Origin of the sequence: Parahoeflea alexandrii, from assembly GCF_024105735.1 — a bacterium.
Lineage (GTDB): Bacteria > Pseudomonadota > Alphaproteobacteria > Rhizobiales > Rhizobiaceae > Hoeflea > Hoeflea alexandrii.
In genome coordinates this window covers 451,328-508,998 of sequence record NZ_JAAAML010000002.1, presented here as the reverse complement: position 1 = coordinate 508,998, position 57,671 = coordinate 451,328, and the positions used below count along the sequence as shown (strand labels likewise).

The following is a 57,671-nucleotide window of genomic DNA, read 5'->3' as shown; positions in this document are numbered from 1 at the left end:
CTGCCTGACGTCAGAGCACAGAAAAGTCCGGTTGGAGAGGCGCCGACCAACGTGGCGTTCGGACGGGGGAAAGCCATATGACCAGTCTTCCCGCCACCACCGAAAAGCGGCTTGGCCTGGTCATCGATCTCGACACCTGCGTCGGATGCCATGCCTGTGCGGTCAACTGCAAGGAATGGAACACAGGTGCCGGCGCCTCGCCGCTGGCCGACATAGATGCCTATGGTTCAGATGTTTCCGGGGCCTGGCTGAACCGGATCCACACCTTCGAGGTGACGCCCGATGACGCGCCGGCGCAGATCGTGCATTTCCCGAAATCCTGCCTGCATTGCGATGATGCGCCCTGCGTGACCGTGTGCCCGACCGGCGCCAGCCACAAGCGCCCGGAAGATGGCATCGTGCTGGTCACCGAGGACCTGTGCATCGGCTGCGGGCTCTGCGCCTGGGCCTGCCCCTACGGCGCGCGCGAGATGGATCCGGTCGAGAACGTGATGAAGAAATGCACGCTCTGCGTCGACCGGATCTACAGCGAAACCTTACCCGAAGAAGACCGGATTCCGGCCTGCGTGCGCACCTGTCCCTCGAGCGCGCGGCATTTCGGCGATTTCAACGATCCGGAGTCAGACGTCTCGCGGCTGGTCGCCGAGCGTGGCGGCATCGACCTGATGCCGGAGATGGAGACCCACCCGGTCAACAAGTACCTGCCGCCGCGTCCGAAGACCCGCCCGCAGGCCGCGGCTCCATCCGCCGCCGCCCCGGCTTCCGTGCCTAAGGCCGACGGATTCCTCGGCTGGCTCGACGCCGCGCTCGACAAACTCGGATAGTCCCATGCATCCTGCCGTTTCCGTCATCTTCTTCACCGTCATGTCGGGCGCCGGGCTCGGCATGATCTTTCTCCTCGGGCTCGGCTTTCCGGTCGATGCTTCCGCCGCCTGGGTGTTCCTCGTCGGCGTTGTCGGCGGGGGTCTCGCGGTGGCGGGCCTGCTGGCGTCGACCTTCCACCTGGGGCATCCTGAACGGGCCTGGCGGGCGCTGAGCCAGTGGCGCTCAAGCTGGCTGTCGCGCGAGGGGATTGCGGCGATCGCAACTCTCATCCTGTTCGGCATCTACGTGCTGATCTGGCTTGCCACTGGTTCGCGGCACCAGGTGCTGGGGCTGCTTTCGGCGCTTGGCGCCGCGCTGACGGTGTTCACGACCTCGATGATCTATGCGCAGCTCAAGACCGTGCCGCAGTGGCACAGCCGGCTCACCCCGGTGGTCTATTGCGGCTTTGCGCTCGGCTCCGGCTGGCTGCTGGCCTCAGCGCTCGGCACGCACGAGGCGCCGGAGTACTGGGGGATCGGGCTGATCGGCCTTGCCTGGGCAGCCAAGTGGATGTGGTGGGCGCGTGCCAGCCGGTCGCGGCTTGGCGATGCCGGCTCAACTCCCGAAACCGCGACGGGGCTCGGGTTCATCGGCAAGGTGCGGCTGCTCGAGCGCCCGCATACCGGCGAGAATTACCTGACGCGCGAGATGGTCCACCGGATCGGCCGCAAGCACGCAAGCCGGCTTCGCATGCTGGCGCTGGTGCTTGGCGGGATCGTACCGGCGCTCGTTCTCGCTATCGTTGGCCTGAGCGGCGCACCGGCGCTGGTGAACCTGCTGGCTGCGGTCTCGATGCTGATCGGACTGCTGGCGGAGCGCTGGCTGTTTTTCGCGGAGGCCGAACACGCGGTGTCTCTCTATTACGGTCATCGCTGACCCGCAGCGACGGCGCTCTGCCAAGGGTCAAGCCTTACCTGATCATGCCGGCCTCGCGATAGTACCGCTCGGCTCCCGGATGCAGCGGAATGCCAATTCCATCGAGCGCAGTCTCGCGGGTGACGGATGCACCCTTGGCGTGACCGACATCGAGCAGGTGCCGCGTGTTGCTGTTCCACAGCGCAGCGGTGATGGCGTAGATCAGATCATTGCTCGCAGCCAGGCTGGTCAGCCATTGCGCGCCCACGGCAACCGTCGGGACGCCTGCGACATCGGGATAGGCGCCGTCGGGGATTTCGTCCCGGGTGAAGAACGAGTGCTCGAGAAGCATGGTGTCCACCTCAGGTCCGGAGATCGGGACCAGGATCACATCAGCCTGGGCGGCGAGCTCTGCAAGTGCACGGGCCGGATAGCCACCGACAAAGAACAGTGCATCGAGCTCTCCCGCGCGCATGGCTTCGGATGCTGATTCCGGCTTGAGATTCTCGACCGTGATATCGGCTTCGCCGATGCCAAAGGCCTCAAGGATCAGAACGGCGTCCGGATAGGTACCCGAATCGGTCTTGTCGAGCGAAACCCGCTTGCCTTTCAGGTCCTTTACAGATGCGATACCCGAGGAGCGCGAGGCAATCAGGTGAACATGCTCGGGGTAGAGCGCGGCGATCACGCGCAGGTCGCGCATCGGCTCCCGGCCCTCGAATGTGCCGGTGCCCGAATAGGCCCAGTAGGCGACATCCGCCTGGGAGAACCCGGAATTCAGTCCACCCGACGCGATCGCGCTGACATTTGAGACAGAGCCATGGGAGGATTGCGCCACGGCCACGAGCCCGGGCACGCCGCAAGACCCGCCCTCGTCGCATCCCCTCGATCCGGGTGGATTGGAGATCGAATTGGCAATGGTACCGGCAAGCGGAAAATAGGTTCCGCCAACCCCGGCGGTTCCGATGGTGAAGTAGCGTATGTCCGCAGCCTGTGCCGCGCCTGCCCCGGTGACGAGCACACTTGCAATTGCCAGCGTCCAGACAACGCGCATCAGCGCCGATAGCCGAAATCCCATCTGTTCCCCCACATCACGCGTTCAGCCCACGACCGGTCCCCTGCCGGTTCTGGTCAACCGGCGTCAGGTTCGCGGTTTCGGCAGGCAAAGTCAAAGGCAGGCAGGTGCCGGTGATTGGAAATCCGGGACCCGTAGGGGTTCAGTCCTCCAATGCACCCTTGCGGGAGGCCACTGCCGGCTGATCACCGATGATCTTGAGCAGGTTGTCACCCATGCGGATGAAGCGCCTGATGCGCCGGGTCAGCACAAAACCGGCCTGCGGTGCTGGAACCGCCACGGTTCCAGCTTCACGGCCGGGACTGACGATGATCTCAGCCACCACCTGCCCCGCCTCTACCCTTTCACCGGGCGCAACATGGAACAGAATGGTGCCTCCAACAGGCGCCAGCACCATCTCGACGTGGCGGATAGGCTGGCCGACAAAATCCTTGCGGAGTTCCGGCTGAGGCTTCGCGTCAGCCGCGACAACGCCACGGCCCTGCAGGAAACGGTAAAGCCCTTCGGCATCCTTTCGCCCCAGCGTCGCATCGACATCGTTCTGGCCGCGCAGTTCGACGGTTGTGACGCAATGGCCCGTGAGATCCCCAGCGGGCGCGCGGGCCTTCATCTCCTCAAAGACCGCCTCCTCGAAAGCCCGGTCGGAGCCCGAATCCCATAAAAGGGCCGCTTCGCAATCAAGGCAAGCAGCGAGATCAGCCATTTGCGGCCAGAGCTGCTCGGGTGCGTAGATGTATTGCACGCCCTCGTCGTCACAGTGCAGGTCGAGGACGATCGGGCAGCCATCGGCCAACTCCAATAGCCGGCTCTTCAGCCGCCGCTCGGCGAAAACCGCAGAAGAGGCCGCGTCGAGCCGCCTGATGCCGGTCACATCCGGCACCGGGAAATCACGGTTGAAATTGGTGCGGGTTCCGGTCGAGAACCGGCCCATGTGGTCACCGTAGAGATGCTGGGCGGCGCCGATCGGATTGGCATGCGGCACCAGCGTCACCGAACCCAGCAACCGCCCTTCGGCTTCGGCCTTTTCGAGCATCGGGATCAGGTAGTGCATCGCCGCGACGCCAGGCCTTTCGTCGGCATGGAGAGCCGACTGGATGTAGACGCGGGGAGCGCGCGGTTCCGCGCCTGCAAGCCTGTGGACAATCAGCTCATAGGCAATGCCGGGGGTTTCGCCTGGAATGGTCTCAATTTCGGTCTTCATGGCGTCTCACATGGAAATCGTACAGCTTTTAAGGCTGACGACTACACCCGAAACGCCCGGATGTCGCTGAGATTTTCGCCGGTCACATTTCCGCCCGTGATGGCGCCGCCGATGATCGCTGTATCCCTCAAGTCAATTGTCCCGTCTCGTGTCGCGGAATGCAGAATGCGCGCCAAAGACCGGCGCCAGAATTCAACCCGGCGGGCTCAGATGCCCATTTGCCGCTTTCCGCCTATTTCGCGGGGAACCTCTTGTCCGCGATCCTGTCGACCATGGCAGTGGGCAGGTCGGTCATGAACTTCAGATGCAGGGCATCATCGGAACGATCAATCACGGCGCAGGGAAACTTTGCTTCCAATCCCTCGAGGACGAAGTAAACGAAATCAGGGATCGGCTCGGTCAGCAGCCGGCAGACATGACAACCGCTTTCGGAGATGTTGTCCATCCTGCAGGATTGCGACGAGTACCCGCGGACCCCGTGACGCAGGTAATACACGGTGGCCACCTTGTTGGTTTGCCGACGGGGATGCTCGCGCCGATCCAAATCCGGAAGACGCGACAAATAATTTTTCGGTGCGCTCAAATCCTGTCCGTCCCAATTTTTATAAATTACCCTAAAATTTAACTAATTATGTTTGAGTTTACATTCGCCAGCAAGCCGAACCAAGCGATGGTTTTGAAATGATTTCGGGAAGCATGTTAGGCCAGCCCTGCCATAACGTGAAGTGCATTGCCGTTCGTCCGCTTTCCGGTCAAACCGCGGACTTGACGCAGGCCGCATCATGGTGCGGATTCGGGGATGCCTTCGCTTTTGGATGATTCGCCCACCAATGCCGCCGAATTCACGGTCACTGAACTGTCCGGCTCGATCCGCCGGACGGTGGAAGATGCCTTCGGCAATGTGCGCGTGCGCGGCGAGATTTCCGGTTATCGCGGTCCACATTCATCCGGGCATGCCTATTTCTCGCTCAAGGATGACAAGGCCCGCATCGAGGCGGTGATCTGGAAGGGCGTGTTCTCGCGGCTCAAATACCGGCCTGAAGAAGGCATGGAAGTGATCGCCACCGGCAAGGTCACCACCTATGCGGGCTCGTCAAAGTACCAGATCGTGATCGAGGCGCTGGAGCCGGCGGGTGCCGGCGCGCTGATGGCGCTGATCGAGGAACGGCGGCGCAAGCTTGCCGCCGAGGGGCTGTTCGACGAAGCGCGCAAGCAGTTGCTGCCCTACATGCCGATGGTGATCGGCGTGGTGACATCGCCCACGGGCGCGGTGATCCGCGATATCCTGCACCGGATCGAGGACCGGTTTCCCGTCCATGTCATCGTCTGGCCGGTGCGGGTCCAGGGCGACACATCGGGCGACGAGGTCGCCCGGGCAATTGCCGGGTTCAATGCATTTGAGAAAGGCGGGCCGATCAGGCGGCCGGACCTGATCATCGTGGCGCGCGGCGGCGGCAGCCTGGAAGATCTCTGGGGCTTCAATGACGAGGCAGTGGTGCGCGCCGCCGCCCAATCCGACATCCCGCTGATCTCGGCCGTCGGGCACGAGACCGACTGGACGCTGATCGACCATGCCAGCGACCGGCGCGCGCCGACACCCACGGGCGCGGCCGAAATGGCGGTTCCGGTAAAGGCTGATCTCGAAGCCCATGTGGCAACGCTCGCCGCCAGGCTGAAATCCGCGCAATCACGCACACTCGACAGGCGCCGTGAGGCTCTCCGGGGACTGGCGCGGGCCCTGCCGACGCTCGACAGCGTGCTGGCGCTGCCGCGGCAACGGCTCGACCGCTCGGCGCAATCGCTCGGCCGGGCGCTGGAGCTCAACACCGCCAACCGCCGACGCCGCTTCGAACAACAGGCCGCCCGGGTAACGCCGATCGCATTGGTCTCGGCCATCCGCGAGAAGCACCAGCAGGTCCGCGACAAGATCGCGCGCATGGACCGGGTGCAGGAGCGCCGGCTCGATGCGCTGAAATCGCGGCTGGAGCGCCATGCGCAAATCCTGGCCTCGGTTCCGCGCAGACTGACCGACACCCAGGGGCGCGGCAGAGAACGGCTGACCGACCTTGTCCGCCGGACCGACAATGCGTTGACCCTGATGCTGGACCAGCGCAAACGCGGACTGGCTGCGCAGACGCGCATGCTGCAATCGCTGTCCTACCAAAGCGTGCTTGGACGCGGCTATGCGGTGATCCGCGATTCCGACCGCAAGGTTCTGGCGCGCGCGGCTGAGGTAGATGCCGGCACGATGATCGCCATTGAATTTGCCGATGGCGAGGTCTCGGCGCTGGCGAGCAGCGACCAATCGATCTCGGCTCCGAAGAAACAGCCGCGTGCCAAGGCCGCCAAGCCCAAGGAGCCGGGACAGGGTAGCCTGTTCTAACCCTTCACAGCAAGGGCCCCGCTTCGACGGTGGCATCAATCCCGAACCATTGTTTCCTTTCAGGTGCAACATGGGTTGTTGCCGCGGTCACGAGTGGAACATATAAGGAACACATGACCGGAAAGACACTCGAATCAAAGCTGGCGATCCTTAGCGACGCTGCCAAGTACGACGCCTCCTGCGCCTCGTCTGGCTCAACCAAGCGCGACAGCCGCGACGGCAAGGGGCTCGGCTCGAACCAGGGCAGCGGGATATGCCACGCCTACGCGCCCGACGGGCGCTGCATCAGTCTGCTCAAGATCCTGATGACCAATTTCTGCATCTATGATTGCGCCTATTGCATCAATCGGGTGTCATCGAACGTGCCGCGCGCGCGGTTTTCGGTCGACGAGGTGGTGCGCCTGACCATCGATTTCTACCGCCGGAACTACATCGAGGGTCTGTTCCTGTCCTCCGGCGTCATCCGTTCGCCCGACGCCACCATGTCGGACATGGTGCAGATCGTCCGCAAATTGCGTGAGGAAGAGAATTTTCGCGGCTACATTCATCTCAAGACCATCCCCGATGCCGCGCCCGAACTGATCGAGGAAGCGGGGCGGCTGGCCGACCGGCTGTCGATCAATGTGGAACTGCCGACGGACGCCAGCATGAAGACCTTCGCCTCGGAAAAGAACCCCGGGCAGATCCGCCGGGCGATGGCCGATGTGCGGCTGCGCAAGGAAGCGGCCCGCGACAAGACCCATACCGGCCGCAAGGCCCCAAAGTTTGCGCCGGCCGGACAGTCGACCCAGATGATTATCGGCGCCGACGGCTCCAACGATGCCGCGATCCTGGGCGAATCGACACGGCTTTACTCCTCCTACCAGCTCAAACGGGTCTATTATTCCGCGTTCTCGCCGATCCCCGACAGCACGTCGCGGCTGCCGCTGATCTCCCCGCCGCTGGTGCGCGAGCACCGGCTCTACCAGGCCGACTGGCTGCTGCGGTTCTATGGTTTCGACCTCAAGGAGATCGTCAGCGGCGCGCGTGACGGCAATCTCGACCTCGATCTTGATCCGAAACTGGCCTGGGCGCTCAAGCATCGGGAAGTGTTCCCGGTCGACATCAACCGCGCCGACCGCGAGTTGCTCTTGCGGGTGCCGGGCTTCGGGGTGAAAACCGTCAGCCGGATCCTGAGCACGCGACGCTATCGCAGCATCCGCTACGAGGACGTGGTGCGAATGGGCGGATCGATGAAGAAGGCGGGACCGTTCGTGACCGCGCAGGGCTGGTCGCCGGGCGGCTTGATCGACACGGCGCAGCTTCGCAGCCGCTTCCTGCCGCCGCCACAGCAATTGTCGCTGCTGTGATGCGGCATATCATCGTTCCAGACTTCGGGACGGCCGCGGCCTGGCGCAAGGCGGCGCGCGCCTGTCTGAACGAGGGCCTGTCGCCTGCCGACATTTCGTGGGGAAGCGAGCAGACCGAGCGTGGACTGTTTGACGACCAGCCCGCGGCAGCCGCCGCACCGGTGAAAATGACGGTGCCGCGCAGCTTCGTCGAGCTTGCGGAGACCGTGTGCTGGCACCGCGATCCCGACCGTTTTGCGAGGCTCTATGCCTTCCTGTGGCGGCTCAAGGACGCACCCCATCTGATTGCCGACCGTGGCGACACGGAACTGGCGCATCTGCGCGGGATGGAAAAATCGGTGCGCCGCTGCCAGCACAAGATGAAGGCCTTCGTCCGGTTCCGCGAGATCGGCAATCGAGACGACCCCAGGCGCAGCTTCGCCGCCTGGTTCGAACCTACCCATCACACGCTGGAGCCCACGGCAGATTTCTTTGCGCGGCGGTTTGGCGACATGGACTGGCGGATCGTGACACCGGAAAAGACAGCCATCTTCATGAATGGCAAGCTGTCCTTTGCCCCGGGGCAAGCCAAGCCGGAGCTGCCCGATGATGCCAGCGAGGCGCTGTGGCTCACCTATTTCCGCAGTATCTTCAATCCGGCGCGGCTGAAGGTGCAGGCGATGACCTCGGAAATGCCAAAGAAATACTGGAAGAATCTGCCGGAGGCAGCGACGATCCCCGACCTGATTGCCAATGCCCCGGCGCGAGCCCGGGCGATGGCGGACGCAGCGCCTACCCTGCCTCCGGTCCGCGCCGAAAAGGCCCGCCAGCAGCTTGCCGCGCACATGTCAGCCTGGGAGGGCCCGAAGGAGGCGCTGCCCGCGGCGATCCACGCTTGCACGCGCTGTCCGCTGCACCAAAACGCAACCCAGGCCGTACCGGGTGTGGGTCCGCTTGATGCCGCGCTGATGATTGTCGGCGAGCAGCCGGGCGACCAGGAGGACCTGGCAGGCTTGCCCTTTGTCGGCCCGGCCGGGCAGTTGTTTGACCGGGTTGCGGAGGCCGCTGGATTACGGAGACAGGAGGCCTTCGTCACCAATGCGGTCAAGCATTTCAAGTTTAGCCCGCGCGGCAAGCGGCGGCTGCACCAGCGGCCGAATTCCGGCGAGATCGAGCATTGCCGCTGGTGGCTGGATGCCGAGCGGGCCTTGGTCAAGCCGAAGCTGATCCTGGCGCTCGGCGCCACGGCCGCGGAAGCGCTGACCGGAACCGGCGCCGATATTCTGCGCCGCCGCGGCACGGTGGAACAGCTGGCCGACGGCACCCCGGTGCTGCTGGCCGTGCATCCGTCGTTCCTGCTGCGTCTGCCCGATCCGGCGGAGCGGGAAAGGCAGATGGCTCTGTTCGAGGCCGATCTGCGCCGGGCGGTCGAGATGGTTGCGGCACTAGCGGCCCGGACCGGCAGGCAGGACATGGCGGCAGGCTGAACCGGCTGAAGTGTATCAGTCCGCTGGCTGATCACGCGGCTATAAATTTGCGGGATTAGGCGACGACTTCGGCAGAAACCGCATTGAGCGCTTGTGCAGCATGCTTCGGGTCAAGCCGGACCTGCAGCCCGCGCTGACCGCCATTGATGAAGACATAGGGCTCCGACAAGGCCGCCATTTCGATGGCGGTCGGCACCCGCTTTTTCTGGCCGAAAGGGCTGATGCCGCCGACATGGTAACCGGTAAGCCGTTCGGCGTCGGCGGACTTCATCATCGTGGCCGACTTGCCGCCAAGGGCTGCGGCCAGCTTCTTCATGCTGACCTCGTGGTCGGACGGCAGCACGACGCAGACCGGCTTGCCGTCAAGCTCCGCCATCAGGGTCTTGAGCACACGCGAGGGCGGCTCGCCGAGCGCCTCGGCTGCCTGCAGGCCGATGCTCTCGGCGTCGGGATCGTAGTCATAGCTGTGAACGGTGAAGGCAATACCGAGCTTGGTGAGTTCTATCGTGGCGCGGGTGGTCTTCGCCATCTCACCTCTCCTCAGGCGAAGAACTGCTCGTACCGGTCCGGCTTGAACCCGATGATGATCCGGTCGTCCGCTTCCAGCACCGGACGCTTGATCATCGAGGGCTGCGCCAGCATCAGCGCGATGGCCTTTTCCTGATCGAGATCCTGCTTGGCGGCCTCATCGAGCTTGCGGAAGGTGGTGCCGGCACGGTTGAGAACGGTTTCCCAGCCAGATTCATTGCACCAGCGCACCAGATGCGCCCGATCGATGCCGGACGCCTTGTAGTCGTGGAACCCGGCCTCGATGGAATGGTCAGCGAGCCAGGTCCGCGCCTTCTTCATCGTGTCGCAGTTCTTGATGCCGTAAATGGTGACGGTCATGTGCAGTCCCGTGGTTTCAGTGCCTCATTCCCACTCGCCGGTTATTCCCACTCGATGGTGCCGGGGGGTTTGGAGGTGACGTCGTAGACGACGCGGTTGATGCCCTTGACCTCGTTGATGATCCGCGTCGCGGTCTTGCCGAGGAAATCCATGTCGTAGGGGTAGAAATCGGCGGTCATGCCGTCGACCGAGGTAACGGCGCGCAGCGCGCAGACGAATTCGTAGGTGCGGCCATCGCCCATGACGCCGACGGTCTGCACCGGCAGAAGCACGGCGAATGCCTGCCAGATCGTGTCGTAGAGGCCGGCCTTGCGGATCTCGTCCAAATAGATGGCGTCGGCCTGGCGCAGGATGTCGAGTTTCTCGCGGGTGATGCCGCCCGGGCAGCGGATGGCAAGACCGGGACCGGGGAACGGGTGACGACCGATGAAGCTGTCGGGCAGGCCGAGCTCACGGCCCAGCACACGGACCTCGTCCTTGAACAGTTCGCGCAAGGGCTCGACCAGCTGCATGTTCATGCGTTCGGGCAGGCCGCCGACATTGTGGTGCGACTTGATCGTGACCGACGGACCGCCGGAGAAAGAAACGCTTTCAATGACATCGGGATAGAGCGTGCCCTGGGCGAGGAAATCGGCGCCGCCGATCTTCTTCGCCTCTTCCTCGAACACCTCGATGAACAGGCGGCCAATGGTCTTGCGCTTGGCTTCCGGATCGGCCTCGCCCTCGAGTTGCGAGATGAAGCGATCGGAGGCATCGATCATTTTCAGGTTGAGATTGTAATGCTCGTGGAACATGGCGACCACGTCGCGCGCCTCGTTCATGCGCATCAGGCCGTGGTCGACCAGGATGCAGGTCAGCTGATCGCCGATCGCCTCGTGAATCAGCAGCGCCGCGACCGAGGAATCGACACCGCCGGAAAGCGCGCAGATGACCTTGCCAGAGCCGACCTGGTCGCGGATCTTCTGCACCATTTCGGCGCGGTAGGCGGCCATCGACCAGTCGGATTTGAGGCCGACGATCTTGTGCACGAAGTTGGACAAGAGTTTCGCGCCATCGGGCGTGTGCACCACTTCCGGGTGGAACATGGTGGTGTAATAGCGGCGCTTCTCGTCAACCGAGATGGCAAAGGGAGCATTCGGCGAGGTGCCGATCACCTCAAAGCCTTCCGGAAGACGCGTGACCCGGTCGCCGTGGCTCATCCAGACGGGATATTTCTTGCCGACTTCCCAGAAACCCTCGAACAAGGGTGAGGATTTGAGGATCTCGACATCGGCGCGGCCGAATTCGCGGTGATGGCCGCCTTCGACGCTACCGCCGATCTGGGTGCACAGCGTCTGCTGGCCGTAGCAGATGGCGAGGATGGGAACACCTGAATCGAACACCGCCTGCGGCGCGCGTGGCGAGCCTTCGCGGGTGACCGAATCCGGTCCGCCGGAAAAGATCACGCCTTTCGGCTGCATCCGCTCAAAGCCTTCATCGGCGAGCTGGAACGGGACGATCTCACAATACACGCCGGCTTCGCGAACCCGGCGGGCAATGAGCTGCGTAACCTGACTGCCGAAATCGATGATCAGGATGGAATCGGGATGAGTGGTGTGAAGGATATCGTTCATGGCGAGCGATTAAGCCAAAGCCGCGCCGGATGCAATCGCCTGCTCGACGCGATCCACGGCTTCAGCCAGTTTTTCATCGATCACATGCAGATACTCGGTCCAGTCGTCGATGTGATTGAGCTCGGCCTTGCCATCGGAGATGCCGCGGAGGCCGATCACCGGCACATCGAAGCGGCTGGCCGCGCGCAGCACGGCAAAGGTTTCCATGTCGACCATGTCGGCGTCGATGAGATCATAGGCCGCGCCGGATACGATGTTGGCGCCGGTGGAAAGGCTGGCGGAAGGGACACCATCGGCGATCACCGGCAGCGGCAGGATCGCGGGCAGATCAAGAAACGGGGTGCGGCCCTTCTCGAAGCCGAGCGGGCTTGCATCCATGTCGCGATAGCTGACCGAGGAGACCTGGTAAATGCCGGTTTGTTCCAGCATGCGCGATCCGGCGGAGCCGAGACAGACGATGCAGTCCGGACGGTCGCGCCCCGGAACGGAGAGGCCGGCGGCTACCGCGCCCGCGGCCTCGACCGGTCCGACGCCGGTGATCAGCGGCTCGAACCGGGCCTTGAGATGCGGACCGTATTCCGGTTCAGCCGCCATAACATAGAGGATCTTGCGCCCGCCAACCGGCTTGATCGTGCCATTCATCCCGCTATCCCTTCGCGTCCCCGAACCACCATCATAGTGCCGGTCATGGAGGCAACCAGCTTTGCCGGGCCATCCGTCAGCGCATAGCCGCGTCCGTCGCTGACGATGATGGTGCTGCCGGGCTTTGTCACCTCGCCGCGAAACAGGAACCGGTCACCGCGCCCGGGCGACAGCAGATTGATCTTGAATTCGATGGTCAGTACCGCGGCATCCTCCGGCATGACCGAAAGCGCCGCATAGCCGCAGGCGGAATCCAGCGCGGTGGAAAGGATGCCGGCATGCAGAAAGCCGTGCTGCTGGGTGAGATCGGCGCGAAACGGCATTTCAATCTCGACAATGCCGTACTCGACCCTGGTCAACTCGGCGCCAATGGTCTGCATGACATTCTGGCGGGCAAAACTGCCGGTCACGCGCTCTCGGAAATTTTCGTCCGGCCTCTCGTTCATGCGGTTTTCCTTTCGCAGATGCGAAGGTGCCAATCCGCCGGTCAAACAGCAAGCGAATTTTCGATGCGCGTCCGGGACGCTAGTTCAACCACCATAGCGCCGCGTTGAGGCAGCCGGCAAAGCTGACCCAGGCTGCATAGGGAAGAAACAGCAGGGCCGACGGACGGTCCCGGTTCCAGGCCTTGGCTATGAACAGCAGGATCGTCACCAGCATGCCAAGCAGCACGACGAGCGAGAGGTCCGGTCGCTGCATGAGAAAGAAGGCCGGCGACCAGGCAAAGTTCAGTGCCAGTTGCAGGAACCAGAGTCTGGTCAGACTTCCGCCGCGCTCGCGGATGAACACCCGGGCACCGGCAATACCCACCAGCACGTAGAGGACCGTCCAGACCGGGCCAAAAATCCAGTTGGGCGGGTTGAACCACGGCTTCTGCAAACCCTCGTACCAGGCGCCCGGAATCGACAGATATCCGACGAGATTGCCGCCGGCGACGGTCAGCACGATAAAAAGGATCAGCGTCAGCGCATTTTTCTTGTTCACGTTCTTGCCCTTCTCATCATTACACGGTCCGGAATACACACCCTAGTCGGGCTTGCGGCGGAACCCGGCAAAGTAAAATCCGTCAGTGCCGGTCCGCCGCGGCGACAGTACCAGTCCCAAATTCTGGTCCGCGTAGGGGACCGGCGCAGCGGGATCGGCCACGGCAGAACGCCAACGTTCCTTGAGGCTGATGGTTTCAAATTCCGGGTGGCGCTGCAGGAAGGCCTTCACGCGGTCGGTGTTTTCCTCGGGCAGCAGCGAACAGGTGACATAGGCGAGTTCGCCGCCGGGGCGAACATAGACCGATGCATCTTCCAGCACCTTGTCCTGGTCAGCGGTGCGGTCGGCGATGTTCTTTTCGGAAATGCGCCACTTGGCGTCCGGGCGGCGGCGCCAGGTGCCGGTGCCGGTGCAGGGCGCATCGATCAGGACACGATCCATGCGGCCTTCGAGACCTGCAAGGTTGGCGGCACGTTCCTTGATGTAGATGATCTCGGCGCCGGCGCGGCGGATCCGCTCAACCATGGGGGCGAGACGGCGCCGGTCGGCATCATAGGCGTTGATGCTGCCTTCGTTGTTCATCATCGCGGCGAAGGCCAGCGACTTGCCGCCGCTACCGGCACAAAAGTCGAGCACTTTCTCGCCGGGATGGGCACCGGCCAGCGCTGCGGCCAGTTGCGAGCCCTCATCCTGGATTTCGAACCAGCCGCGGGCGAAGCTGACTTCGCTGGTGGCAGCGATCTGGCGCTGAGGTCCTTCGCCGGCTTCGATCCGGATGCCGTTGAGTGCCAACCGGGTCGGCCTCGCACCCTGCTCGGCAAAGGCTTCCAGCACCTCGTCACGATTGGTTGCAAGTGTGTTGACCCTGAGATCAAGCGGCGGACGGGCGGTCATGGCTTGGGCTTCCGCCTCCCATTCGGATCCGAAGGCCCGTTCGAAAGATCTCACCAGCCACTCGGGGATGTCGGCGCGTACATGCGGCTCGGCCTGCGACAGGTCGCGCGCCAGACAATCGGCAAGCCTCTCCGTCGAAGGAATTTCGGGAGCGAAACGATCCCCGTCCAGCGTGCTGACAAGCTCTTCCGGGCTGATCCGCCATTGCCGCAGCAGCGTGGCAATGGCAAGGTTGGCGGGAGTATCGCCATCCATGATGAAACCGTGCGACAGTTTCATTCTCAGCGCGTCATGCACCAGGTTGGAGATCGCCGCGCGGTCGCCGGAGCCGGCGAACCGGTGCGACAGGCCCCAGTCCTTCAACGCATCGGGAACCGGCCGGTGCCGGGTATCGATCTCGCTCAGGACTTCAATGGCTGCTTGCAGGCGTCCGCCGAGGCGCATGGTCTGGTCTCCCAATGCATGTTGCGCCCAGATGGTGGATTTGGACGCTACCGCATGTGCATGAGTGCAAAGCTTCACGGCACCCTTGTCGCGCCTCATGGGCCGCGCGGTGCTGCAAGCTGGCTCCCTGCTAGCCGGTCAGGTCACGCATGGCAAGCGATTCACTGGCGCGCCGCCTCAGATGCAGCGACCGCCGTCGACTTCCATGGTCACGCCGGTGATCATTGCCGCTTCATCGGAACAGAGAAAGCAGGCGGCATTGCCCATGTCCTCAGGCGTCGAAAAACGACCAAGGGGAATGGTCGACAGGAACTTTGCACGGATTTCCGGCGTGTCCTCGCCCATGAAGGATTTAAGCAGCGGCGTCTCGCCCGCCACCGGGTTGATGGCGTTGACGCGCACGCCTGACGGCGCCAGTTCGACAGCCATCGATTTGGTGGCAGTGATCATCCAGCCTTTCGAGCAATTGTACCAGCTCAGCCGCGGCCGGGGGCTGACGCCGGCGGTGGAGGCAACATTGAGAATGGCGCCCGCGCGTTTTTGTTTCATGACCGGAACGAAGTGACGCGCGGTAAGGTAGACGGACTTGGTGTTGACGGCGAGGACGCGGTCGAAATCCTCCTCGCTGATGTCTTCCATGGCCGCCGGAAGATGGGTGATGCCGGCATTGTTGACGAGAATGTCGAGGCCACTGAAACGCTCGAGCACGGTTTTCGCCATCGCCGCCACGCTGTCGTTGCGGGAGACATCCACCGCCACGGCGAAGGCCTGGTCGCCAAGCCCGGCCGCGAAGTCATTCGCCGCTTCTGCATTGATATCGGCGATGGCTACGCGCGCGCCTTCCGCCAGGAATTTGCGGACAATGCCGGCGCCAAATCCGGATGCGCCGCCAGTCACCAGCGCTGTCTTGCCTTCAAGTCTCATCGGTATTTCCTCGCTTCGAATTTCAACGGCCATGCCAGACGGCGACGGTCTTCAGCGCCGAGAAGCCGTACAGCGCCTCGAAGCCCTTTTCCCGGCCGTGGCCGGATTTGCCGACACCGCCGAAGGGCAGCTCGACGCCGCCGCCGGCGCCGTAATTGTTGACGAAGACCTGGCCGGAGCGGATTTCGCGCGCAAGGCGCATCTGGCGGCCGCCATCCCGGGTCCAGACACCGGCCACGAGGCCGTAATCGGTGCCGTTGGCGATGCTGACTGCCTCCTCCTCGTCGCGGAACGGGATGATCACCTGCACCGGACCGAAAATCTCGTCGCGGGCCAGCGCATGGCCGGGATTAACATCGCCATAGAGCGTCGGGCGTACATAATGGCCGCCCATCGGGGCAGATTTCGGCATCTGGCCTTCCGCCACCGGCGCCAGACCATCCTCGTCGGCCTCGGCCAGAAAACCCTGCACGATATTCTTCTGCCGCGCCGAAATCAGCGGGCCGACCGTCTGGTCTTCGATCGCCGCACCGACGGTCAGCGCCTTGTAGCGCTCGCTCATCAGCCGGACCAGATCCTTGTGCAGCGATGCCTCGACCAGAATGCGCGACGAGGCGGAACAGGTCTGGCCGGCGTTCTGGATGCCAGCATTGACCAGGAACGGCAGGGCGCGATCGAGATCGGCGTCGGTAAAGACGATCTGCGGGGATTTTCCACCCAGTTCCAGCGTCACCGGGATGACGTTCTGCGCGGCCGCCTGCTGGATCTTGCGGCCGGTCTCGAGCGAACCGGTGAACGAGATGTGATTGACGCCCGGATGCGAACAGAGCGCCGCGCCGGCTTCCTCGCCAAGACCCGGGACCACGTTAAGCGCTCCGGCGGGCAGGCCGCACTCCATGGCGATGCGGGCGAAGGCCAGCGCGGTCAGCGAAGCTTCCTCAGCCGGCTTCAGAACCGCGGCGTTGCCCATAGTCAGCGCAGCACCCACCGAGCGGCCGAGGATCTGCATCGGGTAGTTCCACGGGATGATGTGGCCGGTTACGCCATGCGGCTCGCGCAGGGTGTAGACGGTGTAATCGTTGAGATAGGGAATGGTCTCGCCATGGATCTTGTCGGCGGCGCCGCCGTAGAATTCGAGGTAACGCGCGAGCGCGCGGGCATCGGCGCGGGCCTGGGTCAGCGGCTTGCCGACATCGTGAGCCTCGAGCTTGGCCAGCCACTCGACGTTTTCCTCCACCGCGCGGCCGATCTTTGCGAGCAGGCGGCCGCGCTCGGCGGCGGGCATGCGGCCCCACTCGCCTGTGAGAGCGGATTGCGCGGCATCCACCGCGGCCTCGATTTCGGCCTTGCCGCCGCGGGCGATGCGGCCGATTTCCTGACCAGTCGACGGATCTTCGACTGGCAATGTCTTGCCGCCGCTGGCGCCGATCCATCGACCGCCGATCAGGCACTGACTGGTGTCAAATCCGGCGTCGAGAAGCTCGCTCACGGGTCGTCCTTTCTTCACTTTCAGTGTGCCGGTGCGGCAAGCGCCGCTTCCAGCGATGGCGTCGCCGCCACCAGTTTTTTTGTATAGGGATGCTGCGGATTGCGAAACACGGTTTCGGTCTCGCCCTGCTCGACGATCTTGCCGTCCTTCATCACCAGCACCCGGTCGGTGATGGCACGAACCACGGACAAATCGTGCGAAATGAACAGATAGGACAGATCGAGCCGGTCCGACAAGCCGGCCAGCAGATCGAGGATCTGGGCGCGGATCGAGACATCGAGGGCGGAGACCGCCTCGTCGAGCACGATCAAGGCCGGTTCGATGATCAGCGCCCGGGCGATGGCGATGCGCTGGCGCTGGCCGCCGGAAAATTCGTGGATATACTTGTCGGCGTCGCTCGATGCGAGCCCGACCTCGGTCAGCGCGCGGTCGATCCGGCTCTCCAGCTCGGCGCCACGCGGCGGATCCCTGACGAGATGGAACGGTTCCGTAACGAGCCGCCTGACCCGGTGACGCGGGTTGAACGAGCCGTAGGGGTCCTGAAACACCACCTGCATCCGCGCCCGGAGTTCCGGGTGGGGCCCTTCGCCGGCGCTGGAAAAGACATGGCCGTTAAGCCGGATATCGCCGCCCTGCAATCCGTCAAGCGCCAGGATCGAGCGCGCAAGCGTCGATTTTCCACAGCCGGATTCGCCGACCAGGCCGACATTCTCGCCATGGGAGATCTCGAAGCTGACGTCATCAACGGCGCGGAACGGCGGCGGTTTGACAAACAGGTTGCGGCGTGGCTGCTGGTAATCGCGAACGACGTTCTCGACCGCCAGCACCGGTGCTTTGCCGGATTCGGGCTTGCGGCCGCGGTCGGGCACATGGGCGGACGCGGAAAACAGCGCCCGCGTATAGGGGTGGCGCATGGCTCGGAAAATCTCGCGGGTCGGCCCCGCCTCGACCACCGCGCCGTCCTTCATGATGGCGATGGAATCGGCGAGCCCGGCAACGACCGCCAGATCATGGGTGATCAGCATCAGGCCCATGTCCTCTTCGCGGACCAGCTCTCTCAGCAGATCGAGGATCTGCGCCTGGGTGGTGACATCGAGCGCCGTGGTCGGCTCGTCGGCGATCAGCAGCTTTGGCCTCAGCGCAATGGCCTGGGCGATGACCACGCGCTGGCGCTGGCCTCCGGAGAGATCATGCGGAAAGCGGTCGAGCGGGAAGCGATCCTCGGGCAGACCGACCCGGTCGAGCATTTCGCGGGCGATGGAGAATGCTTCTCGGCGGCTGGCGCCGGTATGGATACGGACGGTTTCGGCGACCTGATCGCCGATGGTGCGGACCGGGTTGAGCGCGGTCATGGGTTCCTGGAAGATCATGCCGACATCGCGGCCGCGGACCTTGCACAGCGCCGGTTCGTCGAGTGTGCCGAGTTCGGTCCCGGCAAGCTTGATCGACCCGCTCCAGCGGCTGCCGTGCGGCAGCAATTGCATGACCGAGAGCGCGGTCATCGACTTGCCGGAACCGGATTCGCCGACGACGCCGAGGATGCGGCCGGGCTCAAGCGTCAGGTCGATGTCGTGCAGCACCGTGTTGCTGTGGATATCGACCTTCAGACCGGAGATGGAAAGCACCGTCATCAGCGCCCCCGTCTCAGCCTGGGATCGAACAGATCGCGCAGACCGTCGCCCAGAAGGTTCAGCCCAAGCACGGTGACAATGATTGCAAAGCCGGGAAACAAGGCCATGTGCGGGGCGAGCGAAATCAGCGTCTGCGCGTCTGCGAGCATGCGGCCCCAGCTCGGCAGCGGCGGCTGCGCGCCGAGCCCGACATAGGCCAGCGCCGCCTCGGCCAGGATGGCGAGCGAGAATTGGATGGTGCCCTGCACGATCAGCAGGTTGGCGATGTTGGGCAGGATGTGTTCGGCCGAGATCCTCGCCTTGGTCTTGCCCGCCACCCGCGCCGCAAGCACGAAATCGCGGGTCCACAGCGACAGCGCCGCGCCGCGCGCCAGCCGCGCAAACACCGGCACGTTGAAAATGCCGATGGCGATGATGGCATTGACGGAGCCAGGCCCGAAGACGGCGGTGATCATGATCGCCAGCAACAGCGACGGAAAGGCAAAGACCAGATCGTTGCCGCGCATGATGATCTCGTCGAGCAGGCTGCCCCTGCGGGCGGCTGCGTAAAGCCCCAGCGGCACGCCGACGATCATGCCGATGCCAACGGCGACGAAGGCCACGGCGATCGAAACCCGGGCGCCGACCATGATCATGGAAAACATGTCGCGTCCGAAATGATCCGTTCCGAACCAGTGCGTAAGCGACGGGCCCTTGAGCTTGCCGGCGATATCGAGCCGGGTCGGATCGAACGGCGTCCAGATGAACGAGACCAGCGCAAGCGCGATGAACAGCGCGGAGAGCACAAAGCCGAGCACAAAGGCGGGATGACCGACCGCCATCCGCAGGAAGGAGCGATCCGTGGGGTTTGTGCTCATGTCCGGCGCCTGCGCAATCGCGGGTCGGCGGCCGCATAGGCGAGATCGACCAGGAAGGTGACGACGATGACGGCGAAGACCAGAAGGATCACCACGGAGCGGACGACTATCAGATCGCGCTGGGTGATCGCCTGGAACGCCAGCCGGCCAAGACCGGGCAGGTAGAAGACATTCTCGATGATGATGCCGCCGGCAAGCAGGAAGGAAAACTGCAGGCCGATGATGGTCAGCACCGGGATGAGCGCATTGCGCAGCGCATGGCGCCTGAGCGCCTGGCCGCGGCTCAACCCCTTGGCGCGGGCGGTGCGCATGAAATCCTCGTTGAGCGTGTCGATCAGCGACGAGCGCATTACGCGCGCAAGAATCGAGGCCTGCGGCAGGGCGAGCGCGATGGCCGGCAGGGTCAGCGCCTTCATTGCCGGCCAGAAGCCGGCTTCCCATCCCGGAAATCCGCCGGCGGAAAACCAGCGCAGATTGACCGCGAAGACCAGCACCAGGATCATCGCGAACCAGAAGTTCGGGATCGCCACGCCAAGCTGGGTGGCGCCCATGACCGACAGGTCGGAGGCCGAGTTGCGCCGGGAGGCCGCCAGAATTCCCGCGGGGAAAGCGATCAGGGTCGAAAGCGCCAGCGCATAGAGCGTCAGCGGCAAGGAGATCACCACCCGCTCGGCGATCAGTTCGGAAACCGGGACCCGGTAGGTATAGGAAATGCCGAAATCGCCCTGCAGCAAACCTGAGATCCAGCCGAGATACCGCAGTGGCAGCGGCTGATCGAGGCCAAGCTGGGTCCGCAAGGCGGCGACTGCCTGCGGATCAGCATTGATGCCCATCATGAAGGATGCCGGATCTCCGGGCACCACTTCCATCACCAGGAAGATGACCAGGCTTGCGGCAACAAGACTGAGCGACAGGGACAGGAGGCGCCGCAGGAGATAAGCGGTCATCGTGCACGATCCAGGGGGGCATGATCCAGGGGCATGGGGATGGGATGGCCGGGGTCAGACCCGGCCATCAGAAGCATCGACGGTCTCAATCTTCCCAGTAGACACCGGTCATGTCGTTGGCCTGGGTCGGCGCGTTGAGCCAGATGCCTTTCAGCTTGGCGCTGATGACGCCGGCGCGGGCAAGCTGGAACAGATAGCCGTTGACGTAATCGTCGGCGATCTTCTTCTGCGCAGCCTGCATCAGCTCTGTGCGCCTGGCGGGATCCGTCGCGTTGGCAAGATCGGCCATGATCGCCTTGAAATCCGCATCACCGTACTGGAAATAGTAGTCGTCGCGGGCATAGATGCCGATATCCATCGGTTCGGTGTGCGAAACGATGGTCATGTCAAAGTTCTTGGCCTTGAAGACATCATCAAGCCACTGCGCCCATTCGACATTGGTGATGTCGACATTGATGCCGACTTCACGCAACTGGGCGGCAATGATCTCGCCGCCACGACGGGCATAGCTCGGGGGCGGCAGCTTCAGCGACAAGGAAAGATCGCTGACGCCGGCTTCCGCCAGCAGCGCCTTGGACTTCTCCGGGTCGTAGGCCGACTGGGCGGTCAGATCGACATATGCCGGGTTGTGCGGGGCAAAGTGGGTGCCGATCGGCGTGCCGTAGCCGAACATGGCGCCATCAATGATCGCCTGGCGGTCGATGGCATGGACGATCGCCTCACGCACCTTGATGTTGTCGAGCGGCGCCTGCTTGTTGTTCATGGCGAGAATGGTTTCGCCTTCGGACGAGCCGGTGATCACCTCGAAGCGCGGATCGGCCTCGAACTGGACCAGGTTCTCCGGGGCCGGGAAGGCCGGGTAGGCGTCAAGGTCGCCGGCCATCATCGCGGCAAAGGCCGCCGTCGGGTCGGAGATGAACTTGAAGGTCACCTTGTCGAGCTTGACCGGAGTGCCCCAGTAGCCGTCGTAGCGGCCGAGTTCGACCCGGTCGCCCTTGACCCATTCGGTCAGGGTGAAGGGACCGGTGCCGACCGGATTTGCGGCGTTGTCTGCTGCCGATTCAGGCGCGACGATGACTGCATCGCCCCAGGCCATGTTGAACAGGAACGAGCCGTTGGGCTTGGACAGCGTCACCTTGACAGTGGCGGGATCAACCAACTCGACCGAGGCGATGTCGGCGAACAGAGCCTTCTGGGCGTTGGTGGACTCATCGGCGCGGGCGCGGTCGAGCGAGAACTTCACGTCTTCGGCATTGAAATCCGTGCCGTCATGGAACTTCACGCCTTCACGAAGCTTGAAAGTGTAGCTCAGGCCGTCCTCGGAGATCTCCCAGCTTTCGGCCAGCGCCGGCAGGATTGCGCCGTCGGAGCCAAAGCGGGTGAGGCCTTCAAAGACGTTTGCGTAGACCACCTCGTCGATCGCCGCGGCGGCGCCGCCGGTCGGATCGAGGTTCGGCGGCTCAAGCTGCATGCCGATGGTGACATCCATCTTGGCGGCCATGGCAGGTGGGGCTCCGAGAGCCAGTCCCAGTGCCAGCACCGAAACAGCCGCAGCTGTGATCGAATTCTTTGTCATGTCAGCTTCCTTTGTTCCCGTTTATCCGGATCACGTCTTACGCGCGTCCGTGCAGAAGATCGTCCAACGCGAAGGCCATGACCCTCGCCGAGTCCACCATATCGTCGATCCCGACATATTCGTCCGGCTGATGCGCCAGATCGAGGATGCCGGGGCCATAGGCGATACAGTCTTTCAAGCGACCAATGCGGTCAATATGTTTCTGGTCGTAGGTGCCGGGCGAGACGACGTGCACCGGATCGCAGGCGAGCGCAGAGCGGATGCCGCGCTCGACCGCCTTGACCACCGGCGCATCGACCGATGTCATGGTGGGGCTGACCTGCCAGAGTTCCTCGAAATCATAGCGAAAGCCGGTCCGCTCTGCCTTGACCCGTTCGAGCAGGGAGATGATCTCCTCGCGCACCTCCTCGGCCTGCTCCTCGATCAGGTAGCGCCGGTCGATGATCATCCGGGCCTCGTCGGGCACGCAGGCCGACGGGAATCCGGTGAAATCCGGATCGGGCTCGGCCTGTCCGCCGTGCAGCGAGTTGATGTTCATCGTGGATTGCCTGGCGCCATCGGGCACCACCGGCATGGCGGTGTGTTTTTTCGCAAGAGCCGGAAACAGCGAGGTTTCCATCTCGGCAATGACCGCGCCCATGTGGCGCACGGCGCAATCGCCGAGAAACGGCATCGAGCCATGGGCGATGCGGCCATGGGTCTTGATCTCAGCCCACATGACGCCGCGGTGGCCGAGGCAGATCCGGTCCTTGTTGAGCGGTTCCGGGATGATCACGTGCTGCACGCGCTCGGGCGAGAAATAGCCCTGCCCGGCCAGCCAGGCGACGCCGCCATAGCCGCCGGTTTCCTCGTCGGCGGTGCCGGAGATCTCGATGGCGCCCGGATACTCCGGCCAGAGGGCGACAAAGGCTTCGGCGGCGACGATCGATGCAGCGAGCCCGCCCTTCATGTCGCAGGCGCCGCGGCCATAGATCTTGCCGTCGGAGACGGTTCCGGCGAAGGGGTCGAAGGTCCAGCCGGCGCCGGTCGAGACCACGTCGATATGAGAATTGAAATGAACGCAGGGGCCGGAGCGGCCACCCTCGCGGCGGCAGATCACGTTCCAGCGCGGATGGCGCTCGCTGTCTCCTGGCGTGCCTTCGGCGCGCAGCAGCTTGACGTCGAAACCGGATTTTTCGAGACGGCGGGCGAGATACTCGCAGATGTCGCGATAGAAATCCCCGGGCGGGTTGAGTGTCGGGATGCGAATCAGATCCTGGGTCAGGGCCACCAGCTCATCGCGGCGCGAGGCAATCTCCCGGGTGAGAGACTCTTGCCGTTCCAGAATGTCCGCGCTTTCCATCATTGCCCGCCTCTGCCAGCGCGGGGCGCTCTACCGAACGCATCCCAGCGCTGTAACCCCTTGAAAGAATACATGCCCCGCCACAATAGCGAGACAAACGGGGCTGGCAAGCGGATTGGATCAGGAGATCACGCGATAGCAGACTTTGGCAACGCCTGCCTTGATCATGCCGAGATGACCGGCGGCAGCCTTGGACACGTCGATGATGCGGCCCTTGATGAAAGGGCCCCGGTCATTGATGCGGACCACGACGGATTTGCCGTTGCGTGGATTGACCACCTCGACCCTCGTTCCGAACCGAAGGCGCGGATGAGCAGCGGTCAGTTTCGACGGATCCATGCGCTCGCCCGAGGCGGTACGCGAGGTCAGGGCATACCATGAGGCACGCCCGCAGGACGGCTCAGCTGCGGATGCGGGGCTGACGGTGGAAAGAGTGGCTGCAGCGGTCATTAGGCCTGCAAGGAACAATCCGGCGGCTCGTGCGTTGAGGTTGGTTGAAGTCAATTTGGAATCCCTCTTTGTGATGCCGCGGGTACTGGACAGTCAAGCAGGCCAAAAGAAGATCAGCAAATTCACTTATTGTTGCCGTTTGTTGCAGCCGGCCTTTGCTATCCCTTCCAGGATTCGTCACGACACAGGGCCGAGAGCCCGGTGACATAGTCGGGGTACATGAAACTGTATCCGGCTTCCTTGATCCGTGCATTGGCGACGCGCTTGTTCTCACCGTAGAAAGACCGCGCCATCGGCGACAGATCGGCGGTTTCGAAATCCATCTCGGCGGGCGGTTCGACGCCCATGATGCGCGCGGCCTCGCTGACAACATCCTGTGGGGGGGCCGGCATGTCGTCGGTGACATTGTAGATACCTCCCAACCGTTGCCTGGCGAGCAGCGCGGTGGCGCCGCCAATATCGGCGACATGGATGCGATTGAACACCTGGCCAGGCTTGATCAGACGCCGGGCCTTGCCTTCGCTTATGGTTTTGAGCGCATTGCGGCCCGGACCGTAGATCCCTGACAAGCGGATGATGGCAAGCGGTACGCCGGCTTCGTCTGCCAGCCGGGTCCAGCCGTCTTCAGCCGCCAGACGCGCGACCGAGCGGCGCGAGACCGGCTTGCACGCGGTGTCCTCGTCAACCCAATCACCACCATGATCGCCATAGACGCCCACGGTGGAGAGATAACCGATCCATTCAAGTTTCGGCATCGTCGGCCGCAGACCGCCGGCAAAGACTTCCAGAAGCGGATCGCCGCCCGTATCGGGCGCAATCGACATGACCAGATGGGTGATTTCGCTCAGAGCAGTGCTCAATTCCTCTCCGGGGTTGCCACCTTGATAGATGAAGGGGGTCAGACCTGCGCCCTGCAGCGCGGCAAACCGTTCGGCGCTGCGCGTTGTGCCACCGGCAAAGTCACACTCACCGGCAAGCGTCCGGGCAATCGCAAGACCGGAAAACCCGGCGCCGAAGATCATCATTCTCATGGGTTCACCCTTGTTCCAATTCATTGCCGGCGCCGAGCGCCAGTTGCCATTCTTGCCTGACGTCCGCATCGGGCTCCTGGCCGGCCTGAGCAGCAAGCTCATGCATCCGGCGGGGCGCTGTCAGTTGTGACAGGGCCCAGACGGCGCTGCCTCTGACCAGCGGCGAAGCATCGCTCAGCAAGGCTTCGCAGGGCGGCGCGAGATCCGGCTCGCCGCTGTTGCCCACGGCCACCAGCACATTGCGCAAAAACCTGTCGCGGCCAATCCGCTTGACCGGAGAGCCTGAGAAAAAGGCCCGGAATGCGGCATCATCCATTGCCAGAAAACCCGACAGCGGCGGAGAACGCAGATCCTCGCGGGCAATCAGCTTGGCCTCGCTGGCGGCCTGCGCGTACTTGTTCCAAGGACAGGCCGCCAGGCAATCGTCACAGCCATAGACACGATTGCCGATGGCGGTGCGGAACTCGCGCGGGATCGGTCCCTTGTTCTCGATGGTCAAATAGGAAATGCAGCGCCGCGCATCGATCTGGTAGGGTGCGGGGAACGCATCCGTCGGGCAGGCATCAAGACAGGCGCGGCAGGAACCGCAGTGATCGACTTCTGCCGCATCGGCCGCGAGATCCACGGTGGTGAAAATCGATGCCAGGAAGATCCATGAGCCATGGCTGCGGCTCACCAGATTGGTGTGCTTGCCAATCCAGCCGAGCCCGGCAGCCTGGGCGAGCGGCTTTTCCATCACCGGCGCGGTGTCGACGAAGACCTTGACGTCACCGCCGGCGCGGGAGGCGAACTTGCCCGCCAGTTCCTTGAGCTTGCCCTTGATGATGTCATGGTAATCGCGATTGCGGGCGTAGACAGAGACCGTGGCATTCTGGGGGTGAGCAAGGTTTTCGAGCGGATCACGATCAGGACCGTAGTTCATCGCGAGCACGATGACCGAACGTGCCTCCGGCCAGAGGGTTTGCGGCTCGGCACGGCGGTCCAGGGTTTCCGCCAACCACTGCATGGAGCCATGGCGGCCAAGATCGACGAATTCGGCCAGGCGCTCGCGCGAGAACGGCGCGGATCGGGCCGGGGTCACGGCCAACGCGCAAAAACCCAGGCGTTCGGCTTCGGTGTGTAGAAATGCCTTGAGCCGAGCGACCTGCTGCACTGAGAGGGGCGCGGATCGCATGCCTGCCCCGCCGTCGCGCCGTTCGGAACCAGTATGGCTGCCGCCCGCCATCAGCCTAGAAATCGAGGTCGGCGTAGTGAGCGACCGGTGGCAGGTTGCGGATCCGGTCAGCCAGCAATGGCCGGAAGGACGGGCGGGACTTGATGCGCTGGTACCATTCCTTGGCCTGCGGATATTCGTTCCAGTCAATTTCGCCCAGATAATCCATCACCGACAGGGAAGCGGCGGCGGCGAGGTCGGCATAGCTGAGCTTGTCGCCGGCGAGCCACGCCCGGGACCCGGCTAGCCAGGAGAGGTATTTCATGTGCTGGCGAATGTTGGCTCGGCCGGTGCGCAGCAACTTGGGATCAGGCGCTCCGCCACCCTTGCTTGTCGGCAGTTGCAGCTTGATGATTCGCTCTCTTACCAGCGGGCGCACCACATCCTGCTCGAACTTGATCAGGAACCATTCCATCAGCCGCCGGATTTCGGCGCGGCGGAACGGGTCTTCAGCCAGCAACCGGCGATCCCGCTTGAACACCCCGAAGGATTCGTCGATCCATTCGGCGATGACATGCGGCCCGCACAGGCCGTGCCCGTTGTCGGTGACGCAGACCGGCAATGTTCCCGCCGGGTTGATCTTGAGAAAATCGGGGCGCTTCTCCCAGGGCAGTTCTTCCTCGAGTTCCGCGGCGAAATCGACTTCGCTGAAACAGACCCGAACAAACCGGGACGCTGCGGATATGGTGTGGTGATAAAGAACTGGCATCGTGAAGCTGAGCGTGTTTGCGTTGGCGCCGGCGCGCGGGACTGGTCAGATTCCGGAAAATAGAGCTATAGGGACTGGCCCCCGGCAAGACAAGCGAATCACTGATCAGTATCGGTGAACACTCGTCGCCAAAAAGGGCGATCCAATGACCCAGGCCTGAATCGGCGCGAAACAGGGACACTCCGGCATGAATGAAACGACAATTGTAGGTGCCCTGCTCGGACTCATCGAAGGCCTGACCGAGTTCGTTCCCGTCTCCTCAACCGCGCACCTGCTGCTGGCGGGGCATTTCCTCGGTTTTGAATCGCCCGGCAACAGTTTCGAGGTGCTGGTGCAACTGGGCGCCATCCTGGCAATCCTGTCGGTCTATTTCGCCCGGCTCTGGGCACTCGCCGTAGCCCTTCCGTCGAGCCCAAGGGCAAGACATTTTGTCGGCGCCATTCTGGTTGCCTTCCTGCCTGCGGCAGTGATCGGCGCCCTGGCTCACGGGTTCATCAAGTCCGTTCTGTTCGAATCGACGGCGCTGATCTGCTGGGTGCTGATCGTTGGCGGCATCATTCTGTTGATCATCGACCGGATGAAGCTGAGGCCGAAATACACCAATGTTATGGATTACCCGCTGTCGCTGGCCTTCAAGATCGGGCTTTGTCAGTGCCTGGCGATGATTCCGGGGACGTCGCGCTCGGGCGCAACGATTGCCGGCGCGCTGCTGATGGGAACCGACAAGCGCTCAGCGGCGGAGTTCTCGTTCTTTCTCGCCATGCCGACCATGGCCGGAGCCTTCACACTCGATCTCTACAAGAACTACGACAAGCTCGCCTATGACGACATTGTCACCATCATCGTCGGGTTCGTCATGGCCTTCATCGCCGGCGTGATCGTGGTGCGCAGCCTGCTCGATTTCGTTTCACGCCACGGCTTTGCCCCCTTCGCCTGGTGGCGAATCACAGTGGGCAGTCTGGGGCTGGTCGGATTGTGGCTGCTCGGCTGAGCCCGAAAGGCTACTCGGCAAGAGCCTGAATGGCGCAGGGATCAACACCATAGGCGGGTGTGCAGCCCTTGGAGGAATGGGCGACGCTGCGCGGTGCAAAGGCGGATGCGGACAGGATCACCACAATAGCGAATGCAAACGCGGATACGACTGTTTTACCCATTAACTCATGTCCCGATCTATCTGATTGCTGAAGCTGAACCCCGCCAACCGGCAGAGTTCAGACTGCGCATGTGATGTCTTCCACCATCCTGTCCACTGCACCGGACGGGCGTCTCTCAACCCGGGTCTCGCCGTTTGCTGCGCATCCCTGGCACGTTGTGAGCCGGTGCCGTTTACGCCGCACGGCCCGCTGATTCAAGCCTGTTCGGCCAGCCTGCCAACAATAAACCGTCTCTTTCTTAAATCATTGCTAACCATGCGCCATTCCGGCAACACCGCGCCGGATCAGATCGAGCGCGAGCAAGGTCAGCAAGATCCTGAAGACCAGCCGAAAGCGGCTTTCGGGAGTCTTGCGCAGGATGTGGGATCCAACCCATGTTCCGGCCAGTCCGGTGAGAATCATTGCAGCGATCAGCGGCAACCACGGACCGAACGCAAAACCTGCAAGCGCGAATGCTGCGGTCTTGACCAAGTGCTGCAGACTCATCACCGCCGCCGTGCTGGCCTGGAACCGCAACCGGTCGGGAAAGGTCTTGGACAGGACAACGGCGTTGAAGGGTCCGGTTGCGCCAAAAATCATGGTCAGGAAGGTGGTGATGGCTCCGGTCACCGCGAAACCAGGCAGCCGGATCGCCGCCAGCCTGGGAAGCCGCATCCAGGTGATGACAAGTATGAAGCCGCCGAGCGCCGCCTTTAGCGCGGAGTCGGAGAGAGCCCCCACCACCGAACTGCCGGCCCACGCGCCGGGGACGGCGCCGATGAAAAAGGCTGCAAGGCAGGCCCAGGCAACATGGTCGCGCAGCATGGCGGCGCGGCCGACATTGGAGCCCAGTTGCACCACGCCATGAACGGGGATGATGGCCGCGACGGGAACGATGTATCCCATCAGTCCGAGCAGGGCGACGCCGCCGCCGATGCCGGCGGAGACAGTCAGCGCCGAAGTGAAAAAGCTGGCGGCGATGAGAACGACGGCTGCCCAGACATCAAGTCCCGGCGGCGCCAGAACCGATATCACGGACGCAATCAGGCTTCGTTTCCGGTGCCGCTGTACTGGCCATGCGCCCGATACCGGGTCAGGTAGGTCGGCAGGATCGCTTCCACCGTGGTCTGCGGAATGCCGATGCCGGCGAGAGTGCGGTTTTCCTTGATCGCGGCGTCCGAGACAACATTGTCGCTCTTGAGCAGGACCACCTGGTCATCGGTCAGTGGCGGATCGATGAAGGGGATGAAGGTGGCGGCCTTGCCGATCAGGGAGGCAAGCCCCCAGGGCAGCGGCAGCAGGGCGCGCTTGCGCATTGTGATTTCGAGGATTTCCTCGAGTACTTCCTTGAAGCTCATAACCCTTGGGCCACCGAGCTCATAGACCTTGCCGCCTGCGACCGTGCCCTCGACGCTGCGGCCCACGGCTTCGGCGACATCGCCGACATAGACCGGCTGAAACCGGGTTTCACCACCACCAATCAGCGGCAGGGCCGGAGAAAACCGCGCCATTTCGGCAAACTTGTTGAAAAACCCGTCTTCGGGACCAAACACGATCGAGGGCCGCAGGATGACGGCATCCGGCAGGATCTTGGTAATGGCCTCTTCAGCCATGCCCTTGGACCTGGCGTAGTCCGATTCCGAGTTGCTGTCGGCACCGATGGCCGAGATATGGGTCAGGCCGGCGCCAGCCGCCCGGGCCGCTTCCGCCACAGCGCGGGCGCCGAACTCCTGAACCGAACCGAAGGTGTTCCGGCCCGCTTCGAACAGGATACCGACGCAGTTGACGACATGGTCCGCACCAATGACAGCCCGGTCGACCGAATCCCGGTTTCGCAGATTGGCCTGAACGGCGACAATCTGGCCAACCCCGCCCAATGGCTGCAGGTGACCGGCAAGATCGGGGCGGCGGACCGCCACGCGGACACGGTAACCGCGCTTGGCGAGCGCACGCACAACATGGCGGCCAACAAAGCCGGACCCGCCAAAGACCGTGACGAGCTTGGGTTGATTGAGCGATGTCATCTATGCACTCCCTGACAGGATCATTGGGTCCGGTTGGTTTCTCGCAAAGCAACCGGATTCGGCCGCAGTCCAACCAAGCTCATAGTCAAAAACCCGCGCAAGGTGAAGTGCTGCTCCGCTGCATGCGGGGATTAATCGCATCTCTGCGGTCCTGCGGGACCACCTGCCCCATAAGACCCGGAAGGCTTGACAATGCCGCCTTGGCTGACGCGCGGCAGCGTCCCACGGTCTGCGCTCAGGCTCTCAGGCGTCATGTCCCCTGATCACCAGCAGCTCTCCGTCAGAGAATTTCTGACGTATCGCCCTGGCCTTCTGGTAGGTTTCGGAGTTGTAGCAGGCCAGGGCGGCCTCATAGCTGGGAAATTCTATGACGACATTGCGCGCGCGGGCCGCACCTTCAACCGGATCGAATTCGCCGCCGCGCACCAGGAATGTCGCCCCGTATTCCTTGTAGGCCGGTGTCGCCGTCTCGACATAGGCCTTGTACGCTTCCGGATCGTGCACATCGATGCGGCCGATCCAATATCCCTTTGCCATGATTGCTGCCCTTCTGGTCTAGTTGGCTGCCATTTCGGCAGTGATGGCGCGTGCCGCCGACGCCGGATCGGATGCCGCCGAGATCGGTCGACCGACGACAAGATGGGTCGCGCCGGCGGCAAGCGCCTGCGCCGGTGACATGACCCGCTTCTGGTCGCCGTGGTCGGCGCCCGCAGGACGGATACCCGGCGTGACGATTGCCATCTCCGAGCCAACGATGGAGCGGACGGTGCCTGCCTCCGCGGCCGAACAGACAATCCCGCCCATGCCTGCGTCACGGGCCTGGGCGGCGCGGCGCTGCACCAGTTCCTCGGCGGACAAGGCGTAGCCGGCATCGGCGACATCGGCCGTGTCCATCGAGGTCAGGACCGTGACCCCGAGAAGACACAGGTCGCTGCCGCGTGCCGCGTCAACAGCCGCGCGCATCGCCTTCGGGTAGGCATGAATGGTCAGCATGTCGACACCCATCCGGACGACGTTCTCGACGCCCTTGGCAATGGTGTTGTCGATGTCGAGCAGTTTCATGTCGAGGAAAACCTTGCGGCCCGAGGCCTTCAGTTCACGCGCCAGCGGCAGCCCGCCGGCAAAGGCGAGCTGGTATCCGATCTTGTAGAACATGGCATCATCGCCGATCCGTTCGACCAGGGCTTCAGCCTCGGCGACGGTCGGCACATCCAATGCCACAATCAGACGCGGATCAACTTTCTGAAAGGCTGGTACACCCAGTTCAAGCGCTGCATCAGGCATTTCGCATTCCCTCCGTGTTTGCCGGTCCTCGCATGAAGATACCGGCTTCGCAAGAGTAACGCGATCCGTGTCGGCCAAAAGTTGCCGCAACTGCCAGTGCGCAAAGCCTGATCTGCTGTCCTAGCTTGCGGTCATCATTGCACAGTGCCGGATCAGGGATTTGCAGGTGTTGACCAGCATCCCGTTGGTTCGCTCGTCCTTGAGGCGTCCGTCTGCCTCGAAGGCATCGGCGGCGCCGCTGACCGCGCATTGCTCGGTGATGATCTGGGTTCCGACATTCGCCATCACCGAACGGACATGGTAGAGGCCGCGGATTCCGCCAAGCTTGCCGTTTGATGCCGACCCAAGTGCCACATAGCGCCCGGCCCATGGCTTGAGAGGCCGGTCACCGTCCCTGGAGATCAGGCTCACCCAATCGATCATGTTCTTGAGCAGCGGCGGGATCGATGAATTGTATTCCGGGCAACAGAGAAAGACGCCGTCCTGCGCTGCGATCAGGCGCCCGAGTTTCATCGCATTCTCGGGGATACCGGTTTCGTTCTTCAGGTCTTCGTCGACAAGTGGCAGCGGGTAATCGACCAGCGAGATCCTGGTCACGTCGGCGCCCTGTTGCGCCAGTTCGACCGAGGCGGCCGCCGCTAGCTGCACATTGAACGAACCCGCGCGGTTTGAACCGGGAAGAACGAGAATTCTGGGGGACATGAAGTGCTCCACTGCCTGCCGGTCCCGGCAAGGGACCTGTTTTCCTGTCTGGCCTCCATATAAGGCAGGTGGACAAGGAAGAAAGCTTATCAGCGCCAATTCCCGCCCATATCCGGTATCAGGCCATGCTGCGCGAACCGCCTTGTGTGATTTTCATGCCCACCAGCAGGAATCGCTTCGGGTTTGAAAACCGTTCAGGCCATTTCCGGGCGACGGCGATAGATCCAAAGACGCGCGGGCGGCACGTTGCGCAAGACAAAATCATGATGGATCACCTGGAAACTCGTGCCGCGCGCAAGCACCGGCGAGAGAGCGCCATAGGAGAATTGAACCACGGGTCTTCCCGGCGGCAGCCGGTCAAGCAGATCCTCGATCAACGCCACCCGGCAAGACATCGGAAAATTAAGCAGGGGGATGCCTGAAATCACGCTGTCGAAAAGGCTGTCGTTCAGATCGCCGAGCGTTGCATCGAGATCAAAGGCATCGCCAAGGATAAAACGGACTTCCGGGAAATCCAGTCGCAGCCGGGCATGGAAATCAGGCGAGTACTCGATCGAGACAAGGTCCGACGGCGCGACGCCACGCGCCAGGATGGCGCGTGTGATGACCCCGGTTCCGGGGCCGAGTTCGAGCACCGGCAATTCCGATGCGGGATTGATCACCGACGCCATCGATCGGGCCGTGACCGCGGAGGTCGGCATGATGGCGCCAACCGCCTTTGGACCGTCCATCCAACCTTTGAAAAAGCGGATCTCGTCATCGAACCGGCGGGCAAGACGTTCGGGAAACCTCATGTTCACTGCCTGCACCCTCCAGCGGCGCCCTGTCCAGCGGGCAGCTTACACACCACCAGATGAACAGCAAACATGGTTTCTGTTGGGCGGCCGGAATGGCCGTCGGATCAATCCGACATGGTGTCGAAAAAGCCCTTCATCCTGGAGAAGAAGCCGGTCGATTCCGGGCTGGTCTCCTTGGAGGACAATTCCTGGAACTCCGCCAGCAGTTCGCGCTGTCGCTTGGAGAGATTCTGCGGCGTTTCGATGGTGATCCGGACATAGAGATCACCAAACTGCGTCGAGCGCAGAACCGGCATGCCCTTGCCGCGCAAGCGAAGCTCCTTGCCCGGCTGGGTGCCTTCGGGCACCGTCACCCGGGAGCGCGCGCCATCCATGGTGGTGATCTCGAACTTGCCGCCCAGGGCAGCCGTGGTCATCGAGATCGGCACGGAACAGAAGAGATCGGCGCCTTCGCGCTGAAACACGGAATGCGGGCGTACAGACAGGAAAATGTAGAGATCGCCGGAAGGCCCGCCGCGCATGCCGGCCTCGCCTTCACCGGACAGTCTGATGCGGGTGCCGTCCTCGATGCCTTCAGGAATGTTGACCGAGAGCGAACGTTCCTCGGTGACCCGGCCCTGACCGGCACATTTGGTGCAGGGGTCAGTGATGGTCTGACCGCGGCCGTGGCAGGTCGGGCAGGTGCGTTCGACCGAGAAGAAACCCTGCGAGGCGCGAACCCGTCCGGCGCCGCCGCAGGTGGCGCAGGTGGTCGGCTGGGTGCCGGGCTTGGCGCCCGATCCGGAGCAGAGGTCACAGGTAATCGAGGTCGGCACCCGGATCTGCGCGGTCTTGCCGGTATAGGCCTCCTCGAGCGTGATTTCCATGTTGTAGCGCAGGTCGGCGCCGCGCTCGCGTCCGCCCGAGGACCGGCGGCCGCCCCGGCCGCCCATCATTTCGCCGAAGATGTCCTCGAAGATATCCGAGAAACCACCGCCGCCGCCGCCAAAACCGCCGCCCATTCCGCCAGGTCCGCCCTGCTCGAAGGCAGCATGGCCGAACCGGTCGTAGGCCGCACGCTTCTGTGGATCCTTGAGGAACTCGTAGGCCTCGTTGATTTCCTTGAACTTGCGTTCGGCCTCGGCGTCGCCAGGGTTCTTGTCGGGGTGGTATTTCATGGCAAGCTTGCGGAAGGCGCTCTTGAGTTCCTTCTCGTCGGCACCCCGCGCCACACCAAGCGTTTCATAGAAGTCTGGCTTGGCCATTGTATCCATTATCTCTTTTCCGGGGCGTTCATCGATTGCACCATGAGGCAACCGGAACGCAGAAGACACTTGCTAATCGAAGCCGCAGACATGCGGAGACAACTCATTCCGGACCCGATGTAGTCACTGGCTGAAAAAAATTCCAGCCCCGACACTCAATGGATGCGAGATATTGGCAGGTTTCAGGCGGTTTTCCGGTCCAGAAAGCGCTCTGATACTGCTTTTGTCAGTGCGGCTTCCATCCATTTGCCAGCCGGGCGCTCGAAGTAGCGGGCAGAGTAGACGGCTATCACGATCGTCGCCAGGGCTGGAAACGGCATGAATAGCCAGAACAGGACAGGGTCGTCGACGGCGACAATCCGGTTCCAGAACAGCGAGTAGGCAAAGAGTTCGATCACCGGGTGCCACATGTAGACCCCGAACGACACCGCCATCACCGGTGCCAGAGGATCGAGCCAGGCCGTGCTTTCTGCGTCGGTCTTGTCCGCAAGCGCCGCCAGCGTGATCGCCACGCCGAACAGGGCGAGGATGAGGTAGATGTTCGCACCGGCGAACATGGTACAGAACACCGCGCCGAGAACCGCCCATGCGAACAGTTGGCAATAGCGGGGAGTGGCCAGCCTGGCGGCAACAGCACACAACAGGGCGCCAAAAACGAAGTCTGCGGCGATCCGGTAGGCGGCCCAGAGCTTGGTGTTGAACCAGAACTCATAGGGGTCCGTCGCACCACGGTCGGAAAACTCAAGAATGGCGACGATCAGGACAAGCAGAAGCGCCAAGCCCATGAGGCGGCGGAGCGAGAAGGCAAACAGCACGATCGGGAACAGCAGATAGGCAAACCACTCGCCCGAGACCGACCAGGACGCATAGTTGAACGTCAGTTCCGAATTCACCCCCCAAGCCTGCAGAAGCAGCAGGTTGGATGGCAAGGCCATCAGGTTGTACCGGGTATCCGCGCTCGCCGAGGACAACAGTCCGGCGTGAACGGCGATGGCGAAGAGTACAAAAACCGAGAGTGTCGCGAAGTGTAGCGGATACAGCCGCGCAAGGCGCTTGATGAGGAAGCGGACATAGTTGCTGCCAGTGTTCTTCATGTCGCCGTAGTGCTGGAAAATCAGGAACCCCGACATGATGAAGAACATGTCGAGAAGAGGCAGCATGTGCTCGAACCAGGTGGTGACCGGACCGGGATCGGGTGCGTGGTGGGCAAAGTGGTAGGCCATCACAAGCAGTGCGGCCAACAAACGCCACGCGCCAAACAACCGATAGTTCTGTCTCATGATTACCCCGGCGATCCAATTCTGATCGAGAAGGGACAGATAGAATAGCAACACGTTTCAAAGCAAGTTAACGCATCAGGCTTTCCTTTATTAACATTAATGCAAAAAGGGCGCCCTTTCGGACGCCCTAAAGCTGGTTTTCCTGAAGTGCAGGATCAGGCTGACTTTTTCTCGTCGGTGTCGTCGTCCTTGACTTCCTCGAAGTCCGCATCGACGATCTTTTCCTCGCCTTCGGCTTCGCCGGCACCTTCTTCGGCCTGGCTCTGCTCGTACATGGCCTGACCGAGTTTCATGGATACTTCCATGAGGGTCTGGCTCTTGGCCTGGATGTCGTCAGCGTCGGGCTCCTCGGCTTCCACCGCGGCCTTCAGCGCTGCAATCGCATCGGCGATGGCGGTGCGATCCTCTTCGGAGACCTTGTCGCCGTAATCCTTGAGCGACTGTTCCGAAGAATGGATCAGGCTCTCGCCCTGGTTCTTGGCCTCGACGACGCCGCGGCGCTTCTTGTCGGCCTCGGCATTGGCTTCGGCTTCCTTGATCATCGCGTCGATGTCGGAATCGGACAGGCCGCCAGATGCCTGGATGCGGATCTGGTGTTCCTTGCCGGTGCCCTTGTCCTTGGCCGAGACGTTGACGATGCCGTTGGCGTCGATGTCGAAGGTCACTTCGATCTGCGGTACGCCGCGCGGCGCCGGCGGAATGCCGACGAGATCGAACTGGCCGAGGATCTTGTTGTCGGCAGCCATTTCACGCTCGCCCTGGAAGACCCGGATCGTCACCGCGTTCTGATTGTCTTCGGCGGTGGAGAAGACCTGGCTCTTCTTGGTCGGGATCGTGGTGTTGCGGTCGATCAGGCGGGTGAACACGCCACCCAGCGTCTCGATGCCGAGCGACAGCGGGGTCACGTCAAGCAGAAGAACGTCCTTGACGTCGCCCTGAAGAACGCCGGCCTGGATGGCCGCACCCATGGCGACCACTTCATCCGGGTTGACGCCCTTGTGGGGGTCCTTGCCGAAGAACTGCTTCACCACTTCCTGAATCTTGGGCATGCGGGTCATGCCGCCGACCAGAACCACTTCGTCGATATCAGCGGCCTGCAGGCCTGCATCCTTGAGGGCTGCCTTGCACGGCGCGATGGTGCGCTGGACGAAATCATCGACAAGACTCTCGAACTTGGAGCGGCTGAGCTTCAAGGTCAGGTGCTTCGGGCCCGATGCATCGGCAGTGATGAAGGGCAGGTTGATTTCGGTCTGGGACGCGGAAGAGAGCTCGATCTTGGCCTTCTCTGCGGCTTCCTTGAGCCGCTGCAAGGCCAGCTTGTCCTTCCGCAGGTCGATGCCCTGGTCCTTCTTGAACTCGTCGGCAAGATAGCCGACCAGACGCATGTCGAAGTCCTCACCACCGAGGAAGGTGTCGCCGTTGGTCGACTTCACCTCGAAGACGCCGTCGCCGATCTCGAGGATCGAGACGTCGAACGTACCACCGCCAAGGTCATAAACGGCAATGGTCTTGCCTTCGGTCTTGTCGAGGCCATAGGCGAGTGCAGCGGCGGTCGGCTCGTTGATGATGCGGAGCACTTCGAGGCCCGCGATTTTGCCGGCGTCCTTGGTTGCCTGGCGCTGGGCGTCATTGAAGTAGGCCGGAACCGTGATGACGGCTTTCTCGACCTTTTCACCGAGATAGGATTCGGCGGTTTCCTTCATCTTCTGAAGCACCATGGCCGAGATCTGGGACGGCGAGTAGCTTTCGCCATTTGCCTCTACCCAGGCATCGCCATTGTCGCCGCGCACGATCTTGAAGGGGACCAGTTCCTGGTCCTTGGCAACAGCCTTGTCCTCGAAGCGGCGGCCAATCAGTCGCTTGACCGCGAAAAGCGTGTTTTCCGGGTTGGTCACTGCCTGCCGCTTCGCGGGCTGGCCGACCAGACGTTCACCATCGTCGCTGAAGGCCACCATCGAAGGGGTGGTGCGGGCGCCTTCCGCGTTTTCGATCACGCGGGCGTCCTTGCCGTCCATGACTGCGACGCAGGAATTGGTGGTTCCGAGGTCGATACCGATTACTTTAGCCATATTGAATTCTCCTTGAAGCGAGCTGCCGGGACCCGGTCAGGCGTTCCATTCGACAGCCCCTAACGGGACATTACTAGAAAACAGGATGCTCTCGTCATCCGTTTCCGCCGCCAGAGCCAAGACCGCAGGAGCGGCGCTCGCCGGAAGCGTTGAGGCGTATATAAGAATGTCACTTCCAGACTGCAAGCGTCATGGGAAATGCAGATTGCAGGATTTTGTCTGATTATCGCGGGTTTAGGGCGCCAAATACCGTCAATTGCCCATCAGGATATCGAGCAGGGTGGTTCGCCTGCCTGCACCGGACTGTGCCGGATCGGCGCCGATGTCGGCTGGCGGGGTCATGCTCATGCCGTCAGTGGCGCCGGTGGCGTCGCGCGAGACCGGCACTGGTGCCAGATCACGCATCAGGCCCGCGACCGGATCGCCGACCTGCACTCCATCGCCCTCGATCACAACGGGCGGAAGAGCCCCGCCAAGTGGCAGCCTGGCCGGCGGCACGCCATGATGGGCCGCCTGCATGAATTGCTTCCACGTCTCGGCCGGAAGACCGCCGCCGGTGACATTCTTCATCGGCTTGCCGTCGTCATTGCCAAACCAGACGCCGGTGACGAGATTGGCGGTGTAGCCGACGAACAGCGCATCGCGATAGGACTGGGTGGTCCCGGTCTTGCCTGCGGCGGGCCAGCCGTCCAGGCGCGCCTTGCGGCCGGTTCCCTCCTCGACGACGCGCACCAGCATCTGGTTCATCATCGCGGCAACGGCGGGATCGATGACCCGGGGCGGATTGTCGTAAGCGTTCTCGTAGAGCACCTTGCCATCATGGGTGGACACCCGCCGAATGACATGCGGCGTTGCCTTGTAACCGCCGTTCATGAACGGGGCATAGGCGCCGGTGAGTTCGAGCAGCGAGACTTCCGAAGTGCCGAGCGCAATCGAGGCATTGGCCTTGAGCGGAGCCTCGATACCCAGGCGGCGGGCGGTCTTGACCACCGTCTTCGGACCAACCTCCATCACCAGCTGGGCGGCGACGGTGTTGAGCGAGTGGGTCAGCGCATCGGACAGGGTGACGTTGCCGCGGTACTTGCTGTCATAGTTCTCGGGAGTCCATTTGCCGATTTTCACAGGCGCGTCATTGCGCACCGACAGCGGCGTCCGGCCCTGTTCGAGCGCTGCGGCATAGACGATGGGCTTGAATGCGGATCCGGGCTGGCGAAGCGCATCGGTCGCCCGGTCAAACTGGCTCGTGGCATATTCGCGGCCGCCGATCAGCGCCCTGACCGCGCCGGTGCCGTCGATGGAGACGAGCGCGCCCTGACTGACCCTGGACTTGGCACCATTGTCCCCGATCGCCTCCCGCAGCGCCTTTTCAGCTTCGCGCTGCAGCTGGAAATCGATCGTGGTTTCGACCACCAGGTCATCGGTGATCTTGCCGACCAGGTCAGGCAGGCGCTGCATGACCAGATCGGCAACATAGTTTTCGGAACCGGTCCAGTAGCTCTTGGCGCGTACCTGCGGGCTGGTCAGCGCGGTGGCGATTTCGCTGTCGGAGACCACTCCCTGCTCGCGCATGGCGGCCAGCACAACTTGCGAACGGGCCTCCGCCGCCTTCGGATCACGCGCCGGCGAGAGCCGTGAGGGAGCCTTGAGCAGACCGGCCAGAAGGGCTGCCTCGGCCAGCGACACGTCCCGGGCGGGTTTGCGGAAATAGCGCCGCGACGCCGCCTCGACGCCATAGGCGCCGGAGCCGAAAAACACCCGGTTGAGGTACATTTCGAGGATCTGGTCCTTGGTGAAGCGGTGCTCAAGCCACAGCGACAGCAGGACCTCCTGGACCTTGCGCTCAATCGTGCGCTCCGGAGACAGGAACAGGTTCTTTGCCAATTGCTGGGTGAGCGTCGAACCGCCCTGAACCATGCGTCCGGCAGTTACGTTGGCCATCATGGCGCGGGCCAGACCGATCGGGTCGACACCAAAATGAGAGTAGAAGCGACGGTCCTCGATGGCGATGACGGCTTCTGGAATGTAAGGCGACATTTCGCCCAGCAGCAGGGCTTCGCCGCCGGTGGCGCCGCGATTGGCCATGGTCTCGCCGTTGACCGAAACGATCTTGACGTTTGGCGGCCGGTCCGGAATCGACCAGGTCGCAGCACTCGGCATGCGCGCGCCATAAAAGGCGACAATACCGGCGATGGCGATGCCGCCCCAGATCCCCAATACGCAGCACCAGTAGGCGATGGAGCGCACGGCGCCGGTGATGCGGCCCCGGGACGTCCGCGCTTTCGGCTTGCGGGCCTTTGACTGCGACTTCTTGCGGCGTTTGGCGGAGGCAGCCTTGCTGGTGGTTTTACCGGCCACGCGCTCATCGGCCATGGTGCGCGCGTTCCCGTTCGATCGCGATCCCTCGAACGAGGGTTCAATGCGGCTTCGGGGGGTCTTCTTGCGCGCCATGAAGGGTCCGGATGCTGTCTTGTCCCGGCGGGCCGCGCAAACAGAGAAAACGCGGCAGTAATCCGGGGTGTGGTTTCACAGCAATTCCGGCAAGGAACCAAGTCTGTCCCATTCCGAAACTGCCCGGCGATGTGAAAACACCCTAATTGCGACGATTTAAGGGGTGGTTAAGGAAACCACCCCTTCGGGACATGCGGCAATCCGATTTGCGAGGGTATCGAATGCGGCGATCAGCGCACCGAGAGCGCATCGAGAATGCGGACCCAGGACCGGATGCCCTTGGCGAAGGAGGTCAGGTCATACTTCTCGTTGGGCGAATGGATGCGGTCATCGGTCAAGCCGTAGCCGCAGAGCACCGACTGCAGACCGAGAATGTTCTGGAAATCGCCGACGATGGGGATCGAGCCGCCCATGCCGATCATCACCGCGGGTTTGGGCCATTCGTCGGTCAGGGCATGGCGCGTCTTGGTGACAACGGCTGAATCAAACGGCAGCTGGATGGCAGGCGAACCACCATGCGGGGAGAAGCTTGCGGTGCAATCGGCGGGCAGACGCGCCTCGACATGGGCGCGGAAGGAGGCGCGGACCTGATCGGGGTCCTGCTTCCCAACAAGCCTGAAGGAGACCTTGGCCGACGCTTTCGCCGCGATCACGGTCTTGAAGCCTTCGCCGGTGTAACCGCCCCACATGCCGTTGACTTCTGCCGTGGGCCGCGCCCAGGTCTGTTCCAGAACCGAACGGCCCTGTTCACCCGAAGGCACCGAGAGACCTATTTCGCCGAGAAAGTCTTCGGCTGTCCTGCCAAGGCTGTCCCAGCTGGCAAGAACCTGCGCCGGGGTTTCTTCGACGCCGTCATAAAAGCCCTCGAGCGTCACCCGTCCGGTCTCATCGTGCAGATCGGCGAGGATCTTCGACAGAATATGCAGCGGGTTGGCAGCCGCGCCGCCGAACAGGCCGGAATGCAGATCGCGGTCGGCGGCATGGATTGTCACCTCCTCGCCGACCAGGCCGCGCAGAGCAACCGCAATCGCCGGCGTTTCTGGGTCCCACATGCCGGTGTCGCAGACCAGGGCGCACTCGGCCTTGAGTTCGTCGGCATTGGCTTTGAGGAACGGCTTGAGCGAAGGCGAGCCGGATTCTTCCTCACCCTCGAACAGGATGGTGATGCGGCATGGCAGGGTGCCGGACGCCGCCTTCCAGGCCCGGCAGGCCTCGACAAAGGTCATCAACTGGCCCTTGTCGTCGGAGGCGCCACGGCCAGTAATCGCCTTGCGGCCAGGGGCGATTTCCTTGATCGCCGGCTCGAATGGCGGATCGGTCCACAGATCGAGCGGGTCGACCGGCTGCACGTCGTAGTGACCGTAGAACAGATAATGCGGCGCATCGGGTGTGGCGCCAGCGTGATGGGCGACCACCATGGGATGGCCCGCGGTGTCGCGCAGGCTAGCGTCGAAACCAAGCGCGGCCAGTTCATCGACCAGCCACAGACCGGCGCGGCGGCATTCCGGCGCATAGGCCGGATCCGTCGAGATTGACTGGATGCGCAAAAGACCGAACAGGCGCTCGAGACTGTCATCGAAATTGGCGTCGGCTGCGGAAAGGGCGGCGGTCAGGTCTGTCATGGAATGCTCCGGAGGGAATCAGAAGCGCAGAGACTAACGCCGGGACCGGGCAAAAGAAAAGCCGCCATGGCCGGAGGGGAAGGCCATGGCGGCGTATTGTTAGGACAAGGGCCATTAAGGGGGGCGGGGCGGCCCTTGTCCATTGTCTGGAAGCGGCGGGGGACGAGCCGTGATTTCCAGACATCGGCTTATTCGTTCGCCGGTGATTAACATTTGGTCGGGGGAATGTGGCTTTTCAAGGACACGAACATTACGGTTTTGTAACGTATGCGTGATCGCGCCCGAATCACCCAGACAGCCGCGGCGCCGAGGAAACCCAGCTGAACGGTCGGCCGGGGCCCGTCAGGGCAACAGGCCATGCCCATCCTTTAAAGCAGTTTTCCGAGGCGGGCCAGCCGCCGATCGAAATTTAGCGGCACGGCGTGGCAAACTGCATGGACCTTGTGCCAGCCCCGCGCTAATCCTTGCGGCATGAAAAAAGGTGATCACCTCTTCCTCGTCGACGGCTCCGGCTACATATTCCGCGCCTATCACGCATTGCCGCCACTGACGCGCAAATCCGACGGCCTGCCGGTCGGCGCCGTGTCGGGCTTCTGCAACATGCTGTGGAAGCTGTTGTCGGAGGCGCGCGACACGTCCGTCGGGGTGACGCCGACCCATTTCGCGGTGATATTCGACTATTCCTCGAAAACCTTCCGCAACGAGCTCTATCCCGAATACAAGGCCAACCGGTCGGCGCCTCCCGAGGACCTGGTGCCACAGTTCGCAGTCATTCGCGAGGCGACGCGGGCGTTCGACCTGCCCTGCATCGAGATGGAGGGCTTCGAGGCCGACGACCTTATCGCCACCTATGCGCGGCTGGCGCGCGAAGCGGGTGCAGATGTCACGGTGATATCGTCGGACAAGGACCTTATGCAGCTCGTCGGTCCGCAGGTGTCGATGTATGACAGCATGAAAGACCGGCAGATCGGCGTGCCGGAGGTCATCGAGAAATGGGGCGTACCGCCCGAGAAGATGATCGACCTGCAGGCGCTGACCGGTGATTCGGTCGACAACGTGCCGGGTATCCCCGGGATCGGACCGAAAACCGCAGCCCAGCTGATCGAGGAATTCGGCGACCTCGACACGCTGCTCGAGCGTGCCGGCGAGATCAAGCAGAACAAGCGGCGCGAAAACATCATCGAATTTGCCGACAAGGCGCGGATCTCGCGCGAGCTGGTTCGCCTGAAGGACGATGTCGAAGTCACCGAAAAACTCGACGAGCTGGTGCTCAACCCGCTCGATGGACCCAAGCTTGTCGCCTTCCTCAAGGGCATGGAGTTTACCTCGCTGACGCGCCGGGTGGCCGAAGCCACCGAAACCGATGCCAGCGCGGTCGATGCGGCGGAGGTGGCCGTTGATGCAGCAGCCGAGATGCGCGGTCCCGATCTCGACCCCGGGAAGGCCGGGAAGGCCGGGGCTTCCGGGACAAGCGGCAAAGGCGATGATACACCGCAGGGACTGGCCAAGCGGCGCGCGGAAGCTACAGCCTCTGCAAAGATAGACACATCGGCCTACGAAACGCTGCGCGATATTGACCAGCTCAAGGCCTGGTGCGCGATGGCACGCGAACGCGGCCTCGTTGCCTTCGACACCGAAACCACCTCGCTCGATGCGATGCAGGCGGAGCTGGTGGGTTTCTCGCTGGCGCTGCCGGAAACCGCGCCCGATACCGGTGATCTGATGGTCCGGGCCTGCTATGCGCCGCTCATGCACTCCAACGGCGCTGGCGACCTGCTCGGCGGCGGCGGAGCGCAAGCCGGCCAGATGCCAATGCAGGAGGCCTTGAGCGAACTCAAGGCGCTGCTCGAGGACCCGGCGGTTCTCAAGATCGGGCAGAACCTGAAATACGACATGCTGGTGATGGCGCAGCACGGCATCTCGATCGAAAGTTTCGACGACACGATGCTGTTGTCCTATGTGCTCGAGGCCGGCGCCGGCGGGCATGGCATGGACTCGCTGTCGGAGCGCTGGCTTGGCCACACCACCATTGGCTACAAGGACGTGACCGGTTCGGGCAAGAACGCGATTCCCTTTGCCGAGGTGCAGATCGACAAGGCGACCGCCTATGCCGCCGAGGACGCCGAGGTGACGCTCAGGCTGTGGCACGTCCTCAAGCCGCGGCTGGTGGCAGACGGGGTTGCATCGGTCTACGAGCGGCTGGAGCGGCCGCTGGCGCCGGTGCTGATGCGGATGGAAAAGCATGGAATCCGGGTCGACAGGCAGATCCTGTCACGGCTATCGGGCGAACTGGCGCAGGGTGCGGCAGCGCTGGAGGCGGAAATCCAGGAACTGGCCGGCGAGAACTTCAATGTCGGCTCGCCCAGGCAGCTCGGCGAGATCCTGTTCGACAAGATGAGCCTGCCGGGCGGCACGAAAACCAAGACCGGGCAATGGTCAACCACCGCCCAGGCACTTGAGGACCTGGCTGCCGCCGGGCATGAGTTACCGCGCAAGATCGTCGATTGGCGGCAGCTGACGAAGCTCAAATCGACCTACACCGACGCGTTGCCCGGGTTCATCAACCCCGAGACCAAGCGGGTGCACACGTCGTTTGCGATGGCGGCGACCACCACCGGGCGGCTTTCCTCGTCGGATCCGAACATCCAGAACATTCCGGTGCGCACAGCCGCAGGCCGCAAGATCCGCACAGCCTTCATCGCCGAACCGGGCAATGTGCTGATCTCGGCGGATTACAGCCAGATCGAGCTGAGGGTGCTGGCGCATGTCGCCCATATTCCGCAGCTGACACAGGCCTTTGCCGACGGCGTCGACATTCACGCCATGACCGCATCGGAGATGTTCGGGGTTCCGATAGAGGGCATGCCTTCCGACGTGCGCCGACGCGCCAAGGCGATCAATTTCGGCATCATCTACGGCATCTCCGCCTTCGGCCTTGCCAATCAGCTTGGTATCGAGCGCTCCGAGGCGGGCGAGTACATCCGCAAATATTTCGAGCGTTTCCCGGGTATCAAGGACTACATGGAAGCCACCAAGGCGGAAGCCAAGGAAAATGGCTATGTGACGACGATCTTCGGCCGCCGGGCACATTACCCGGAAATCCGTTCGTCCAACCCGCAGGTCCGCGCCTTCAACGAGCGCGCCGCGATCAATGCGCCGATCCAGGGATCCGCCGCCGACATTATCCGCCGCGCCATGGTGCGGATGGAACCGGCGCTCGAGAAGGCCGGCAAGAAAGCCCGCATGCTGTTGCAGGTACATGACGAACTGATTTTCGAGACTGCCGAGGCCGACGCCGGATCGATCATTCCGGTGATTGTCGAAGTGATGGAAAACGCCGCCATGCCGGCGGTCGATATGGCGGTACCGCTGAAGGTCGACGCCCGCGCGGCCCTGAACTGGGACGAGGCGCACTGAGGGCGATCCGAACCGTCGTGCAGACCTCCCACGGAATCACTGGCCCAAGCGCGCGCCTGATGCTGTGATCGGTGCATTTTACCCCGCTCGACAGGTGGCAGTGGAAATAACCCGCCATTCGGCTTAGCCTGCCACCCCAATCGCAACGGTTGAACAGCGGGTGAGGTCAAATGAGGTGCATTGACAGCGTACAGGGCAGCAGCGCTCCGGCTGACGCGATCAGCCTTTCCGCCAATGGCCTTGGCCTGAGGAGCGGGCTGCTTCGCGGTTCAAGCGAGGACGGCGATACAGATGCGGCGATCCGCCTGTCGTTCGACCAGCCAGCGGGGCGGGGCGAGATCGGCTTTTACGAGTTCGATCCGGATTTCAACATCATCGTCAGCGACTGCTTCTGGCGCCAGGACGGCTTCGTGAAATATGCCGGAGAAGGATGGATCCGGTTCAATTTCTGTCTCGATGCCAAGGCCGCTTTCGATTTCGAGGAACTTGGCCGGTTCGAGCTGCGCGGCCAGGAGCTCAGGGTGTTCCACCAGCCCGAAGGAATGGATTGCGGGCATCATATTTTTGGCAATGGCAGGTCCGTATGCGTGACGATCTCGGTCAGGCGCGCCTATCTCGGCAAGCTTCTTGGGACCCGGGACAACCGGTTCCTCGAAAGCGCGGAACAGACCGGCGGGGACGGCTTCTTCTTTCAGCGCTACGAGATGGATCCGGCGTCGCTGCGCGCGGTGGCCGACATGCTGACGATGAAACACCGCGGAACCCTGCGGCTGCTTTACGCCAAGGCCAAATCTGAAGAGTTGCTTGTCAATGCGCTGTCATTTGCCGGCCACGGGGAGGGGGCAAGTCCGCGCATCCGGCTGGGCGAGCGGGACCGGACCCGCATCCTGCAGGTGCGCGAAATGCTCGACGAGACTTTCGCCAAGCCACCGCCGGTCTCCGAACTGGCCCGGCGTTTCGGCATCAACCGCAACAAGCTGTCCTACGGGTTTCGCGCGGTGCACGACCGCTCGATGAGCGAATACATTGCCGACCGCCGGCTTGAGACCGCTTGGCAACTGCTCGACGAAACCGACCGTCCGGTGGCCCATATCGCCGAAGAAGTGGGTTTCAGCCACCTGCAGAGCTTCTCGTCTGCGTTCAAGAAACGCTACGGGCTTTCGCCGAGCATGCTGCGCCGAAGCGCTTCGGACGAAAAATGACAGCCGCCTAAACAGCAGTGATCCCGGCCTAAGACAGGCGGCCGCGGCGCTGGCAGGTTCTTTCCAACGACAAACCGTCAAGGGGAAGAACAATGGCGAGCGACAACGACAAGATCACATTCGTGCTGGTGCACGGATCATGGCATGACGGCAGTTCCTGGCGCTTTGTGGAGAAGCACCTGCATGCCGCGGGACACGCGACCCTCGCCCCGACGCTTCCCGGGCGGGGAGACAGCGCATCCATGCCGATCACCTTCCAGGACTGCGTCGACTGTGTGGTCGATGCCGTGAAGGCCGCCGGCCTCAGCGACATCGTTCTGGTCGGGCACAGTGCCGGCGGCTCGGTCGTGCGCAAGGCAGCCGAGATGCTGGCGGACCGGATCAGGCGTCTTGTCTACATCTCGCCGCTGCTGGCCGGCAATGGCGAGCCGGTGCTTGCCGCGGTTCCGCCGGATTACGGTGCATTGTTCAAGCAGATGGCGGAAGCATCACCGGACAATACGGTGTTTCCGCCATGGCCGGTGTGGCGCGACGGCTTCATCGGCGATGCCGACGAGGCAACGGCCAAAGCGGCGTTTGACGAATTGTGCCCGGAACCGTTCGGGCCGATCGTCGAGCCGATCGATCTGACCACCTTCGAAACTCTGCAGATTCCGACGAGCTACATCAACCCGACCGAGGACGTGGTGTTTCCGATCGGCGAATGGGGTTTCTTTCCGCGCATGTACCACAAGGTTGCGCCCTGCCGGCTGGTCCAGATCCCGGGCAGCCACGAGGTGATGTATTCCAACCCCGAGGCGCTGGCCGGGGCGCTGGTGGTTGCGGGCAGGGACTGAGCGATGATTTCAGAGGCGGATTACACAAGCCGCGACGCCACCGCCCTGGCCGACCTCGTCCGCAGGGGCGAGGTCTCGCCTGAGGAGCTGCTCGATACGGCAATCGCCCGGATCGAGCGCCTCAATCCGCACCTCAACGCGGTGGTGGAGACGCTCTACGATGCGGCGCGGCGCGATATCGCGGATGGCCTGCCGGACGGACCCTTTGCCGGCGTGCCGTTCCTGGTCAAGGACCTGCACACGCTGGTCAAGGGCAGCCGTCTCAGCCATGGATGCCGGTTTTTTGCCGGCCATGTCAGTTCGCATGACAGCTCGGTCGTGGCAAAAGCGCGGGCGGCCGGTCTCGTCATTGCCGGGCGGACCAATTCCCCCGAGTTCGGTCTCAACTCCACCACTGAATCCCGGTTTCTGGGACCCGCGCGAAACCCCTGGAACCCGGAGCACTCCAGCGGCGGATCGAGCGGCGGCAGTGCGGCTGCGGTGGCCGCAGGGATGGTCCCGCTGTCGCACGCGACCGACAGCGGCGGCTCGATCCGGATCCCCGCATCCTGTTGCGGCCTGATCGGGCTCAAACCGACCCGCGGCCGGGTGCTGGCAGGGCTTGATATCGGCGAAGGCTGGCACGACACGTTCAATGCCTTCGCCATCACCCGCAGCGTGCGCGATACGGCGAGATTGCTCGATTGCCTGAAGAACGGCGGCGAGCCCGCGCCCTATTACCCGCCCTATCACGACATGTCCTTTTCAGAGATCCCCGACGCCCCGGCGAGGCCGTTGCGGATCGGCATCCTTGAGACACCACCGAACGGCGTCGCGGTTGATCCGGAAGTGTGCAACGCGCTCGACGGTACCCGCAAGCTGCTGGAACAGCTCGGCCATGTTACCGAGACGGCGAGCCTGAGCTATGAGACCGGTCCGGCCGCCGAAGCGTTTCTCAATGTCATCTGCTCTTCGGTTGCTTCCACTGTGGGCTACCACGAAAAGCACACGGGAACCGTGGCGCGGCGCGAGGATTTCGAAGCGTCGGTCTGGAGCGCATTGCAAATCGGGCGGCAGATCCCGGGTGGCGAACTCAATGCGGCCATTGCCTGCATCCACCTGACCGGCGCGGAGATATTGAGACAGCTTGGCTCTTTTGATGCGGTGCTGTCTCCGACGGTCGCCAAACCGCCGCTGCCGCGCGGGCAGCTTGATGCCGGCGAGGCAGACATCAAGACGTTCCTGTCCAAGGTCTTCGCTTTCGCGCCGTTCACGTCGTTTTACAATATCAGTGGTCAACCGGCGATCAGCCTGCCGGTTGCCTGGTCGCCCGAAGGGCTGCCCATCGGTATGCAGTTTTCGGCCAGACCCGGCCGGGAAGACGTGCTGATCCGGCTGGCCGCGCAGCTGGAAGCGGCGCTCGACTGGAGCAAGCCCCAGACCGCGCTGATGGCCAGGCTCACCGAGCGATAGGCCTCCCCGGTGTCCCCGCTGCGCAGCGGGGGTTGAACTCTCGGCATCGCGGCAGGAATGAATGGCTCGGACCCGGCAGCCTCTACACGTGCGAATCACCAAATTGTGACGCTCGGTGGCACAGGCTTTGTTGACGCCATCATGGCCCTGTGGTGTGTGGAGTGACTTTTGCCGACGAGGAGAACTGCCATGTTGAAATCCCTGACCGTGATTGCCGGCGCGCTCAGCGCCGCACTTGCCCTGTCGCCAGCGGCCAGGGCTGCCGATCCGGATCCGCGCAACTGGGACGCGGTGCTGGCGGAAGCCAAGGGCCAGACCGTGTATTTCAACGCATGGGGCGGTTCGGAGAACATCAACAGCTACATCGACTGGGCCGGCACGACGCTGAAGGAGCGCTTCGGCGTTGAAGTGGTTCACGTGAAACTCGATGACACCGCCAACGCGGTGGCCAAGGTGCTGGCCGAGAAGGCCGCAGGCAAGAACGAGGGCGGATCGGTCGATCTCATCTGGATCAATGGCGAGAACTTTGCCTCGATGAAGCGGCAGGACCTGCTGATGGCGCCGGACTGGACCACGGGCCTGCCGAACTGGGCCTATGTCGACCATGAGAACAAGCCGACGATCCTCACCGATTTCACCATTCCGACCGACGGGCTGGAAAGCCCCTGGGGCGGTGCCAAGATGGTTTTCTTTCACGACAGCGCCCGCACGCCGGCAGACAGCGTACCGCACTCGTCAGTCGAATTGCTGGCATGGGCCGAGCGCAATCCCGGCCGCTTTTCCTACCCGCAGCCACCGGATTTCATCGGCTCGTCGTTCCTCAAGCAGGTGCTGATCGAAACCATCTCCGACAGATCCAAACTGGGTCAGCCAGTGGTTGACGCGACCTTCAACGACGACGTAGCGCCGCTGTTTGCCTATCTCGACAAGTTGCACCCGAACCTGTGGCGCAGCGGCAAGGCCTATCCGCAGAATTATCCCGACATGAAGCAGAAGCTTGCCGACGGCGAACTCGACATCATCTTCGCCTTCAATCCGTCGGAAGCCTCGGCGGGAATCGCTGCGGGCGAGCTGCCTGATACTGTGCGTTCCTTCACCTATACCGACGGCACGCTCGGCAACACCCACTTTGTCGCAATCCCCTACAACGCTTCTGCCAAGGCCGGCGCGCTGGTGCTGGCGAACTTCCTGATTTCGCCGGAAGCCCAGGCCCGCAAGCAGGACCCATCCGTATGGGGTGATCCGACCGTGCTGTCGATGGACAAGCTGTCGGCTGATGATCGCGCCGCGTTCGATGCGCTGGACCTCGGCATCGCCACGCTGAAGCCCGATGAACTCGGCCCGGCGCTGGATGAACCGCATCCGGACTGGATGGAGCGCATCGAGGGCGAGTGGCTGAAACGCTACGGCGCGGCCAACTGACTGCCATGATAGCGCGGAACGGGGACGACTGACATGGCTGGCGGCGTGCGCCTGGCGCGACTGGCGCCGCCGCTGACACTGGCGATCCTGCTCGGTCCACTGGCCTTCGGGCTGGCGGGGACGGCGCTTCCGGCATTTGGCTACCTGCCCGAACTTGGCGGCGAGCGCTTCACGACCGAGCATTTCTCGGCGCTCGGCCAGGTGCCGGGCATCATGCGTTCGGCGGCTCTGTCCATTTTGATCGGACTGGTGACCACGCTGGTGTCGCTCGGCGCGGTGGCGGCGTTTGTCGCCAGCGATCTCGGGACACCCGGGTTTGCCCGGATGCGGCGGATGATATCGCCGCTTCTTTCGGTGCCGCATGCGGCGGCGGCCTTCGGTCTCGCCTTTCTGATCGCGCCTTCGGGCATGCTGATGCGGCTGGTTTCGCCCTGGCTCACAGGGCTGGACCGGCCACCCGACCTGCTGATCGTCAACGATCCGATGGCGCTGTCGATGATGGCGGGCCTGATCGTCAAGGAAATCCCGTTCCTGTTCCTGGTAACGCTCGCCGCCCTGCCCCAGACCCGGCATGTCGAAACCATGCGGCTGGGGCGTTCGCTGGGCTATGGCCGCATCGCCAGCTTTACGATCCTGTTGTGGCCGCCGCTCTACCGGCAGATCCGTCTGGCGGTGTTCGCCGTGGTCGCCTATGCCAGTTCGGTGGTCGACGTGGCGCTGATCCTCGGGCCGCACCTGCCGCCGACGCTGCCCGTGCGCCTGATCGACTGGATGAACGATCCGGATCTGGAGACACGGTTCCTGGCCTCCGCCGGCGCGGTTTTGCAGCTCGGCGTGACGCTGACCGCGCTGGTCGCCTGGATCGGGCTTGAGCGCATCGGCGCGCTGCTGGTCTGCAGCAGCCGCCAGGCAGGTCGCCGCTGGCGGCGGGACATCGTGCTGCGCGCGGCGGCACGGGGCGTGATGGCCGCATCAGCCGCCATCGTCTTTGGCGGGATTGCGGTTCTGGCCCTTTGGTCGGTCTCCGGCCTCTGGCAGTTTCCCGATGCGCTACCTGCCAGTTTCAGCCTTCGATCATGGATGCAGGCATTGCCGCGGATGAGCGGGCCGCTGGCCACCACACTGGCGGTGGCCGGGCTTTCAACGCTGATCGCGCTGACGCTGACCATCCTGTGCCTCGAACGGGAATACGAGACCGGCCGGGGCCGTGGTGGCAGCGCACTGCTGCTGATCTATCTTCCGCTGATCGTGCCGCAGATCTCGTTCATGTTCGGCCTGCAGGTGCTGTCGATCTGGCTTGGTGTCGACGCCAGCTTTTCCGCGCTGGTGCTGGCGCATCTGGTGTTTGTGCTGCCTTACGTGTTCCTGTCTCTGAGCGATCCCTGGCGCGCCCATGACCGCCGCCATGATCTTATCGCCGCCGGGCTCGGCATGAGCCGGACGCGGACGTTGATTGCGATCCGGTTGCCGATGCTGACGCGGGCCATCCTGACGGCTGCGGCGGTCGGATTCTCGGTTTCCGTCGGGCAGTATCTGCCGACCGTGCTGATCGGTGCGGGACGGCTGACCACGGTTACCACGGAAGCGGTGGCGCTGGCAGCGGGGGGCAACCGCCGGGTGATCGGCGTCTATGCCTTCATGCAGACGCTGTTGCCGTTTCTGGCTTTCAGCATTGCAACGGGTTTGCCGGGCCTGCTATTCCGCAACCGGCGAGGCTTGCGGGTGTGACAGTGGACAGCGTGACCGACAATCAGGGACTTCGGCTGGAGCGTGTGCATATCTGCCTCGGCGACCGGGTGCTGGTGATGCTCGACGCCACGGTGCAGCGCGGCGAGACACTGACCGTGATGGGGCCTTCCGGCTCCGGCAAATCCACCCTGCTCGCCTATCTCGGCGGTTTTCTGGACCCGGTGTTCACTGCCAACGGCCGGGTGATCGTGGACGGCGTGGACCTGACGAAGCTGGAAGCAGATAAGCGCCATGCCGGGATCCTGTTCCAGGATCCGCTGCTGTTTCCTCATTTGAGCGTCGCCGACAACATCGCCATTGCCATTCCCGAGGATGTGAAGGGACGCAAGCAACGCAGGCAGGTGGCCGAAGCGGCACTGGAAGACGCAGGGCTTGGGGAATTTGGCGACCGCGATCCCGATACGCTGTCGGGCGGGCAAAAGGCGCGGGTCGCCTTGCAGCGGGTGCTGGTGTCGCGGCCGCGGCTGTTGCTGCTTGACGAGCCGTTCTCCAAACTCGATGCCAATCTGCGCGACCAAACACGACAGCTGGTGTTCGACCGGGCGCGACGGGCGGGCCTGCCAGTGGTGCTTGTCACCCATGACGAGGACGACGCCCGTGCGGCCGGCGGGCAGGTTCACAAGGTCGACCCGGCGTGAGCGATCTTGCCGCCCGTTATCAGGATCTGCCGGTATCCGATGTGCTCGCCCCGTTGCGGGCAGCGCTTGCCGACAGGCCCAATGCGGTGCTCGCCGCACCGCCTGGTGCGGGAAAGACCACGCTGGTGCCGCTGGTTCTGGCGGATGAGCCCTGGCTCAAAGGCAAGATCATCCTGATAGAACCGCGCCGGCTGGCAGCGCGCGCGGCGGCGCGGCGGATGGCGGCGATGCTGGGTGAAGAGGTCGGCGCAACCGTTGGCTACCGGATGCGGCTCGATACAAAGGTTTCAGCCAAGACCCGTATCGAGGTGGTGACCGAGGGCGTGTTTACCCGGATGGCGCTGTCGTCACCCGATCTCGAGGGCATCGATTGCGTGATTTTCGACGAATTTCACGAACGCGCGCTGGAGGCCGATTTCGGACTGGCGCTGGCACTCGACATCCAGTCGGGCCTCAGAGAGGATCTGCGCATCCTGGTGATGTCGGCGACGCTCGACACCGCCCGGGTGGCGGTGCTGCTCGACGACTGCCCGGTGATCGAGAGCCTGGGCCGCAGCTTTCCCGTCGACATCCGCCATCTCGACCGGGCTCCGGGCGAGCGGATCGAGACATCCGTGGCAAGCGCCATCGAGGCGATCCACCGAAGCGTGAGCGGTTCAATCCTGGCCTTTCTACCGGGCCAGGGCGAAATCAGGCAGGTGGCATCGAGGCTCGAAGGCCGGCTGGGTCCGCTCACCGACATCCAGCCGCTCTATGGCGGGCTGAGTTCGCAGGAGCAGGACGCGGCGATCAAGCCGGCGGCAGACGGCAGGCGCAAGGTCGTGTTGGCGACGCCGGTGGCGGAAAGCTCGATCACCATCGATGGCGTGCGCATCGTCATCGACAGCGGGTTGGTGAGGCAACCGGTCTACGAACCCTCGACCGGCATCACAAGGCTCGAAACCATCCGGGCGTCGCAGGCCTCGGGCGACCAGCGGGCCGGACGCGCCGGGCGGACAGCGCCGGGGATTGCGGTGCGGCTCTGGCGGGCCGAACAGACCAAGGCGCTGCCGGCCTTCTCGACACCGCAGGTGCTGGCAAGCGATCTGTCCGCCATGGTGCTCGATTGCCTGGCCTGGGGGGTCAGCGACCCGCGGGACCTGCGGTTCATCGATCCGCCGCCGGATGCCGCGATTGCCGAGGCGCGGGTGTTGCTTCAGGATCTTGGCGCGATCGATGCCGATGGCAGCCTCATAGAACGCGGCAAGCGCATGCGCGCACTGGCGCTGCCGCCACGGCTCGCGGCCATGGTGGTTTCGGGACAGGAAGACGGACACGGATATGCGGCGGCGGAACTGGCTGTGCTGCTGACCGAACAGGGGCTCGGCGGACAGGATGCCGATCTGGAGGTCCGCCTGTCGCGGTTTCGCGGCGACTGTTCGCCGCGGGGGACCGCCGCCCGAGCGCTTGCGGGCCGGCTGGCAGGCGGCAAATCTTCCTCCGGCGGTCCCTGCCCGGCGGCGGCGTTGCTTGTGCACGCCTTTCCGGACCGGATCGCCCGGCACCGCGGCGCCAGGGGAAAGTTCGTGCTCGCCAATGGCCGCGGCGCGATGATCGAAGAAACCGACCGGCTGGCCGGATCGGAGTTCCTGGTGATCGCCGACATGAGCGGCAAGGCACAGGCGGCCCGCATTCTCGCCGCCGCCGAACTCTCCGGTGAAGCGCTGACCGATGTGCTCGACAACCGGGCAGTCGAGAGCGAGGAATGCGTGTTCGATCCGCCATCGGGCACCGTGCGGGCACGGCGGATCAAACGGATTGGCGCGATCACGTTTGCCGAAACACCGCTGCCAAAACCCGATGAAGCGGCAGCAATGGCGGTTTTGTGCGGAGCGGTCCGGAAACTCGGTTTCAAGGCGCTGCCATTCTCCGGCGCGGGCCTGCAACTGCGCGACCGGATCGGCTTTCTGCACAGGAGCCTCGGCGCGCTGTGGCCGGATGTTTCGGATGAAGCGCTGCTCGAGGGGCTCGAGACATGGTTCGCGCCCTATCAGCCAGGCGTCATGTCGCTCAAGGGCATCGACCGGGAAGGTCTGAACGAGGGCCTGCTGTCCCTGTGCGGGCCCGGCGCCAGAAAGGAACTCGACCGCTTGGCGCCGACCCATTACCAGGCACCGACCGGATCGCGGCTGCCGATCCGCTATGAGGCTGAAAGCCCTGCGATTGCCATCCGGGTACAGGAGCTGTTCGGCGAAACCCGTCATCCGGCGATTGCCGGCGGGCGGTTGCCGCTGACGCTGGAGCTGCTGTCGCCGGCGCAGCGCCCGATCCAGACCACGCGCGACCTGCCCGGCTTCTGGCAGGGGTCATGGGCCGATGTACGGGCCGAGATGCGCGGGCGCTATCCACGCCATCCCTGGCCGGAAAATCCTGCGGAGGCGGCGCCCACGCACCGTGCCAAGCCGCGCGGCACTTAAAGGGTTTCAGCAAAACCGATTGTGGAACCCGCACACGATGCGCTAGATCGACTGCATGAACGTCCTTCCTGCCAGTCTTGAAGATCACTCGATCCGGCATCGTCTGCGGCTGCAGACCCTGACACGGCTGCGGTGGCTGGCCGTTGTCGGACAGAGCGTAACGGTACTGATCATCGGCCACGGCTACGGGTTTCCGGTACCGGAACTGTTCTGTTTTGCGCTGATTGCCTGTTCCGCCTGGTTGAACGTGTTCCTGTCGGTGCGGTTTCCGGCAGCGCACCGGCTGCCGCCCATCGGGGCAACCGCGGTGCTGTCGTTCGATGTGTTGCAACTGTCCGGCCTGCTGTTCATGACCGGAGGCCTCGCCAATCCGTTCTCGGTACTGCTCTGCGTTCCGGTGATCATATCCTCGACCTCGCAACCGGTACGTCACACCTTGAGCCTGGGCGCACTGTCCGTGACCGCAGTCACGGTCCTGGCATTCTTCTCACTGCCGCTGCCCTGGTATCCGGACAGCACGTTCGAGGTGCCGTTTCTCCTTATTCTCGGCACCTGGATCGCGATCGTGTCCACCACCGCCTTCGCGGCGTTCTACTCTTTCCAGGTATCCGCCGAAGCCAGTCAGCTTGCCGATGCGCTGGCGGCGACCGAGCTGGTGTTGCAGCGCGAACAGCACATCTCGGCGCTGGATGGCCTGGCCGCGGCGGCTGCCCATGAACTCGGAACTCCGCTGGCAACCATTCAGCTGGTGGCGCGGGAGATGGAAAAGGCGCTGGTCAATGATCCCCGGTTTACCGATGACCTGATGCTGCTGCGCAGCCAGACCGAGCGATGCCGTGACATCCTGAGGCGGCTGACCACCCTTTCAGCCGAGGACGAGGCCCACATGGTGCGGCTGCCGCTGGGCTCTCTGATCGAGGAAGTGATTGCACCACACCGTGAATTCGGTATCGCCATCGAGGTCGTGCACCGCGATTCCGAGATGCGCGAGACGATCGGCCGGCGCAATCCGGCGATTCTGTTCGGTCTGGGCAACCTGATCGAGAACGCCGTCGACTTCGCCAGAAGCCGGGTCACGGTGACAGTGACCCAGGACCGCGACCGGGTGGTGATCTCTATCGACGATGACGGGCCTGGTTTCGCGCCGGATGTGCTGACCCAGATCGGGGTTCCGTTCATGAACAGGAAAAACCGGCTCGACCGGCACACGGGCGGGGGCCTGGGACTTGGTCTGTTCATCGCCAAGACGCTCCTGGAACGCTCCGGAGCATCGCTGAAATTCTCCAACAGGCATGCACCGACGACCGGCGCGCATGTGGAGGTCAGCTGGCCACGGGAGAAAATGGACCTGTTTGGGGCGGATAAGGCGGTTTGAACGGGTCCGGAACTGGATAAATTCCAAAAACGCATTAAATCCGTTGTTGAAAACTGCATTGCCAGCACCTGTGAGGTGAATCATGACCGGCGAAATCGCCCAAACTGCAGAAGCCGAGTCGATCGGATCAGACGCCTCGCTTCTGCTCGTCGACGATGACGGACCCTTTCTGCGCCGGCTCGCGCGCGCCATGGAAACGCGCGGCTTCGCGGTGGAGATTGCCGAAAGCGTGGCTGAAGGTCTCGCCAAGGCCCGGGCCCGAACACCGAAATATGCCGTTGTCGACATGCGGCTTCAGGACGGCAACGGGCTGGACGTGATCGAGGCCATCCGCGAACGCCGTGACGACACGCGGATCATCGTGCTGACAGGCTATGGCAACATTGCCACGGCTGTGACAGCGGTGAAGCTGGGTGCCATCGACTACCTTGCCAAGCCGGCCGATGCTGACGAAGTCTACGCAGCGCTGACCCGAAAGCCCGGAGAACGGGCCGAGGTTCCGGAAAACCCGATGTCTGCCGACCGGGTCCGGTGGGAGCACATCCAGCGGGTCTACGAGATGTGCGAGCGGAATGTTTCAGAGACAGCGCGGCGGCTCAACATGCATCGCCGGACCCTGCAAAGGATCCTGGCGAAACGCGCGCCGCGCTGACCCTTGTTGCACGGCCTGCCTCAGCCAGCGGCCAGTTCGGCGAGCAGAAGCCGGTCAGCCGCCGCCTTGGCGAACCGGAGCAGCATCGCCTTGCGCGTTGCGGCGGCAAGACGATGTTCCGGGGCCTCTCGCAGCATATGGCCGGACCATTCATCGGCGATGATCAGCCCGCACTCGTTCGGGAACAAATCCGCCGGCACACCTCCATGCGTGGCGAAAAACAGCCGGTCACAATGCTGCCGGTACTCGGGCCACTTGTGATCCGAGCGGAAGTCCTCGACCGACGACTTGATCTCGACGATCCAGATCTCGCCATTGCCACCAAGCGCCACCAGATCGGCACGGCGGCCGGAGGCAAGCGCCAATTCCGGTACCATCGACAGGCGCAAATCCGAAAACAACCGCTGCACGCCCCGGCGCACCATCATTGCGCGATCGGACTGCCGCCCATCGACGAGCGGGTTTGCGGAATGTGGGGAAATGATTGTCATTGACCTATACCTGCCATGGCCTATGGTCTATCGCAACGTCCGGTGGTGACCCTGTTGCAGAAAAGCAATGAGGCCTAACAAAGCATGAAGCTTGATGTGATATTTTATGCAAAACAATTGCATAGTTAAGACTTAATTAAAATAACAGGCTTCACGTTGACCGCGGTTCACACCTGTCGTTCACGCCTTGCATTCGGAAGTTTTCAAAATGGCCCTTCGTTCTTCGCTTACCATTGCCGGATTGGTTGCGGCGCTCGCTCTTGCCGGTTGCTCCGCCAGCACCGAAGGCGGCGTTTCCGGCTCGACCTCGCAGATCTTCACATCCGAATATGGCTCGGTTACCGATTCCGGTTATTCGATTCCCGCCGTTCCGATCAGCAAGATCGACAAGAAATACCACCGCCAGATCGTTTCCTACAACACACGGGAAAAGCCGGGTACCATCATCGTCGATACACCCAAGCGCTTCCTCTATCTGGTGCTGCCGGGCAAGAAGGCCGTGCGCTACGGCATCGGCGTCGGCAAGGCCGGATTTGCCTGGGAAGGCGAGG

52 protein-coding genes (2 of these 52 running past the window's edge) are annotated in these 57,671 nt (G+C 63.1%); 18 read left to right on the top strand and 34 right to left on the bottom strand.

Going from position 1 to position 57,671, the window contains the following annotated elements:
- The 3 genes in view from GTW23_RS12165 to GTW23_RS12155 are tightly spaced (at most 4 nt apart) and all read left to right on the top strand, a layout consistent with a single transcriptional unit that may run on beyond the window.
- A protein-coding gene (locus tag GTW23_RS12165) for a molybdopterin oxidoreductase family protein (RefSeq protein WP_252915965.1) crosses the window boundary here: on the top strand, positions 1-81 show its 3' portion. Its footprint begins 2,760 nt before the window's first position; the window shows 81 of its 2,841 coding nt (coding positions 2,761-2,841); the start codon falls outside the window, past its left edge; its stop codon occupies positions 79-81.
- Entirely contained in the window at positions 78-824 is a 747-nt protein-coding gene (locus GTW23_RS12160) for a 4Fe-4S dicluster domain-containing protein (RefSeq protein WP_252915964.1), read from the top strand. The genes GTW23_RS12165 and GTW23_RS12160 overlap by 4 nt, the downstream gene beginning before the upstream one ends.
- 4 nt (positions 825-828) lie before the next feature.
- Positions 829-1,740, top strand: a complete 912-nt coding sequence (locus tag GTW23_RS12155; protein ID WP_252915963.1) for a dimethyl sulfoxide reductase anchor subunit family protein — start codon at positions 829-831, stop codon at positions 1,738-1,740.
- A gap of 34 nt (positions 1,741-1,774) precedes the next feature.
- Here the strand turns inward: GTW23_RS12155 and GTW23_RS12150 are convergent, their stop codons facing one another.
- The 3 genes from GTW23_RS12150 to GTW23_RS12140 all read right to left on the bottom strand — a co-directional run bounded on the left by GTW23_RS12150 (position 1,775) and on the right by GTW23_RS12140 (position 4,578).
- Positions 1,775-2,797 carry a TAXI family TRAP transporter solute-binding subunit gene (locus tag GTW23_RS12150; RefSeq protein ID WP_252915962.1) on the bottom strand — a complete coding sequence of 341 codons (1,023 nt, stop codon included), beginning with the start codon at positions 2,795-2,797 and terminating at the stop codon, positions 1,775-1,777.
- Between the two features lie 139 nt (positions 2,798-2,936).
- Positions 2,937-3,995: a succinylglutamate desuccinylase/aspartoacylase domain-containing protein gene (locus GTW23_RS12145; protein WP_252915961.1), complete on the bottom strand. Its 1,059-nt coding sequence runs from the start codon at positions 3,993-3,995 to the stop codon at positions 2,937-2,939.
- Between the two features lie 232 nt (positions 3,996-4,227).
- Positions 4,228-4,578: a PilZ domain-containing protein gene (locus GTW23_RS12140; protein WP_193217383.1), complete on the bottom strand. Its 351-nt coding sequence runs from the start codon at positions 4,576-4,578 to the stop codon at positions 4,228-4,230.
- Positions 4,579-4,794: 216 nt separating this feature from the next.
- Here GTW23_RS12140 and xseA point away from each other — a divergent pair, with 216 nt between their 5' ends.
- The 3 genes from xseA (at position 4,795) to GTW23_RS12125 (ending at position 9,193) form a co-directional block, all read left to right on the top strand.
- On the top strand, positions 4,795-6,378 hold the full coding sequence (gene xseA / locus GTW23_RS12135; RefSeq protein ID WP_252915960.1) for an exodeoxyribonuclease VII large subunit: 1,584 nt from the start codon (positions 4,795-4,797) through the stop codon (positions 6,376-6,378).
- Positions 6,379-6,491: 113 nt separating this feature from the next.
- Entirely contained in the window at positions 6,492-7,727 is a 1,236-nt protein-coding gene (locus GTW23_RS12130; protein ID WP_152010944.1) for a putative DNA modification/repair radical SAM protein, read from the top strand.
- Positions 7,727-9,193: a UdgX family uracil-DNA binding protein gene (locus GTW23_RS12125; protein WP_152010945.1), complete on the top strand. Its 1,467-nt coding sequence runs from the start codon at positions 7,727-7,729 to the stop codon at positions 9,191-9,193. The genes GTW23_RS12130 and GTW23_RS12125 overlap by 1 nt, the downstream gene beginning before the upstream one ends.
- Positions 9,194-9,248: 55 nt before the next feature.
- Here GTW23_RS12125 and ybaK read toward each other — a convergent pair whose 3' ends face one another.
- The 18 genes from ybaK to GTW23_RS12035 form a co-directional block, all read right to left on the bottom strand.
- Positions 9,249-9,722, bottom strand: a complete 474-nt coding sequence (ybaK, locus tag GTW23_RS12120) for a Cys-tRNA(Pro) deacylase (RefSeq protein WP_152010946.1) — start codon at positions 9,720-9,722, stop codon at positions 9,249-9,251.
- Positions 9,723-9,733: 11 nt separating this feature from the next.
- Positions 9,734-10,081 (bottom strand): ArsC family reductase, encoded by a 348-nt coding sequence (locus tag GTW23_RS12115; protein ID WP_252915959.1) that lies wholly within the window; start codon positions 10,079-10,081, stop codon positions 9,734-9,736.
- Between the two features lie 41 nt (positions 10,082-10,122).
- The gene (gene guaA, locus GTW23_RS12110) at positions 10,123-11,694 is read right to left on the bottom strand and encodes a glutamine-hydrolyzing GMP synthase (RefSeq protein WP_290128954.1); all 1,572 of its coding nucleotides are present in this window, start codon (positions 11,692-11,694) and stop codon (positions 10,123-10,125) included.
- A gap of 9 nt (positions 11,695-11,703) precedes the next feature.
- Positions 11,704-12,336 carry a 5'-methylthioadenosine/S-adenosylhomocysteine nucleosidase gene (locus GTW23_RS12105; RefSeq protein ID WP_252915958.1) on the bottom strand — a complete coding sequence of 211 codons (633 nt, stop codon included), beginning with the start codon at positions 12,334-12,336 and terminating at the stop codon, positions 11,704-11,706.
- A complete protein-coding gene (locus GTW23_RS12100; RefSeq protein ID WP_152010950.1) occupies positions 12,333-12,782 on the bottom strand; it encodes a PaaI family thioesterase in 450 nt (149 codons plus the stop codon). Before GTW23_RS12100 ends, GTW23_RS12105 begins: the two co-directional genes overlap by 4 nt.
- Before the next feature lie 79 nt (positions 12,783-12,861).
- Positions 12,862-13,320 (bottom strand): TspO/MBR family protein, encoded by a 459-nt coding sequence (locus GTW23_RS12095; protein ID WP_252915957.1) that lies wholly within the window; start codon positions 13,318-13,320, stop codon positions 12,862-12,864.
- 42 nt (positions 13,321-13,362) lie between these two features.
- Positions 13,363-14,658, bottom strand: a complete 1,296-nt coding sequence (locus tag GTW23_RS12090; protein ID WP_252915956.1) for an RsmB/NOP family class I SAM-dependent RNA methyltransferase — start codon at positions 14,656-14,658, stop codon at positions 13,363-13,365.
- Positions 14,659-14,835: 177 nt separating this feature from the next.
- Positions 14,836-15,582: an SDR family oxidoreductase gene (locus GTW23_RS12085; protein ID WP_252915955.1), complete on the bottom strand. Its 747-nt coding sequence runs from the start codon at positions 15,580-15,582 to the stop codon at positions 14,836-14,838.
- A 22-nt stretch (positions 15,583-15,604) separates the two neighbouring features.
- On the bottom strand, positions 15,605-17,071 hold the full coding sequence (locus GTW23_RS12080; RefSeq protein WP_252915954.1) for an aldehyde dehydrogenase family protein: 1,467 nt from the start codon (positions 17,069-17,071) through the stop codon (positions 15,605-15,607).
- Between the two features lie 20 nt (positions 17,072-17,091).
- On the bottom strand, positions 17,092-18,702 hold the full coding sequence (locus tag GTW23_RS12075; RefSeq protein WP_252915953.1) for an ABC transporter ATP-binding protein: 1,611 nt from the start codon (positions 18,700-18,702) through the stop codon (positions 17,092-17,094).
- Complete coding sequence (locus GTW23_RS12070; RefSeq protein WP_252915952.1) at positions 18,702-19,559, bottom strand: ABC transporter permease; 858 nt, start codon at positions 19,557-19,559, stop codon at positions 18,702-18,704. Before GTW23_RS12070 ends, GTW23_RS12075 begins: the two co-directional genes overlap by 1 nt.
- Positions 19,556-20,506 carry an ABC transporter permease gene (locus GTW23_RS12065; RefSeq protein ID WP_252915951.1) on the bottom strand — a complete coding sequence of 317 codons (951 nt, stop codon included), beginning with the start codon at positions 20,504-20,506 and terminating at the stop codon, positions 19,556-19,558. Before GTW23_RS12065 ends, GTW23_RS12070 begins: the two co-directional genes overlap by 4 nt.
- 85 nt (positions 20,507-20,591) lie before the next feature.
- On the bottom strand, positions 20,592-22,082 hold the full coding sequence (locus GTW23_RS12060) for an ABC transporter substrate-binding protein (protein ID WP_252915950.1): 1,491 nt from the start codon (positions 22,080-22,082) through the stop codon (positions 20,592-20,594).
- A 37-nt stretch (positions 22,083-22,119) separates the two neighbouring features.
- Entirely contained in the window at positions 22,120-23,427 is a 1,308-nt protein-coding gene (locus GTW23_RS12055; protein ID WP_252915949.1) for an acetylornithine deacetylase/succinyl-diaminopimelate desuccinylase family protein, read from the bottom strand.
- Positions 23,428-23,544: 117 nt separating this feature from the next.
- Positions 23,545-23,874: a septal ring lytic transglycosylase RlpA family protein gene (locus tag GTW23_RS12050; RefSeq protein ID WP_152011698.1), complete on the bottom strand. Its 330-nt coding sequence runs from the start codon at positions 23,872-23,874 to the stop codon at positions 23,545-23,547.
- A 158-nt stretch (positions 23,875-24,032) separates the two neighbouring features.
- Positions 24,033-24,905, bottom strand: coding sequence for an SDR family oxidoreductase (locus GTW23_RS12045; protein ID WP_252915948.1), 873 nt, complete (start codon positions 24,903-24,905; stop codon positions 24,033-24,035).
- 4 nt (positions 24,906-24,909) lie between these two features.
- On the bottom strand, positions 24,910-26,079 hold the full coding sequence (gene queG, locus GTW23_RS12040) for a tRNA epoxyqueuosine(34) reductase QueG (protein ID WP_252915947.1): 1,170 nt from the start codon (positions 26,077-26,079) through the stop codon (positions 24,910-24,912).
- Between the two features lie 55 nt (positions 26,080-26,134).
- Positions 26,135-26,827, bottom strand: coding sequence for a glutathione S-transferase family protein (locus tag GTW23_RS12035; protein ID WP_252915946.1), 693 nt, complete (start codon positions 26,825-26,827; stop codon positions 26,135-26,137).
- Between the two features lie 187 nt (positions 26,828-27,014).
- On the opposite strand from GTW23_RS12035, the gene GTW23_RS12030 reads away from it, so the two are divergent.
- Positions 27,015-27,818, top strand: coding sequence for an undecaprenyl-diphosphate phosphatase (locus tag GTW23_RS12030; RefSeq protein ID WP_252915945.1), 804 nt, complete (start codon positions 27,015-27,017; stop codon positions 27,816-27,818).
- A 10-nt stretch (positions 27,819-27,828) separates the two neighbouring features.
- Here the strand turns inward: GTW23_RS12030 and GTW23_RS12025 are convergent, their stop codons facing one another.
- The 12 genes from GTW23_RS12025 to GTW23_RS11970 form a co-directional block, all read right to left on the bottom strand.
- Complete coding sequence (locus GTW23_RS12025; RefSeq protein ID WP_193217386.1) at positions 27,829-27,981, bottom strand: hypothetical protein; 153 nt, start codon at positions 27,979-27,981, stop codon at positions 27,829-27,831.
- A gap of 249 nt (positions 27,982-28,230) precedes the next feature.
- Positions 28,231-28,995: a sulfite exporter TauE/SafE family protein gene (locus tag GTW23_RS12020; RefSeq protein ID WP_252915944.1), complete on the bottom strand. Its 765-nt coding sequence runs from the start codon at positions 28,993-28,995 to the stop codon at positions 28,231-28,233.
- 8 nt (positions 28,996-29,003) lie between these two features.
- Positions 29,004-29,984: a complex I NDUFA9 subunit family protein gene (locus GTW23_RS12015; RefSeq protein WP_252915943.1), complete on the bottom strand. Its 981-nt coding sequence runs from the start codon at positions 29,982-29,984 to the stop codon at positions 29,004-29,006.
- A 243-nt stretch (positions 29,985-30,227) separates the two neighbouring features.
- Positions 30,228-30,521 (bottom strand): DUF1330 domain-containing protein, encoded by a 294-nt coding sequence (locus GTW23_RS12010; protein WP_152010965.1) that lies wholly within the window; start codon positions 30,519-30,521, stop codon positions 30,228-30,230.
- Between the two features lie 18 nt (positions 30,522-30,539).
- Positions 30,540-31,268, bottom strand: a complete 729-nt coding sequence (gene pyrF, locus GTW23_RS12005; protein WP_152010966.1) for an orotidine-5'-phosphate decarboxylase — start codon at positions 31,266-31,268, stop codon at positions 30,540-30,542.
- A 120-nt stretch (positions 31,269-31,388) separates the two neighbouring features.
- A complete protein-coding gene (locus tag GTW23_RS12000) occupies positions 31,389-31,970 on the bottom strand; it encodes an NADPH-dependent FMN reductase (protein ID WP_252915942.1) in 582 nt (193 codons plus the stop codon).
- Between the two features lie 194 nt (positions 31,971-32,164).
- A complete protein-coding gene (gene pmtA, locus GTW23_RS11995; protein WP_152010968.1) occupies positions 32,165-32,764 on the bottom strand; it encodes a phospholipid N-methyltransferase PmtA in 600 nt (199 codons plus the stop codon).
- A gap of 107 nt (positions 32,765-32,871) precedes the next feature.
- Positions 32,872-34,011, bottom strand: coding sequence for a molecular chaperone DnaJ (gene dnaJ, locus GTW23_RS11990; RefSeq protein WP_152010969.1), 1,140 nt, complete (start codon positions 34,009-34,011; stop codon positions 32,872-32,874).
- A 182-nt stretch (positions 34,012-34,193) separates the two neighbouring features.
- Positions 34,194-35,291: an acyltransferase family protein gene (locus GTW23_RS11985; RefSeq protein ID WP_252915941.1), complete on the bottom strand. Its 1,098-nt coding sequence runs from the start codon at positions 35,289-35,291 to the stop codon at positions 34,194-34,196.
- A 155-nt stretch (positions 35,292-35,446) separates the two neighbouring features.
- A complete protein-coding gene (dnaK, locus tag GTW23_RS11980; protein WP_152010971.1) occupies positions 35,447-37,360 on the bottom strand; it encodes a molecular chaperone DnaK in 1,914 nt (637 codons plus the stop codon).
- Positions 37,361-37,612: 252 nt separating this feature from the next.
- Positions 37,613-39,808, bottom strand: a complete 2,196-nt coding sequence (locus tag GTW23_RS11975; RefSeq protein ID WP_152010972.1) for a transglycosylase domain-containing protein — start codon at positions 39,806-39,808, stop codon at positions 37,613-37,615.
- Positions 39,809-40,038: 230 nt separating this feature from the next.
- The gene (locus GTW23_RS11970) at positions 40,039-41,430 is read right to left on the bottom strand and encodes a M20/M25/M40 family metallo-hydrolase (protein WP_252915940.1); all 1,392 of its coding nucleotides are present in this window, start codon (positions 41,428-41,430) and stop codon (positions 40,039-40,041) included.
- 471 nt (positions 41,431-41,901) lie between these two features.
- Between GTW23_RS11970 and polA the strand changes: the two genes are divergently transcribed.
- From polA to GTW23_RS11920, 10 genes are all read left to right on the top strand, one after another.
- A complete protein-coding gene (polA, locus tag GTW23_RS11965) occupies positions 41,902-44,847 on the top strand; it encodes a DNA polymerase I (RefSeq protein ID WP_152010974.1) in 2,946 nt (981 codons plus the stop codon).
- Between the two features lie 170 nt (positions 44,848-45,017).
- Entirely contained in the window at positions 45,018-46,049 is a 1,032-nt protein-coding gene (locus tag GTW23_RS11960; protein WP_252915939.1) for a helix-turn-helix domain-containing protein, read from the top strand.
- 92 nt (positions 46,050-46,141) lie between these two features.
- Complete coding sequence (locus GTW23_RS11955; RefSeq protein ID WP_252915938.1) at positions 46,142-46,885, top strand: alpha/beta fold hydrolase; 744 nt, start codon at positions 46,142-46,144, stop codon at positions 46,883-46,885.
- A 3-nt stretch (positions 46,886-46,888) separates the two neighbouring features.
- Positions 46,889-48,337, top strand: coding sequence for an amidase (locus GTW23_RS11950; protein ID WP_252915937.1), 1,449 nt, complete (start codon positions 46,889-46,891; stop codon positions 48,335-48,337).
- 189 nt (positions 48,338-48,526) lie between these two features.
- The gene (locus GTW23_RS11945; protein WP_252915936.1) at positions 48,527-49,759 is read left to right on the top strand and encodes an ABC transporter substrate-binding protein; all 1,233 of its coding nucleotides are present in this window, start codon (positions 48,527-48,529) and stop codon (positions 49,757-49,759) included.
- A gap of 33 nt (positions 49,760-49,792) precedes the next feature.
- Positions 49,793-51,487, top strand: a complete 1,695-nt coding sequence (locus GTW23_RS11940) for an ABC transporter permease (RefSeq protein WP_252915935.1) — start codon at positions 49,793-49,795, stop codon at positions 51,485-51,487.
- 2 nt (positions 51,488-51,489) lie between these two features.
- The gene (locus GTW23_RS11935; RefSeq protein ID WP_252915934.1) at positions 51,490-52,146 is read left to right on the top strand and encodes an ATP-binding cassette domain-containing protein; all 657 of its coding nucleotides are present in this window, start codon (positions 51,490-51,492) and stop codon (positions 52,144-52,146) included.
- On the top strand, positions 52,143-54,602 hold the full coding sequence (gene hrpB, locus GTW23_RS11930; RefSeq protein ID WP_252915933.1) for an ATP-dependent helicase HrpB: 2,460 nt from the start codon (positions 52,143-52,145) through the stop codon (positions 54,600-54,602). Before GTW23_RS11935 ends, hrpB begins: the two co-directional genes overlap by 4 nt.
- Before the next feature lie 55 nt (positions 54,603-54,657).
- Complete coding sequence (locus tag GTW23_RS11925) at positions 54,658-55,977, top strand: ActS/PrrB/RegB family redox-sensitive histidine kinase (protein ID WP_252915932.1); 1,320 nt, start codon at positions 54,658-54,660, stop codon at positions 55,975-55,977.
- A gap of 82 nt (positions 55,978-56,059) precedes the next feature.
- The gene (locus GTW23_RS11920; protein ID WP_252915931.1) at positions 56,060-56,629 is read left to right on the top strand and encodes an ActR/PrrA/RegA family redox response regulator transcription factor; all 570 of its coding nucleotides are present in this window, start codon (positions 56,060-56,062) and stop codon (positions 56,627-56,629) included.
- A gap of 20 nt (positions 56,630-56,649) precedes the next feature.
- On the opposite strand, the gene GTW23_RS11915 is transcribed toward GTW23_RS11920, so the two are convergent.
- On the bottom strand, positions 56,650-57,120 hold the full coding sequence (locus tag GTW23_RS11915; RefSeq protein WP_252915930.1) for an MmcB family DNA repair protein: 471 nt from the start codon (positions 57,118-57,120) through the stop codon (positions 56,650-56,652).
- 208 nt (positions 57,121-57,328) lie between these two features.
- Between GTW23_RS11915 and GTW23_RS11910 the strand changes: the two genes are divergently transcribed.
- Positions 57,329-57,671, top strand: the 5' portion of a protein-coding gene (locus GTW23_RS11910; RefSeq protein WP_152010984.1) for a L,D-transpeptidase. Its footprint extends 314 nt past the window's final position; only the first 343 of its 657 coding nucleotides appear in the window; the start codon lies at positions 57,329-57,331; the stop codon falls past the right edge of the window.

Bases quoted from the DNA above. Each gene is read 5' to 3' on its own strand.
- GTW23_RS12025 (WP_193217386.1), bottom strand. From the start codon at position 27,981: ATGGGTAAAACAGTCGTATCCGCGTTTGCATTCGCTATTGTGGTGATC.
- GTW23_RS11950 (WP_252915937.1), top strand. From the start codon at position 46,889: ATGATTTCAGAGGCGGATTACACAAGCCGCGACGCCACCGCCCTGGCC.
- GTW23_RS11940 (WP_252915935.1), top strand. From the start codon at position 49,793: ATGGCTGGCGGCGTGCGCCTGGCGCGACTGGCGCCGCCGCTGACACTG.
- GTW23_RS12130 (WP_152010944.1), top strand. From the start codon at position 6,492: ATGACCGGAAAGACACTCGAATCAAAGCTGGCGATCCTTAGCGACGCT.
- GTW23_RS11920 (WP_252915931.1), top strand. From the start codon at position 56,060: ATGACCGGCGAAATCGCCCAAACTGCAGAAGCCGAGTCGATCGGATCA.
- GTW23_RS12050 (WP_152011698.1), bottom strand. From the start codon at position 23,874: ATGACCGCTGCAGCCACTCTTTCCACCGTCAGCCCCGCATCCGCAGCT.
- GTW23_RS12035 (WP_252915946.1), bottom strand. From the start codon at position 26,827: ATGCCAGTTCTTTATCACCACACCATATCCGCAGCGTCCCGGTTTGTT.
- GTW23_RS11925 (WP_252915932.1), top strand. From the start codon at position 54,658: ATGAACGTCCTTCCTGCCAGTCTTGAAGATCACTCGATCCGGCATCGT.
- GTW23_RS11945 (WP_252915936.1), top strand. From the start codon at position 48,527: ATGTTGAAATCCCTGACCGTGATTGCCGGCGCGCTCAGCGCCGCACTT.
- dnaK (WP_152010971.1), bottom strand. From the start codon at position 37,360: ATGGCTAAAGTAATCGGTATCGACCTCGGAACCACCAATTCCTGCGTC.
- GTW23_RS11955 (WP_252915938.1), top strand. From the start codon at position 46,142: ATGGCGAGCGACAACGACAAGATCACATTCGTGCTGGTGCACGGATCA.
- queG (WP_252915947.1), bottom strand. From the start codon at position 26,079: ATGCGATCCGCGCCCCTCTCAGTGCAGCAGGTCGCTCGGCTCAAGGCA.
- GTW23_RS12075 (WP_252915953.1), bottom strand. From the start codon at position 18,702: ATGACGGTGCTTTCCATCTCCGGTCTGAAGGTCGATATCCACAGCAAC.
- GTW23_RS11915 (WP_252915930.1), bottom strand. From the start codon at position 57,120: ATGACAATCATTTCCCCACATTCCGCAAACCCGCTCGTCGATGGGCGG.
- ybaK (WP_152010946.1), bottom strand. From the start codon at position 9,722: ATGGCGAAGACCACCCGCGCCACGATAGAACTCACCAAGCTCGGTATT.
- GTW23_RS12085 (WP_252915955.1), bottom strand. From the start codon at position 15,582: ATGAGACTTGAAGGCAAGACAGCGCTGGTGACTGGCGGCGCATCCGGA.
- GTW23_RS12030 (WP_252915945.1), top strand. From the start codon at position 27,015: ATGAATGAAACGACAATTGTAGGTGCCCTGCTCGGACTCATCGAAGGC.
- pyrF (WP_152010966.1), bottom strand. From the start codon at position 31,268: ATGCCTGATGCAGCGCTTGAACTGGGTGTACCAGCCTTTCAGAAAGTT.
- GTW23_RS12150 (WP_252915962.1), bottom strand. From the start codon at position 2,797: ATGGGATTTCGGCTATCGGCGCTGATGCGCGTTGTCTGGACGCTGGCA.
- GTW23_RS12055 (WP_252915949.1), bottom strand. From the start codon at position 23,427: ATGATGGAAAGCGCGGACATTCTGGAACGGCAAGAGTCTCTCACCCGG.
- GTW23_RS11975 (WP_152010972.1), bottom strand. From the start codon at position 39,808: ATGGCGCGCAAGAAGACCCCCCGAAGCCGCATTGAACCCTCGTTCGAG.
- GTW23_RS11960 (WP_252915939.1), top strand. From the start codon at position 45,018: ATGAGGTGCATTGACAGCGTACAGGGCAGCAGCGCTCCGGCTGACGCG.
- GTW23_RS12045 (WP_252915948.1), bottom strand. From the start codon at position 24,905: ATGAGAATGATGATCTTCGGCGCCGGGTTTTCCGGTCTTGCGATTGCC.
- GTW23_RS12115 (WP_252915959.1), bottom strand. From the start codon at position 10,081: ATGACCGTCACCATTTACGGCATCAAGAACTGCGACACGATGAAGAAG.
- polA (WP_152010974.1), top strand. From the start codon at position 41,902: ATGAAAAAAGGTGATCACCTCTTCCTCGTCGACGGCTCCGGCTACATA.
- pmtA (WP_152010968.1), bottom strand. From the start codon at position 32,764: ATGAGGTTTCCCGAACGTCTTGCCCGCCGGTTCGATGACGAGATCCGC.
- GTW23_RS12070 (WP_252915952.1), bottom strand. From the start codon at position 19,559: ATGAGCACAAACCCCACGGATCGCTCCTTCCTGCGGATGGCGGTCGGT.
- GTW23_RS12065 (WP_252915951.1), bottom strand. From the start codon at position 20,506: ATGACCGCTTATCTCCTGCGGCGCCTCCTGTCCCTGTCGCTCAGTCTT.
- GTW23_RS12105 (WP_252915958.1), bottom strand. From the start codon at position 12,336: ATGAATGGCACGATCAAGCCGGTTGGCGGGCGCAAGATCCTCTATGTT.
- xseA (WP_252915960.1), top strand. From the start codon at position 4,795: ATGCCTTCGCTTTTGGATGATTCGCCCACCAATGCCGCCGAATTCACG.
- GTW23_RS12145 (WP_252915961.1), bottom strand. From the start codon at position 3,995: ATGAAGACCGAAATTGAGACCATTCCAGGCGAAACCCCCGGCATTGCC.
- GTW23_RS11970 (WP_252915940.1), bottom strand. From the start codon at position 41,430: ATGACAGACCTGACCGCCGCCCTTTCCGCAGCCGACGCCAATTTCGAT.
- dnaJ (WP_152010969.1), bottom strand. From the start codon at position 34,011: ATGGCCAAGCCAGACTTCTATGAAACGCTTGGTGTGGCGCGGGGTGCC.
- GTW23_RS12090 (WP_252915956.1), bottom strand. From the start codon at position 14,658: ATGCGCCTCGGCGGACGCCTGCAAGCAGCCATTGAAGTCCTGAGCGAG.
- GTW23_RS12015 (WP_252915943.1), bottom strand. From the start codon at position 29,984: ATGACATCGCTCAATCAACCCAAGCTCGTCACGGTCTTTGGCGGGTCC.
- GTW23_RS12160 (WP_252915964.1), top strand. From the start codon at position 78: ATGACCAGTCTTCCCGCCACCACCGAAAAGCGGCTTGGCCTGGTCATC.
- guaA (WP_290128954.1), bottom strand. From the start codon at position 11,694: ATGAACGATATCCTTCACACCACTCATCCCGATTCCATCCTGATCATC.
- GTW23_RS11985 (WP_252915941.1), bottom strand. From the start codon at position 35,291: ATGAGACAGAACTATCGGTTGTTTGGCGCGTGGCGTTTGTTGGCCGCA.
- GTW23_RS12155 (WP_252915963.1), top strand. From the start codon at position 829: ATGCATCCTGCCGTTTCCGTCATCTTCTTCACCGTCATGTCGGGCGCC.
- GTW23_RS12060 (WP_252915950.1), bottom strand. From the start codon at position 22,082: ATGACAAAGAATTCGATCACAGCTGCGGCTGTTTCGGTGCTGGCACTG.
- GTW23_RS12010 (WP_152010965.1), bottom strand. From the start codon at position 30,521: ATGGCAAAGGGATATTGGATCGGCCGCATCGATGTGCACGATCCGGAA.
- GTW23_RS12000 (WP_252915942.1), bottom strand. From the start codon at position 31,970: ATGTCCCCCAGAATTCTCGTTCTTCCCGGTTCAAACCGCGCGGGTTCG.
- GTW23_RS12125 (WP_152010945.1), top strand. From the start codon at position 7,727: ATGCGGCATATCATCGTTCCAGACTTCGGGACGGCCGCGGCCTGGCGC.
- GTW23_RS12100 (WP_152010950.1), bottom strand. From the start codon at position 12,782: ATGAACGAGAGGCCGGACGAAAATTTCCGAGAGCGCGTGACCGGCAGT.